The organism is Brucella ciceri (genome assembly GCF_041930145.1).
Taxonomy (GTDB): Bacteria; Pseudomonadota; Alphaproteobacteria; order Rhizobiales; family Rhizobiaceae; genus Brucella; species Brucella intermedia.
On record NZ_JBHEEV010000007.1, the window covers coordinates 1 to 57098 of the forward strand.

Below are 57098 nucleotides of genomic sequence, written 5' to 3' on the forward strand. Positions count from 1 at the left end.
ACATAAGCCTATCCTCAAGCCTGTGCTTGAGCCTTCCTGCTTATGCTGAGTGTCCGGTCGAAAGTGGGGGCAGTTCAGTTCAAGACCATCCACGATCAGGCTATCATGTTGGAGACATGATCGAATTTCCGATATTCCAAACTGTTTTTTCAGTAACCACTCCGCAGCAACACCCGACAATCCATCGAAAAAAACACCATCGTCGGACTCGACCCCTGCCAGGCAGGCCTGCATCGCCAGGGATGTCAGAATATCTATTTCCAGATGATCTCCATTCGCCGCTCCAACAAAGAACGGGCCGCCGCCCGAATCCAGGCTTATCAACGCCCCTTGTTTGATACGGGAGGCAGGATCGACAGCCACACGGAACTTGCGTTCGCGCCCATTCAGGAACACCTCGTTGGAAACGGGATTAACCCTGATCATCAGTCCGCGTGCCGGCGCCGGTTTGTTCGCGGTGACAGCGATAATATTCACACGATTGAAAAAATGGGCTTGCAGCCTGTCTCCCCCCAGAACCACAAAATATCCGCTCGCCAGCTTCATGACGGACTCAATTTTCCGCTTGTCGCCAGAGGCGAAGTTGACAGTATCTCCAATGGTGGGCCTGAAACGCGGCTTCCCTCTCCTGCCAAAACCGCTCACGTAAATACCACGTCCATCGGTGCCGGATATGATACCTCCGTGCAGATTGGTGGCGATGTTCGTAGCTGAGACGATAGTTATCTCTTCACCGGAGCGTTTAGCCCCTTCGAGACTCGTTACCTGTGTCGGAAAGAAGTTGATCGGAAGATTGCCAATCACAACAATTTCCGAGTTGGTGCCTGATGCAATCACAGCTTCAATGCTGCGGCCGCTTCCATCAATCAGTTCAACCCACTGTCCGATCAACGAGGCCGGAAAATCTTCCAATGGCAAAATGCTGATCCTGGTGGAACGCTGAATGCCGAAAATATAATCGTCGTTGGTGACCGGCTTCACCGGTATCAGCTGGCGATTAGGTCCTGACCGGGCCAGCCAGTCAGCTCCAGGTTTTTCGATGGCCCAGTGGAAACCGTTATCCGCTTCGCCAAACGTTCGCGACAGCTCCCCTAAATAGGATGCATAGGCGCTGCTATTGCTTTTGGTGCCAACGATTTCTCGAATGTCATTGAACTTCGACATATGGACGCCGGAGGCCCTGTTGAGACTATAGGAATCCGCTTCCTTATGATTATACGCCGTGCGCATTTGCCCCCACCACGTCAAAGCCGTCACGAGAGAAAGGACAGTGAGCAGAACGCTGCATGCGAGGGATGTAGCCGGACCCGGCAATGTTGGAAGTTTTTTGATCACTGGGAGGGCTCCGAGGTCGCGACTTTTTCAGTGTGCGGCGAGCGGGTCACCTTGCCGGCGATCGCTGTCGCCGACAAGACAAGGGCCATGATGCACGTCCGCAAAAATAAAGGCGCCTGATGTTGGCCGATATAGCCAAAGTTAGCGACCCAGGACAGCAGGCCCCCTGCAAACAGGACGAGAACAACCAGGAAGGCTGGAAGCGTCAGCACCTTTCTGAGCAAAAGACCGAAGCACAAAAGCAGCGCAACAATGCCTCCAATTGTTCCTGCCTGGCTTGGAACAGCGGCTGTCACTCTCAAGGTAAAAAACTCGGTCCAACTGGCGAAGAAACTGTTCGGAAATACGCCATAAACCCAAACCTGATTATCCGAGATATCTTTGAGAGCGGCAATCGTTTCGAGCGACCCGAACAGGATGAGCAAGGCAGCAACAAAACATACGCTGAAGCTGACCAAAACAGTTGCAGTAAAACCTATGCGCTGCAGAATCCTCCACCTGCGCCCTCCCAGAAAGAAAACCGCCCCGGCAGCTGCGGCAACAGCATAAAAACCTTGCTCCGCCCCTAAAAGAGGCATCGCCGCGCCCACCGCGCCGACTATTATCAATCGCTGCAACGTAGCGGGAAAGGATATCTCCCCGGTTGAAGTGCGTAACGCGACCTTTGCCACCGCGATGGCCATGAATATATGCGGCGACATTCGCACGCCCATGGCGGCGCCAATGAAAAGCGGGGAAAGAAGAGCACCCAGCACTGGAAAATAGACCACGCTCAATGCGAATAGCATTAATGCAATTAGCGAACCCTGCCGCTCCATGAAGAGACGACAAAGGTAATACATTGGTATAAACAGGAATATAAAATTGATTAAATATGTCGAAGCCATGGATGATGCTACATCCCCACCCAGAAATATGGAGGCTATTTTCTAAAAAGGAAATATAATATAAGGTATTCCATTTCCGTGAAAGTAATAAAAATCACGACCCGGAAATTCACCTTGATCCAATTTCCGCAAGGGAAATAAGGTTTGGAAAATGCCATCGCCCGGCGGATAGTTGAAATACATAATTGTACGGGCTTGGATCAGCACAATTGCGATAACTGAAGCTAAACCGAAGACAATGCAAAATAACAGCGATATTTTTTTAGCTTATTATCAAGTTCGTACAAGTCGAATTTAGGTATTCTCATCGCCCCGCCCCTTGGAAAAAATAGATTTGTTGGACGCAATCAACACTTACCTGATCGTCAATCCCCCAAATGCATTCATGGATATAAGTATCTACAAATGCAGGGCGTCTATCACTCTGCGATTTGAACGCTTATCATCGAATCTTTGTTTCGCGATTTTTCGACTATTCTTTCCCATTTCTTTGATCAGATCTGGTCGTTCGGCCAGCTTGCGCATAGCCGCGGCGAGTGCCGCCGGGTCCCGAGGGGGCACCAGAAGTCCGTTTTCTCCCTCCTCTACAGTATCCCGGCATCCCGGAACGGTGGAGGTAATGATGGGCATTTCCATTGCCATCGCTTCCTGGATACTGCGCGGAACCCCTTCTCGATAGAATGAGGGGAGGACAAAGATACTGCTCTCTTCAAGCCATGGCTTGGGTTCCACATGGCCGGGCCATTCGAGAACGCCGTCCTCCACCCAGCCCTGAAGCTCAGACCTCCGCACCGCCCCCGGATGCAGGTCCAGATCGCCCAGCAGGATGAAACGGGCATCCATGTTTTCCCGCCGAAGCTGCTGTGCAGCAGCTACAAAATCATAAACTCCCTTGTCGCGGATCATTCGCGCCATCATGACGAATGCTGGTGTTGCGGGCTTTGGCCTTTGCCGGGTCCAGTAATCAAGGTCGACACCGATGCCCCCGAGCAATATGGCCTGTCCGGGCCGAAGCAGGTCGAGACCTTCAAAATCCTTCACATCGGCTTCGTTGAGGAAAAACACATTGTCTGCAGCAGCGAGCGCCTGTCTGTAGAGCGCCACGGATACGCCGCGCGCTACCTTGCGTCTCAGTTCCTCCATAATCGTGCCGCCTGCTCCAAAGGCCCACCCCAACCCCTCGATCATGGCAAAACGTTTGGGAACCCCGGCCTTCTTTGCGGCCAGGGTGCCAAGGATGGCGGGCTTGGGTGTGTAACCCAGAGTGATGTCGGGCCGGATTTCAGCAATCCGGGCTGATATTTCGCGGTATGCGAAGAGGTCCCGGAATGGGTCCATGCCCGTTCTGGAAAGCGTGAGATCGATCGGTGTAGCGCCCAGTTCCCTCACCGCTGTCCGCGTTGCATCCGTGTAACCCGGCGCCAGCGCAAAACACGCGACACCGCGCTCCGACAAATCCTTCAACAGGCTTCCCCGAAAGTTGACGACGGAGAAAGCCTGATTTCCGATCAGGACAAGACGCTTAGCCATGGAAAGCACCTGCGGCTGTGCGTTTTCCATAGTGCTTTTCCAGAATCTGGACAGAGTCCCTGATTGCCTGTTTCCAGTTATCGGTCTGGCGCATTTCCACGCTTACCCAACCGCTATAAGCACTGTCGAGCAATGTGGCGCCGAGTTGCGCGTGATCCACGCCAGAACTGCCAACCGGTACGAGATTTGGTTCGCTGACATGAAAATGCCGCGCCGCTGACAGCACGGCTCCATCCACCATGTGAGATTCATCATTGGCGAAATAAGTGCCTGAATCGAATTGCAGGTCGAAGCCGCGCATGCCGACCGCTCCAACAAGCGCCAGCGCATCGAGGGTGTGTGTAATGAAACGACAATTATAGATTTCCGGATTGGCTTCGAAGCATAAAGCAGAATTGCGCGCGGCAAAAAGGGGCGCAACGGCGCGAAAGAAGCGTTGCGCGTCGTTCATGGCATCGGCGGGCCTCATGTCGCCGGGATCGCGCAGTGCAGGAGCGCCAAAAACACAGGCTCCAGCGCCAAGCCACCCGGCAATATCTGCAACACGGTTCAAACGCTCATAAAGCGCTTCTTCCTCACTTTGCGTGCCGAAAAGCCGCGCCTCGGACGCTGGGAACAAGATGGCCTGCATCGCCGGTATTGCCAGCCCGCGTTGTTGAAGCTGTTTGCGATAGAGACGCACTGTTTCTTCGCTGACATCGGAAAGAGCGCCAAAAATTTTGAATGGAGCGATCTCGACACCCTCGAGCCCGAGTTCGGCGACAAGGGCAATCGCTTCTTCCTCGGCAGTTTCCGGCCAGGCTATATTGGAAATTGAATAGCGAAGCCGCGCTTTAGTTGCCCCCATTTTGCCTCTCCCGCGCGACGAATTTTGCAATATCCTCCATTACGCTGCTGGCCGGGGCGATATAGCGGCCCGTCTCACCAAAAACCCCGGCATGTCGCGTACAAAGCCGGTAGGACAAAGGCGCGTCAGAAGGCTTACCGACGAAAGCATCGGGAAACAGCTTATCGAGAATTGCGCGTGTGGGGACCGGCTCGGGGAAAAGGTTGACCAGCTTGAGACCGGCGTGGCCGGCAATCTCGATGTCATTCCAAAGACGATCAAGGCTGTACCATTGGAAACTGCTTGCCGGATCGATTTTGTCGGTCTGGTTGTCGTGAAGCAGATCGAAGATCACATTCTTCTTCAGTCCGTGCCCGAAGAGAGCAGGAAGACGAACTATCATAGTATCGGAAAAATGCGCGGTGGCCCATTTTTCAACTTCAAGCCTGTGCTTTCCGTAAGGTTGTGCTTCCGGATCGAAAGGGTCTTTGCTTTCGTCATGTGGCCTGGACGGGTTCGAATAAACGTCAATCGTCGAAATCAGAATAAAGCGATCGGCAGTCACCTTCGACAGCGGGTCGATCAGTGCAGCGATTTGCTCCCGATCCCGGTCGGGTTCTTTATTGGCTTTCCACTTAACCGCCGGAACGCCAGCGCAAACCAGCAGGTCGTAATGCTTGCCGACAATGTTTCCAATATTGGAAGAATTGTAGAGGTCGTCGAAACTGCGGGCGCGAAGCAAGTTTGAACCGACAAACCCAGTATATCCGATCAATGCCGATGCCATGTTTTTTCCAGAGTCTTCAAGCACTCGCCCTGCCGGAGCGATGCATGATTTGCCGAACAAGCAGATAATTTACGAGAAAGGATGCCGTGACTGCGGTGCCAAGCTGGAACAAGATCAACTTGTCGCCGAGTAAAAAGGATAAACTGGTCAAGACCAGCGCGCGCGTGACCAGAGCAGTCAGCGCCGATATCAGCGTTTGTACCAGCCGCCTGATCGAAAAGCGGCCACCGCCGCCGAAGGTCCAATGCTCATGAACGAAATACACGAGAGCCGCAGCCGTAAATAACGAAACAGCGCTGGCGGCCAGAACGGCCATCCCCCAAAAGTGAACAAGCACGTAGGACAGCGCTATATCGAAGATCACGCCGCTCAGGCTTGCGGCGAAGAAGCGCTGGAATTCCAGAATGCGCTTGCGATCAAACCTCATCATTCCACCAACTCGAGCAAATCATAGATGTTGTCGATCTTGCTGCCGAGAACAGACCACAGGCCGGGCATGTCGTCGTGATGCTGCAAGAGTATCGGGCGGCCGTCATCGTGTTCGTTTTTGATGGGAACGGTCTTCACGTCGTAAAGCGATTGGATCCATCGAACATCGCCAATTGCCGGCATATAGCGCCGCGCATCGTTCACCATATGTTTCCAACGCGTCCCCGTTTCCATTTGCCTTGCCATGTCGTAGGCGCTGAAGGGTGCGGTATCGTCGGTCCAGTTATGGTGCGGCGTATAGCGAACATGCGTGAGCGAATAGGCTTTTCGGGCCGGATAGGGCATGGACGAAAAATAATCCCCGTCCATCACGGTCACGCCAAATGGCCTCAGCGCCGGAGGCGGTTCGACCAGGGCAATCTCGACCAGTTCGTGTTTGAGCGGTAGCGGCTTCAGGCCGCTGGCCATCAGAAGCGCATTCAACTGGGCGTAACCGACGTTGAATACGCGTGCCGCCTGCGCCCTTTTCCCGCTCGCGAATTCAACCGTCAGCTGGTCCCCTTGCGCGCGGACCGTATTCGCGGGGCAGTGGAAAGCGATTGTAACGCCGGTTTTTTCGAGACGCCGGAAAACGCTGCTTCGCAGGATCGTATAGTCAAACGCATCCTCGCCACAGACGAATACATCTTCGATCAGGCTGGCATCGAACATCGCACGCTGCGATGGGGTTGCTTCCTGAATTGGCGCGTGCATCGCCTTATACATGCCATAGAAACGTTGCGCATTAACCTTGGTGCCATGCCTTGCGATGGCGTAGAGCATCTGGAAATCCGAGACCAGCGCCTCGCTGTAATCCTCGATAAAGCGTGGCCTGTTATGGAGCGACCGCAATGCGGTTACGAGGCTGCGTGGATAATGAAAACCGGTGTGCACGCGCGCCTGGTTTACCGCCGAGGCGCGGGACATGGCTTCACCTGCCCGCTCGCTCAGGAGAACTCGATAACCGAGTTCCGACAGATGGGCCGCAAGGACACAGCCATAGAATCCCGCCCCCACAATAATCACATCATAATTGCCATCCATGGCATCGGCACAAACTATATTCATGGATTGTAGCGGCCCGCCAAAGTGCAGAAGATAATCTTCATCAGATCGATGTTGCCGGCCATATTGATCTTGGTCGGGATCGGGCCATGATCTGGATAGGCGCGGGTCGTCGGAATTTCTTCAGTCTTCAGGCCAAGTTGCGAGGCGCGAACCGTGAGATATGCCAGAAGCTCATAGGTCATGAAGACGTCACGCAGCGGCTGGACGCGCGGGTGCAGCAGATAGCGACGGCTATAAGCACGAAAACCCTGCGTGGTGTCCGTATAACGACGACGAGCCGCAAGGCTGAGTATCGGGGCGTGCAGGAACTTGATCGCCAGTTCGCGCGAACGCGGCGTATTGATAGCCTTGCCACCCGAAATGAACCGCGAAGCTTGCGCGTAATCGACACCGCGGTCCAAAGCATCGATGAACAGTGGGATGGACTCAACGGAGTCCTTGCCATTGCCGTCGATGGTAATGATGCCCTCATACCCACGATCAAGCGCGTAAGCATAAGCCATTCGAAGCTGTGCCGACAGCTTGCCAGCCCCCGTCTTGGTCAAAAGCACCGACACGCCATTGGCGCGCAGCATGGCATGCTTCAGGGAACCATCTTTGGAGCCGCCGTCTGCAATGATGATGTCAGCGGCTTGCGCCTGGCCCAGGCGATGCATATCGACAAGCTGCCTGCCAATGCGTTCACCCTCGTTTATCACGGGAATCACGATGCAATAGCGGGCCGTCTTCGGCGCAAACTCCATGACCTCATAGGCTGGGACGTCTGTGTCCGGAACGGATGAAGCTGATCCGACGGCTGCTTTGGTCAAGGCCGCAACTCCTTCGGCATATTTTGATGAACGGCATCGACGGAAAGTGTTGCTTCTTCGACATTGAGAAGATTGGAGCGCCGGAACAGATCGCCGATCAAACGATCCCCGACCAAGCGCGGCGTGTTCCGGGCCTGCTGGAGTTCGAGCGCCCGCGAAATGCCGAGGCACATCACTGCGGCGGCAGCGAACTGTATGCACGCCCAGGCACTGATCATGGCAATGGTCGAGCTCCAGCCCTCCATGACGTTCCAACCGATTGCCCAAAGCAAGACCGGATACGTCATGGTGAAAAGCGCGCCCAGGGACAGCAGCGCACAGCAGGCAGTGGCAAGACGCAGGAGACGAACCGACGACACTGCGATAAGATGCAAGACCAATTCCAGCCGCGAGACCAGATGCCTTACCGAACCGCGGACCCGCGGCAATTCAACCGTAACGGTCTTCTGATTGCGGATATGGCCTGCGACCGTAAAACGGATCAAATGCGACTGAAACGGTATCTTTAGGAGATCGCTCACGATCTGGCGTCCCAGCGCGAGTGTACGATAATAACGTATGTCTACTTCGAAACCGGTGAGGACGCGCATGGCTGAAGCGACGGCCCTCGCAAAAAATGAGCTGCCTTTGCGCTTAAGGCGCACGAACTGAGCACCCGCCCGAATGGGTGCGAGCAATACTTCAAGATCGATAAATGGCAGTTCGTCGGACGAGGATATGATAATCGTATCCCCAATCGCTTCCTGATAACCATGGATAGCCAGATCATCGAAGTCATTGTCGCCATCGATCTGCAAAAGCCGCAACTGTGCTACTTCTCGCCCCAATACTTGTAGGGCCTCATCTGCATAGCGATCAGAATCATTAGCGATTATTAAGACTTCGTAGAAGGCATATCGCTCCGAAATAAAGCGGGCAGCATTCAAAATTGGCTTTTCCGCCCCAAGGAGATTTGGCGAAGCCACAATAATCAAACTAACTAAAACACCAGTATCTAATACGCTGGACCCGTCATAACCACTTGAACGATTCCCCATCATATCTTCCTAAAAGATAAAATTCCGCCGAATACGCTCTACCAATGCTATAAATACTACCTATTTATTTATAACTAACCTGAACCGGCTTCATCAGCAAGGAATAAACGAGGTGGGACAGCCTTGCGATGAGGAAAGGCCACTTAAAGGGAGTGCAGCGCATTCCCGGCCAAATCGAAAGACCGGTGACAGGCACTGCGCCTGCCCGGGCTTTGATGAAGCTCTTCAATACAGTGACAGGACGGACAGGCCGCGTTCCCCCGATTCATGTCCGCGCGAAAAGGGGTGCGCTCAATATCGCGTTCGGGATTAGCGTGCGCGGGATAACGTGCAAAATCACCGACCAGCATGCCCTCCAAAGGAGAGTTGCTGTGGAATAGCGATTGATTGAATTTGCTGGTACGCCCAAGGGGAATCGAACCCCTGTTTGCGCCGTGAGAGGGCGCCGTCCTGACCGCTAGACGATGGGCGCCTGAGCCATATTGCTGATATAAGCGCCAAAAGGAAAAAGCGCAATCCTCGCAGGCAGAAAGAAACAGGGCGGCAATCATGCCACCCCGATCAGTTTGCCCCAGAGCATTTCCAGCAAAAGCGCGGTGCGGATTTGCGTAGGATAATGTTTTAAAACAAATAGTTAGAGCGGTTCCGCGATTCCGTATGAAACGGAACTGCTCTATTCGACATTGCCGAGCTTGATGCGGCCGATGATGCGCGACTCGCGATAATCATAGATGATGAGTTCCGTGCCGCCGTCCGGCAGCAGCGTTTCCAGCGAAAGTTCGTTGCCCGAAAGGCTTTGCGAAAGAAGACGGGTGCCGGGCGTCAGGTTGATCTGCGATTCGATCAGCTTCAGCGGCTCCGGCTTTGCGGGCGCAGGCGCGGCCTGTCCGGGAATATCGGAACGGGCTTCGTCAACCGGGGTTTCCGGCGCGCGATTGATCTTGTAGACAACGGCGACAAGCACCGCCATAAGACCGATCAGCATGACACCGATGGAGACGGCCAGAAGCCGGATCATTTTGCGGCGCACACGTTCCATGGCTGGATCAAGCGCGGGCTCGCCCTGTTCATCCGGGTAATAGCCCTGCTGATAGTCCTGATAACCCGAATCCTGATGATTCTGGTATCTTGGATAGTGTGGATCCTGCATTCAACGACTCCGGTTCGAACTGCGCCGTGTTACGGCGTGTGGCGCGTGATAGAGCATTTTGCAGCCAAATGGAAACATTTGACGTCGCATAAATGCGGTAAAATCAAGAGACAGAGCAGTTCTGACGATTTCGTTAAGACAGAGCCGCTCTCAACAAGGAAGACACGAGTGAAAGAGCTTACGACCGACTCCGATGCCACAGGCAAGCGTCTCGACCAGTGGCTGGCCGCAGCATTGGGGCCGGACCTCTCGCGCAGCCGCGTGCAGTCCCTCATTGCCGAAGGCCATGTGACCATCGACGGCGTGCCCGCCCGTGAAACCAAGCAGAAGCTGCGCGAAGGCATGACAATCGCCGTCGTGCTGCCTGAACCGGAGCCAGCCGAACCGATTGCCGAGAACATCCCGCTCGATATTCTCTACGAGGACGATGATCTCATCGTGATCAACAAACCCGCCGGGCTTGTCGTTCACCCCGGCAACGGCAACTGGACGGGAACACTGGTCAATGCCCTCATATATCATTGTGGCGATAGCTTGTCGGGCATCGGCGGAATCCGCCGCCCCGGCATCGTCCATCGCCTCGACAAGGATACGAGCGGCGTCATGGTCGTGGCCAAGAACGATCTTTCGCACCGGCATCTGAGCGAACAATTTGCCGACCATGGCCGCACCGGCGATCTGGAGCGCGCTTATCTCGCTCTTGTCTGGGGCATGACCGAACGCCCACATGGCTACATCGACGCGCATCTCGGTCGCTCGCACCGCGACCGCACCAAGCAGGCCGTGGTCAATGAAGAGCGCGATGATGCCCGCCACGCCATCACCCATTATGCCACGGTCGAAAAATTCGGCCCCCGCGAAGACGCGACCGCGCTCGCCTCGCTCGTCGAATGCCGCCTTGAGACCGGCCGCACCCATCAGATCCGCGTGCACATGGCCCATATCGGCCATCCGCTTGTCGGCGACATGGATTATGGCAGCGCCTACAAGACCAAGGCCAACAAGCTGCCGGATCCGCTGAAGGAGGCCGTGCGCGGTTTCCACCGCCAGGCCTTGCATGCCTTTCTTCTGGCTTTCACCCATCCATCCACCGGGGAGCTTATGCGTTTTGAAGCGCCGGTGCCGGAAGATATGGAGCATCTTCTGGAAAATTTCCGGAAGCATTCTATATAATACTGGCAACCGTCACGGTTGGCCGGAAGGATGGACAACTGATAGGTCTGAGGGCTGACCATCACCAGGATCGGGGGCGCGGGTGTGGTGAAACCGCTCTCTCTCTCTCAACACCAAAGCATTTCCAGCAACAGCGCGAAGCGGTTTCGTGCCGGATAATGCTTGAGAACAAAGAGATGGAGCATTTCCGGTGACAGGGAAAATGCTCTGCCGCCTTACATTTCATACGATTTGCGAAACCTTTGCCCCTGACCAACGTTCACATTGTAGTGACAGTTTGTTTCATGAGTTAAAGGATCGTGTTTTTGCCAAAATCATGCCTATATATGGAGGCTCGCGAGAGGGAAGTGCAGGAGGCAGCCCCCGCGACAGGTTCGCCAGACGGGAACCTGAAATCATAAAGGAGGGTGCTCTATGGCCCAGATGAATCTCCCAAGCATCACGTCAGGTGACGGCGGTCTTACCCGTTATCTGGAAGAAATCCGACGTTTTCCCATGCTTGAGCCGCAGGAAGAATATATGCTGGCCAAGCGTTATCACGAACATACCGATCCCAAGGCCGCCCACAAGCTGGTGACGAGCCATCTGCGTCTCGTGGCCAAGATCGCCATGGGCTATCGCGGCTATGGCCTGCCGATCGGTGAAGTCATCTCGGAAGGCAATGTCGGTCTCATGCAGGCCGTCAAGCGTTTCGAGCCTGAACGCGGCTTCCGTCTTGCCACCTATGCCATGTGGTGGATCAAGGCTTCGATCCAGGAATATATCCTGCGCTCGTGGAGCCTTGTGAAGATGGGCACGACCGCCAATCAGAAGCGCCTGTTCTTCAATCTGCGCAAGATGAAGAGCAAGATTCAGGCGCTCGACGACGGCGACCTCAACCCCGATCAGGTCAAGCAGATCGCGACCAAGCTCAATGTGAGCGAAGACGAAGTGGTGTCCATGAACCGCCGCCTGTCCGGTGATGCCTCGCTGAATGCGCCGCTGCGCGCTTCGGAAGGTGAATCGGGCGAATGGCAGGACTGGCTGGTCGATGACAGCAGCAGCCAGGAGCAGATCCTGATCGAACAGGATGAGCTGGACAACCGCCGCTCCATGCTGGAACAGGCGATGGATACGCTGAACGACCGCGAACGCCGCATTTTCGAGGCCCGCCGCCTCTCCGACGACCCGATGACGCTGGAAGACCTGTCCAGCGAGTTCAGCATCAGCCGCGAGCGCGTGCGCCAGATCGAAGTGCGTGCCTTTGAAAAGGTTCAGGCCGCGGTCAAGGCCGCAGCTTTCAAGCAGCAGAAAGCGCTGAACCATGTCGAGGAAGCGCACGCCTAAAGCGCGTTTCAGATGCTCTGCTGATCTTTTTACTGCCGCAGAATGGGAAACCATTTTGCGGCAGAACTATTTACCGGCCCCCCTCGCCTTTCGTGAGTTCAAACCCCTCATCCATCCAGCCTGTCAGTCCGCCCGCCATGATCTTGACGGGACGGTCGAGGTTGGCGAGCCGCAAGGCGCCCCGTGCTGCGCCATTGCAATGCGGCCCGGCGCAGTAGGTTACGAAAACCGTATCCTGCGGCCACTCCGCCATCTTTGACGCGATGATCTTCCCGTGCGGCAGATTGATCGCGCCCGGTATGTGACCTTCCGCAAAAAGCGCTGGGCTACGCACGTCGAGGAGCACGAAATCGGCGCCTTTCGACAAGGCGTCGTGCACGTCCGAACAATCGGTTTCGAAGGTGAATTCTGCCGCGAAATGTTCGCGGGCCACCCCACTCGGTGCCGGTGAAATGGCCGTCACGGCTGATCTTTTCCCGATCTTGGCTGCACTGTCCATCGACGATCTCCTGTTTTCTTCAGGAAGATTTCGCCTATTTGCCAATGCGCTTGCAATTGGCGAGATTGACAATATACGTAAATATAATGACAAACCGCACACCAGACCTGCAAGGCCCGCTCGTCGTGGCGCTGCTCTATGACCGGCTTTGCACTTTTGAATTCGGCATCGTCGCCGAAATTTTTGGCCTGCCCCGGCCGGAAATGGGACCGGGCTGGTATCGCTTTGCCAGTTGCCCGATCGAAGAGGGCCCGTTGCGCGCGCATGGCGGTTTGCTCATCACGCCCGATGGCAGCTCCGACCTGATCGATGAAGCCGACATCATCATCGTTCCGGGCTGGAAAGGTGCGGACATTCCGGTGCCGGAAGCGGTCAGCGAGAGGCTGCGCCGCGCGCACCGGCGCGGGGCACGCCTTGCCTCCATCTGTTCGGGCGCGTTCGTGCTGGCCGCGACGGGGCTGCTCGACGGCGGCACCGCCACCACGCACTGGCGCCATGCCGATGCACTGCGCAAAAGGCACCCCGAAATCGATGTCGATGATGCATCGCTCTACCGCGAACATGATCGCATATTTACCTCGGCTGGAAGCGCGGCGGGAATGGACCTCCTGATCGAAATCGTGCGGCAGGATTTTGGGACGCTCGCCGCGAATTCCGTTGCCCGACGGCTGATCATGCCCGCCCATCGCACCGGCGGGCAGGCACAGTTCCTGGAACGGCCAGTGACGAGGCGCGAGGGCACGGCAATCAGCCCGGTTTTGGACAGGATGCGCGCCAGTCTGGCGGCGGAATGGACAATCGGGCGCATGGCGGCGGAATGCCGGATGAGCCCGCGCACTTTCCTGCGGCGCTTTGCCGAAGCGACCGGCGCCACCCCCAGCGACTGGCTCACCATGGAGCGCGTCGCAGCGGCAAAGGAACTCCTCTCGCAAGGAGAGGCAAGCATCGATGATATCGCCGCTTCGGTCGGTTTTGGAAGCGCCCACACGCTCCGCCATCATTTCCGCCAGAAGATCGGCATCAGCCCGGCAAAGTATCGCAGGCGCTTCCTCGTCGAAACCGTCATCCAACCGATATAAAACCGTCAAACAACTGTAATGGATTGGCATTAGGGACGAGGGCGTGTTTCACCCCAGCTTCAAGGTCATCCCATGAAAAAGCTCCTGCTCGCCGCAGCTATCGCGCTTACCGCTGCCACCGCCGCATCTGCTTCCGAATATGTCTCCTTCCTCGACTATCCACAGAAGGAACAGGACGGGAAGGAGTTCTTCACGGCCATCGAAATCCCGCAGGGCAGCTTCACCAAATACGAAATCGACGACAAGACCGGCCATATCGTCGTCGACCGCTATCAGTCCATGCCTGTGGTCTATCCGGCCAATTACGGCTCGATCACCAGCACGCTTGCCGGTGACGGTGACCCGCTCGACGCGCTGATCTACACGCGTGAGCCGATTGTTCCGGGCGCGATCATCAAGGTTCGTCCGATCGGCGTTTTGAAGATGATCGACGGCGGCGACCAGGACGACAAGATCGTTGCCGTGCCGACCACGGACATCGATCCGACCTATGACAACATCAAGGAAATCACCGATCTGCCCAAGATCGAACAGCAGCGTCTCGAAGCCTTCTTCCGCGTCTACAAGCAGCTGCCGGAAGGCCGCAAGGTCGTGGAACTCGCAGGCTTCGACAGCGCGGAAGCCGCGCAGAACGAAGTCGCCAAGGCAATCAAGGCCTTTGCCGAAAAGAAGTAATCCTGTTCGTCAGCAAACAAAAAGGCCGCTCGAAGCGGCTTTTTTCGTTTTGCGGGAAGATTAATTCGCACCCAGCACGTCGTTGAACGCCTTCTCGCCCGGCACGCCTTTTTCAAGGCTGATGAGGGCGCGGCGGCCATTGCGGTAGGAGATCGGAATATCTATCCATTGCAGGCGGCGCATCAGCGATAGATTGGTATCCTGCGCGGTGCGGGCGTCGTTCAGCCATACGATGAAGAAATTATCGCCGATTTTCGACGGCACGGCGATCAGCGGATTGCCCGCCGCCTGTTCCGTGTCCTTGAAGGTGACGCGCTGTACATTATCCACCACGCCGCCGGAGAAGCCCTCGGGGACCGTGAAGACCATTTCGATCAGATGGCTTGCTGGAATCGACTGGTCCGTATTCTTGCGAATGGTCATCTTCAGCTCGACCTTGCTGGTCGGCATCGTGACGGTTGCGCGCACGGCGGGCTGCGCAGGCTGGCCGTCTTCCGGACTTTCCTCGATCACCGACCAGACCACATTGCCGCGCTCGACCGAATCCGACCCGGCACCGCCGCGCTCTTCATAGAGAAGCGCCTGCTGGCCGACGGCGACGGTCTGGTTCTGTCCGGGCTGCGCGCCCGCTGGCGAGTTCGTCTCGGCAGGTGCAGGGGTGGAAGCGGCGGTGGAGGTGCCCTCCCCGATTCCGTTCGCGCCACCGGCAGGCCCGCTATCGGTTTCGCTGCCGTCCGGCATCAGCCGCTGCGTCAACTTCTGCTCGCCCGCAGGCTGTTGCGGCTGTTCCGGCGTCTGTTCGCCGCCCGTCGTCGCCGCATTGCTGTCGGCTGGCGGCGTCGTGTCTTGAGGCTGTGTCTGGCTGTCGGAACCGGTCGCAGGCGCGTCGCTGCGGCCAAGGCTCGACGCGAGTTCCTGAATCTTGTCCTTGTTGTTCCAGACAACGTAGCCGGCGGTTCCGAGAGCCAGAACCGCGATCAACGCGACAACCAGCCCCTTATAGGAGCGCTTCTCCTTCTTGGACGTGCGCTCGATATATTCGCTGCGGCGGGCCTGCGCCTTTTCCTTGGCGCGGTCCAGCTTCCAGTCGTCGTGGCGCTCGGCCACGAAAGCCGGTGCGTCGTCATCCTCGCCGGAAACGCGGTCGCGGCGCTCATCCTGCGGGGCGGCGGAAAATGCAGGCTCGTCGTCTTCATGGGACGGCGCGCGATCCACAGCAGCGCGATTCGCCTCCTGCAGAAAATCATCCAGCGCATCCTCGACCGGCGGCTCCGGCGGGTTGGCGGGCGGCGCATAAAAAGCTTCGACCTCGGCAATGGCGTCTTCGAGAATATTACGCTGGCGGACAGCCACGGCCTGCGAGGCGTTTGCCGTGACAAGCTTCTGCTCGATCGTCGCACGCGCTTTCGCATAAACGCGCTGGCGCAATTCAGGAGACTTGTCCGCCTGCGCATCGATCGTCTTTTTCAGTACCGCTACAAAATCCGCCATTCCGTCTTACCCGGTTTCCGCCCGTCCAGATGAACAATAAGCACAGGATGCAATAAATGTCCCAATAATCACAATAATCAAGGGAAAGCAAAGTCTCCGGCTACGATTTAGCGAAGACTTTCAAAACGATGCGGTGAAATAGTGGCAAAATTCACCCTGTTGCGAAGCTTTATGCAGCCGATTGCGTTCTTTGTACAACGGCCGAAACGAAATCGGAGCAGCTTCCGAAAAAGCCGCTCCGAACATATCGCTCATTGACTGCAAACAATCAGTCGTGGAACGGATCGGTGACGAGGATGGTATCCTCGCGTTCCGGGCTGGTGGAAAGCATGGCCACCGGCGCGCCGATCAGTTCTTCGATGTGACGGACATATTTGACCGCCTGCGCCGGAAGATCGTTCCATGAACGTGCACCTGCGGTCGTTTCCGACCAGCCCGGCAGTGTTTCATAGATCGGCTTGACGCGAGCCTGCGCGCCCATGGAGGACGGCAGATAGTCGATGCGCTTGCCATCGAGTTCATAGGCCACGCAAATCTTGATTTCGTCCAGGCCGTCGAGAACATCGAGCTTGGTCAGCGCGATGCCGGTAATGCCGGAGGTGCGGACCGTCTGACGCACGATCACGGCGTCAAACCAGCCACAGCGGCGCTTGCGGCCTGTCACCACGCCGAATTCATGGCCCTTGGTGCCAAGGAATTCGCCGATCTCGTCATTGAGTTCGGTCGGGAACGGGCCTTCGCCAACGCGGGTCGTATAGGCCTTGGTGATGCCGAGCACATAGCCGATGGCCGTCGGGCCGAGGCCCGAACCGGCGGCAGCCTGACCGGCAACCGTGTTGGAGGACGTCACGAAAGGATAGGTGCCGTGGTCGTTGTCGAGCAATGCGCCCTGCGCGCCTTCGAACAGGATGCGGTCGCCCGCCTTGCGGCGTTCGTCGAGAACGCGCCAGACCTGATCGATATAGGGCAGGATCTGGTCGGCAACCGAGGTCAGCTCGGTCAGAATGGTTTCGACCGCGATTTCCTCAAGGCCCATGCCGCGACGCAGCAGATTGTGGTGGGCGAGCAGGCGCTCGACCTTCGGCTCAAGCGTTTCCGGCTCGGCCAGATCGATGACGCGGATGGCGCGGCGGCCAACCTTGTCTTCATAGGCCGGGCCAATGCCGCGCTTGGTCGTGCCGATCTTGAGGCCCGAATTGGAGCCTTCGCGCATGGCATCGAGATCGCGGTGGATGGAGAGGATGAGCGGGGCATTTTCGGCAATGCGCAGTACGTCCGGATTGATGTCGATGCCCTGCGCGCGCAATTTCTCGACTTCGGAAACGAAATGATGCGGATCGACAACGACGCCGTTGCCGATGACGCTCAGCTTGCCACGCACAAGGCCGGAAGGCAGCAGCGAAAGCTTGTAGCTGACGCCGTCGATGACCAGCGTATGACCTGCATTATGACCACCCTGGTAGCGCACGATGACATCGGCGCGTTCGGACAGCCAGTCAACGATCTTACCCTTGCCCTCGTCGCCCCATTGCGACCCGACGACAACCACATTTGCCATTGAAGAAACTCCTTGGCTTCTATTTGAAAATCCAAGGATCGAAGCGGCCCGGTCATCGCCAGCTGAGGCTACAGGGTGCTGATCCCTCGTCTCTATACAGATTGAAACGGGATTGCGCGACTCTTTCGTGCAAGAAATTCCCGATTTTTGAACGCTAACTGGAACGAAGGGCGCTTAGATCGTTTGAGATTCACGCTATGGAGAGGCGAAAATGGTATTCTTTGAGAACCGGAGCGGAATGTACATTTTAGTACATGAGCACCGGAAGCTCAAAAGAATGCCATTTGCAGACCTCCAAAGCGTGAATATCTACGATCTATCCGGCGCGGACCATATAAAGGGCATCCTCCGAATAGCTTTTCAGCTTTTCCTCGAGCGCCGGGAGATCGCGGACGACAAAGCCCTTCTTTTCCCAGAAGCCCTGCGAGCCGTTGACGGCGACGAGCGACATGGTGACGAAACCATCACGCTCGGCCTGCAAGGCCATCAGCTCGACGACGCGGGTGGCGCCACCGCCGGAGCGGGCTTCGGGCAGAAGTGCAATATCGTGGATGTAATAGGTATTGGTGTCTTCCGGCAGCGCGCCCAGAACGGCGTTGAGGGCCGGAACCGTATCGAGCTTCCACGGGTGGCTGACGCCGTAACCCAGAATCTCGTTCTCTCGGGCCAGCACGAAGCAGCCTGCCGGATAGAGTTTGAAGCGGTCCCGGAAGACCGCCTCATCTTCGAAGAAATCGAGATGGACAACATTGGCGACGGCGGTCACGCTCGCAATATCATGCTCGTGCATGCGCCGCCATTCCGGCTGTACCATCTCTTCAACCATTTTCTCAAACTTCTCCGACGTTGAACTCAAGCGGTGTTGCCGCCTTGATTGCCTCTTGAGCCGTCAGTTCGTCAAGTGCCGCCTGTGGAATCTGTTCATCCACATAGAGCATGGCAATCGCGTCGCCACCCGGATGGTCGCGTCCAAGCGAGAAGTTTGCGATGTTGACATTGTGCTTGCCGCAGATCGTGCCAAGCAGGCCGATCATGCCCGGAACGTCCTTGTTGGTGACGTAAAGCATGTGCGGACCGACCTCAGCGTCGAGATTGATTCCCTTGATCTGGATGAAACGCGGCTTGCCGTCCGAAAAGCAGGTGCCCGCGATCGAACGCTCGCGCAGGGTGGTCTTCACCGTCAGCTTGATATAGCCGTCGAAGATGCCCGACTTGTCGCGCTTGACCTCCGAAACGATGATGCCGCGTTCCTTCACCATGATCGGCGCGGAAACCATGTTGACGTCGGCAACCTGCGGACGGATGAGACCTGCGAGGGCCGCGCTCAGAAGCGCGCGCGTGTTCATCGTGGCGGTGGAACCGTCGAACAGCACTTCCACTTCCTGGATCGGCTCGTCGGTCACCTGACCGACGAAGGCGCCAAGCACATCGGCAAGCTTCACGAACGGCTTGAGGCGCGGTGCTTCTTCCGCGGTGATCGACGGCATGTTGATGGCGTTGGAAACGGCGCCCTTCACGAGATAGTCCGACATCTGTTCGGCCACCTGAAGCGCGACATTTTCCTGCGCTTCCGCCGTCGACGCGCCAAGATGTGGCGTGCAGACCACGTTCGGCAGCGAGAACAACTCGTTCTCCGTCGCCGGTTCCGTTTCGTAGACGTCGATACCGGCGCCTGCGACATGGCCGGATTTCAGTGCTGCCACCAAGTCCTTTTCCACGATCAGCCCGCCGCGCGCGCAATTGACGATGCGCACGCCCGGCTTGGTCTTGGCGAGGTTTTCCGCGTTGATGATATTGCGGGTCTTGTCGGTCAGCGGCGTGTGCAGCGTGATGAAATCGGCGCGGGCGAGCAGTTCGTCCAGCTCGACCTTTTCAACGCCCAGTTCCTGCGCACGGGCTTCGGACAGGAACGGATCGAAAGCCACCACATGCATTTTCAGGCCGATGGCGCGGGTCGCAACGATCGAACCGATATTGCCGCAGCCGACGACGCCGAGCGTCTTGCCGGTGATTTCGACCCCCATGAAGCGGTTCTTTTCCCACTTGCCGGCGCGGGTGGATGTGTCGGCCTCCGGCAATTGCCGGGCGACAGCGAACATCAGCGCGATGGCGTGTTCGGCAGTGGTGATCGAATTGCCGAAAGGCGTGTTCATGACGATGATACCGCGGCGCGAAGCCGCCGGAATATCGACATTGTCGACGCCGATACCGGCGCGACCGACGACCTTGAGCTTTTTGGCGGCGGCAATCAGCTTTTCCGTGACCTTGGTGGCCGAGCGGATCGCCAGACCGTCATAATCGCCGATGACTTCGAGAAGCTTTTCCTTGTCCTTGCCGAGATCAGGCAGATAGTCGACTTCCACGCCGCGATCCTTGAAAATCTGGACGGCAGTGGGCGAAAGCTTATCGGATACGAGAACGCGAGGTGCCATTAAGGCCTCCTTCAAACATTTTCAAATCATGCATTTCCTGTGATAACGCAGACTGTTCTGCTTCAGGAAATGCGCTGTAATGTGGGAATGCGGACCGTGGCCGCCCCAACGCGGACCACGGTGTCATGCACGAATCTGCTTAAGCCGCAGCTTTAAGTGCAGCCTTCTGCGTTGCAAAAGCCCAATCCAGCCAATGCGTCAGCGCTTCCAGATCGGAAGCTTCCACCGTCGCACCGGCCCAGATGCGCAGGCCGGAAGGTGCGTCGCGATAAGCGCCGATGTCATAGGCAACGCCTTCCTTGTCGAGCGCCGTGACGATGCCCTTGGCGAAAGCAGCTTGCTCGTCGGCAGACAAGGCGGTTACTTCGGGATCGACAATCGTCAGGCAGACGGAGGTGTTGGAGCGGGTTTCCGGCTTCACGGCCAGATTGGCGATCCACGGCGTTCTCTCAACGAAATCGTTCAGGACGGCGAAATTGGCGTCGGCCCGCGCAACCAGCGCATCGAGACCGCCGAGCGACTTCGCCCATTTCAGCGCATCGAGATAGTCTTCCACGCAAAGCATGGACGGCGTGTTGATGGTTTCGCCGACGAAAATGCCTTCGATCAGCTTGCCGCCCTTGGTCATGCGGAAAATCTTCGGCATCGGCCATGCAGGTTTGTAGCTTTCCAGACGCTCGACAGCACGTGGGCTGAGGATCAGGATGCCGTGTGCACCCTCGCCGCCCAGCACCTTCTGCCAAGAGAAGGTAACGACATCGAGCTTGGGGAAATCGAGACGCTGCGCGAAAGCGGCAGAGGTCGCGTCGCAGAAGGTCAGGCCCTTGCGATCAGCCGGAATGAAATCGGCGTTCGGGACGCGCGCGCCCGACGTGGTGCCGTTCCAGGTGAAAACGACATCGCGGTCGAAATCCACTTTGGAAAAGTCGACAATCTCACCGTAGGGCGCTTCGAAGGTGCGAACGTCTTCGAGCTTGAGCTGCTTCACCACATCCGTGACCCAGCCTGCGCCAAAGCTTTCCCAGGCGACCATATCGACGCCGCGCGCACCCAGCATGGACCACAGCGCCATTTCGACAGCGCCGGTGTCGGAAGCCGGCACGATGCCGATGCGGTAATCGGCAGGCACCTGCAGCACTTCGCGGGTAAGGTCGATGGCCTCTTTGAGCTTGGTCTTGCCGATTTTCGCGCGGTGCGAACGGCCAAGCGCCGCATCGACCAGCGCATTCAGCGACCAGCCGGGACGTTTTGCACAGGGACCGGATGAAAAATTAGGATTAGCCGGGCGAACTGCCGGCTTCGCAATCGTCGTCATGTTGTTTCTATCCTCTCAGATAGCACGCGTCTCGTTGGGGAGACGTGGCCCACTTACCGGGATAGCCGAAAGCGCGTTTTTCCTCAATACGGCTTTCGGGGAATATTTGCATCAAACCCGCCCGAATTGCTCCGGGCGGGTAGAATTTCCTTATCGCGTAACCGTCTGCGTCTCTGTCGGCTCGTCTTCCATGCGCGCATAGTAGCTTGCAATCAGCGCGCCGGAGATATTGTGCCAGACACTGAAGACAGCGCTCGGCACAGCCGCCAGCGGCGAGAAATGCGCATTGGCGAGCGCGGCGCCAAGCCCGCTGTTCTGCATGCCGACCTCGATGCTGATCGCCTTGCGCTTGGCAAGCGACAGCCCCGGGAAACGCGCCGCGAAATAACCAAGCAGCAGACCGAAGCCGTTGTGCAGGAACACGACCGCGAAGATCAGCAGGCCTGAATGCGCGATGGCGGCCTTGTTGACCGCGACCACGGCGGCCACGATAAGCACGATGCCGATGACCGACACCAGCGGCAGCATGGGGATGGCCGCCTTGACCAGGCCGGGAACCAGTTTCTGCAACACGAAGCCGAGCGCCAGCGGCACGAGGATGACCTTCACGATGCTGATGAACATGCTCATCGCATCGACCGGCAGATACTGGCTGGCGAAGAACCAGACCAGAAATGGCGTCACGAGCGGCGCAAGCAGCGTGGTGACGCTGGTGCAAGCAACGCTCAGCGCCACGTCGCCCTTTGACAGATAGGTCATGACGTTACTGGCCGTGCCGCCGGGACAGCAGCCGACCAGAATGACGCCCGCAGCCACTTCCGGCGACATGGGGATGATGCGCGTCAAAAGCACGGCGAGAAGCGGCATGATGATGAACTGCGCCAGCACACCGATGGCGACGTCAAAAGGCCGCCTGGCGACCTCGGCAAAATCCTTGCCGGAAATCGTCAGGCCCATGCCGAACATGATGATGCCCAACAGAACCACGATCCACGGCGCAAATACGCTGAATGTCGACGGCAGGACGAAGCCGAGAACAGCGAAAATAATGACCCAGACGGCGAAAGTCCGGCCTACGAAATCTGAAAATGCTGCGATTGCTTTCATAACCCTCCCCTTTTCAGGAAATGCGTTCGACGCATTCGTTCACCTGTAAGGATTTGAGCCGTATATGAAAACCAAAAATTCGCCAAACCTGAAACAATGAACTGCAAGGCGGGCCCAAAGGCCCGCTGCAATTATAGCAGGGCGTTAAATTGCTAACGCAAAATGCTCAATGGCCGCACGGGCCTGACCAGGTCTCGATGAGACCTGGTATTACCAGGTCGTGAAGCGCACACCGGCGCGGAGCTGGTGGGACTGAATGTCCTTGTCGCTCAGCGTGATGCCTGCCGCGCTTGCAATATCTGCTCCCTCGATAACCCCATATCGATAGCCGACATCGAGCTTGATATTGGAGGCCACATCGATGCCCACGCCAGCCATCAGCGCCCAGGCGAGCCGATAATCATCATCCGCCTTGTATGCGCCATAGACCGTATCGATGGAATACCGCACATTGGCAAAGCCTAGACCAGCGCCCAGATAAGGCGTGAAACCGTAGTAATTGCCGAGATCGACATAGGCATTGGCCATCATGTCCCAGCTGCGAACATCGACGTCCAGATCATCGAAGCTCTGCTTGGAATAACCGAACGTCACGTCGCCGCGCAGATTATCCGTGAACTGATAGCCGACGCCAACGGACGGCACGACATTCTTGTCCAGATCGTAGCCTTGCGACGCGCTCCAGAAAGCCGTCTCCGTCTGGACCTTGACCTTGGAGGAGATGTTGTAGCCGATATCGCCGCGTAGATACCAGCCGGACCCAACCTCGACCGGCTGCTGCGCCGGAGCGCCCGGCTCATAGCTGATCATATCAAGATCGGCGGCAAAGGACTGCGATACGATGCATAATCCGGCCAGCAGCGCAGCCGGCGAACAGAAGGCACGCCATTGCATGGACATGATGAAATCCCCGCTTATGAATGTATCATCATGTATGAACGGACATGGTTAAGATCGCATGAATATAGGGATCTGTTTACCGTGTTTCTAAAGCATCTGCCGCAAGGCGCGAAGCGTCTGTCCAATATCTGTTGAAACGCGCACTAAACGAAAAGGGCCCGGATAACCGGGCCCTGATTGCTTTGCTGTATCTTCGGCTTACTTGTAAACCGGGCCGTCCACGATGGTCGAGACCTGCTGCGGCGCATAGGCCGGAGCCGCACCGCCGAACATGTAGCGCAGGCCGACGCGCACGTCGTGAATGTCCATCCCCTTGTCATATCCGTCGCCGACGCCGTACTTACCATCGAACATCTTGCCGCCATTGACATGACGATAGCGATAACCGGCATCGAGCTTGAGGTTATTCGTCAGATCAACCGACGCACCCGCCATGAGCGCATAGGTAAAACGCCAGTTGGCATCACCGGGCAATGCTCCGCCATTTGTAGTATCGACAAGATCGGCCCACTTAATACGCGTGCCGCCGATACCTGCACCGACATAAGGCGTAACGCCACTGAAATTGCCGAGATCGACATAAGCATTTGCCAGGAGCGACAGTGCCGACAGGTGGCTTTCATCACGCTCGCTCGTAAATTTCGCGCGCGTCATGTAATCGAGCGTGAAATCTGTGCGGAAATAATCTGTTACCTGATAGCCGATACCGCCACCAATCAGGAATGACCCCTTAAGGTCTCCGCCTTTGATGTCCTTTTTGTCGATAAAAGTAGTTTCGTTGCCGCATGGGTCACAACCACTTCCGACAACCGTATAGTCCGCACCCTTGAATTTATTCCAGGAATAACCGATGTCGCCGCGCAGATACCAGCCGCCAACGGCAGGCGGAGCGACAACGACTTCAGGGACTTCCGGCACAGGTTCGATGATATCGGCCGCCAGCGCGACAGATACCATGGCCGTGAGGGCAACCGATGCCGCCACACCGGCAAAAAGAGTTTTCGTAAGACTTTTCATATGTCTGCCCCATCGGAGAATCACGCCGCCGGAAGCGACGGTACGGATGTTTGTGGGGAAGACTATTCGGCAAAAGTTAAATCCGACTTAACCTTGTTTTTTTACCAAGCTCATTAAGAATCACTAATATACCGGACGTGCTCCGGCTTCAGTTCTCACTCTTCGGGACACGCGTCCAAACAAAAAGCGCGGGACAGAACCCGCGCTTTGCTGAAATTGCTCATGGGGTGATCAGGCGGCAGCACTGCCCTCGGATGAGATCACGTCGATAATGTCGTTGACGACCTTTTCCACCAGACCGCGGTCGTCGCCTTCCGCCATGACGCGGATGAGCGGTTCGGTGCCGGACGGGCGGATAACCAGACGGCCCTGACCGCCAAGGCGCTCGGTGGCTTCAATGATTGCGCTTTTCACGCGCTTGTTCTCCAGCGGCTTGCCGCCAGCGGTGCGAACATTCTTGAGAAGCTGCGGCACCGGATCGAACTTGCGGCAGACTTCACTGATGGGCCTGCCCTGCTCCTGCGCGACGGCAAGAATCTGCAAGGCCGAGATCAAGCCGTCACCCGTCGTCGCGAAATCGGACAGGACGATATGGCCGGACTGCTCGCCGCCGACATTGAAACCGTGCTCGCGCATATGCTCGACCACATAGCGGTCGCCCACCTTGGTGCGGGCCAGCGTCAGATGACGGTCGGCAAGGAAGCGCTCGAGGCCAAGATTGGACATGACGGTCGCCACGATGCCGCCGCCTTCAAGCCGGTCGCTCGCCGCCCAGCTTTCGGCGATGACGGCCATCAACTGGTCGCCGTCAATGACCGTGCCGTTTTCATCGACCAGCAGCACACGGTCCGCATCGCCATCGAGCGCAATGCCGACATCGGCGCGCACTTCATGAACCTTTTTCATCAGGCCGATCGGATGCGTCGAACCGCAATCCTCGTTGATGTTGATGCCGTTCGGCTCGTTGTTGATGGTGATGACTTCCGCGCCCAGTTCCCACAGCGCAGCCGGGGCAACTTTGTAACCCGCGCCATTGGCGCAATCGACCACGACGCGCAGACCGTTCAGGTCGATATTGCGCGGCAGCGTGCGCTTGGCAAATTCGATATAGCGATAGATGTCACCATCGACGCGCTTGGCGCGACCGACATCGCCATGGCTGGCGAGATATGGAGAGAGATCGCCGTCGATCATCGCCTCGATCTTCAATTCGATCTCGTCGGAAAGCTTGTATCCGTCTGGGCCGAAAAGCTTGATGCCATTGTCGTAGAACGGGTTGTGCGATGCCGAGATCATCACGCCGATATCGGCGCGCAGCGAGCGGCAGAGCATCGCAACGGCAGGCGTCGGGATCGGGCCAAGCAGGAAAACATCCATGCCTGCGGCGGTGAAACCGGCCACCAGCGCGTTTTCCAGCATATAGCCGGAACGGCGCGTATCCTTGCCGATCACCACGCGCGAAGCCTGACCCTTGCGGCGGAAGATGTGACCAACCGCCATGCCGACTTTCATGGCGACTTCCGGGGTCATCGGAAAGCTGTTGGCCTGTCCGCGAATGCCATCGGTTCCAAAATATTTGCGTGCCATCTGTTTCGCCTTGCGCTGAGCCATGAATTGCTCTCTGTCTTCAAATATATGCCGCCCAAAATGATCGGCGAGCAATGGCTGCCGGTTGGCCGGGCAGCAGATTTTCGCTGTTCTTAACGCGAAAACCTTCACAAATGCAATTTCGTCTTTGGCTGCAAGTTCGTCCTTCCCCCGACCAAAGTCGTAAGCTGGTGCAGTATGATGCGCCGAAATCCTTAACGAGCCTTTGCGACAAGCCCCATAAAACCGGATAACAGAAAGCCGGGACTAGCCCGGCTTTCTGTATTTCTTTTCGAGCAGCTTATTGCGGCTGCGGCTCCATACCCGGTTCGCTGCCAGGCTCACTGCCCTTGCGCTTGCGCGGGCTGCCAGCCTTCGGAACGCCTGAACCGCGCGACGGCGTATCGCTGCCCTGATCGCGCGACGGCTTGTTGCCCGCGATCAGTTCCTTGATCTCGTCGCCGGAAAGCGTTTCATATTCGAGCAGTCCTTCGGCAAGCGCGATCCAGTCCTTCTTCTTCTTGGTCAGGATGCGGGTCGCTTCGGCATAGGCCTCATCGATCAGGCGACGCACTTCGGCATCGATGATCTGCGCGGTTTCTTCCGAAATGTTCTGCGTGCGGGAAACCGAATGGCCGAGGAAGACTTCTTCCTGATTGTCGCCATAAGCCACGCGGCCGAGCTTGTCCGAATAGCCCCATTGCGTAACCATGGAACGGGCGAGCTTGGTGGCCTGCTGGATATCGGAGGAAGCACCGGAGGTGATGTTTTCCTTGCCGAATTTCAGCTCTTCGGCCACACGACCGCCCATCATGATGGCAAGGCGCGACACCATCCAGGTATAGGTGGCCGAGTAACGGTCGCCTTCCGGAAGCTGCATCACCATGCCGAGCGCACGGCCGCGCGGAATGATGGTTGCCTTGTGAACCGGGTCCGCCTTCGGCACGTTGAGCGCAACGATGGCATGGCCTGCCTCGTGATAGGCCGTATTGGCCTTTTCTTCCTGCGTCATGGCGGAGCGGCGTTCCGCACCCATCATGATCTTGTCCTTGGCGTCCTCGAATTCCTGCATGGTCACGAGGCGCTTGTTGCGGCGCGCGGCCATGAGGGCGGCTTCGTTGACGAGGTTGGCGAGATCGGCACCGGAGAAGCCCGGTGTGCCGCGTGCGACAACCTTGAGATCGACATTGGGTGCAAGCGGCACGTTGCGCACATGCACTTTGAGAATCTGTTCACGGCCGACGATATCTGGGTTCGGCACCACGACCTGACGGTCGAAACGACCCGGACGCAGCAGCGCGGGATCGAGAACGTCGGGACGGTTGGTCGCCGCGATCAGGATGATCGATTCGTTGGCTTCAAAACCGTCCATCTCGACCAGAAGCTGGTTGAGCGTCTGTTCGCGTTCGTCATTGCCGCCGCCGAGACCGGCGCCGCGGTGACGGCCGACTGCGTCGATTTCGTCAATGAAGATGATGCAGGGCGCATTCTTCTTGGCCTGCTCGAACATGTCGCGGACGCGGCTCGCACCGACGCCGACGAACATTTCAACAAAGTCCGAACCGGAAATCGTGAAGAACGGCACATTGGCTTCGCCCGCAACCGAGCGCGCCAGAAGCGTCTTACCGGTGCCGGGAGGGCCAACGAGCAGAACGCCACGCGGAATCTTGCCGCCCAGACGCTGGAATTTTTGCGGATCGCGCAGGAATTCGACGATTTCCTCAAGATCCTGCTTGGCTTCGTCCACGCCAGCGACGTCCTGGAAGGTGACGCGGCCATGCGCTTCGGTGAGAAGCTTGGCCTTGGACTTGCCGAAGCCCATCGCGCCCCGCGAGCCGCCCTGCATCTGGCGCATGAAGAAAATCCACACGCCTAGAATCAGGATCATCGGCAGCCACGACAGGAGAATGCCGATCAGCGAGCTGGAGCCATCGGTTTCCGGGCGTGCGGTGATCGCGACACCCTTGTCTTCAAGGCGCGAAACGAGACCCGTATCGCCCGGCGAATAGGTCTGGAAGGTCGAACCATTGTCAGCAAAAGTACCGGTGATCCGCTGGCCGGTGATCGTCACCGATTTCACGCGACCGTTGGATACGTCGTCAATAAACTGCGAATAGGAAACTTCACGGGAATTGGAGCGCTGACCTGGGCTTTGGAACAGGTTGAACAGCGCGATCAAAAGAAGAGCAATGATCGCCCAGAGGGCGAAGTTGCGATAGTTCGGATTCATATCGGGTCCAATCGATACCACGGCCATTCCGCGGGCACGGAACGATGTTTCGGTCTAACATAGGATCGAAGGATGGCCTTGCCAAGGCGCGTTTGACCCCGCATCCTCGATTCTTCGCACTCTGGTTTATAAAAAGAGCATTTCCAACCAAAGTGCGAAGCGTCTACGCGGGGAAATCAGTTCACTGGACTGATTTTTCATCCCGCTTCGATTCGGCGCAGACGCGCCCGATGCGAGCTTCAACAGCCATTGCAAGATCGAAATCATGCCCCGGCAACACGTGATCGAAGATCGCAAAATGCCGTTCGACACGAATGTCTTTCGGAAAATCCCCTTCCCGCCGGAAAGGCAGGGCATAAAGCCTGCCATCCTTGTAAAGGGCTGGCGAAACCAGCAGGGCCTCACGTCTGCGGGATTCTATCTCGATGTTCTGCGCCTTCAGGAAATCGGCGAGTTCCTGCCGTCCCGGTGCAGCGAGTTCGAAATCAATTGAGCCTTCATTCGAGAAACGGAAGCGTCCGTCCCAGACGTTTGGCTTGCCCGGCTCCAGATGGAGCTTGGGGAGATTGCGCTTTTCGCGAAGAAACCGATGCGGCGAGCCGTCCGCGCCACGCTCGATCAGCGCGCCGAACACAGTCAGGCGATGATTGTCATCCTCTCCCGAAAGAACCCGTTCGATGCGTGAGCGCTCGCTGTCGCCCGGCAGGAAACGGCGTCCGCCCGCAATCGCCGCCAGCAATCCGGCGAACAATCGCCTGGCATTGTCGGGAAGCGCGGCGTAAAGCTGCGGATCGACCAGCAACGCCCCGTCCGCATCGATGCGCAGGCTCGCCGGGTCGGCGAGTGCGGCAATCAGGACGGCATTGTCCCGCTCCCGCGCGGCTCCGGCCTCGGCAATCTGGTCGAGCACCGCCTGTCTGTCCGCCTTCGCCGCGACGCCCAGACGAACCCGTGGCCGTTCATAGTCCGTATTGGCATTGCTGGGATCATCGATCCAGCCAATGCCCCTGCCCCGCAACTCCTCACGCAAGACCTGCCGGGAAATGGAAAGCAGCGGGCGGTCGAGTTCTACCGATCCCACCCGCCCGAGGCCGCCCAGTAACGAGCGCGATGACATGGCGGCAAGCCCCCGCGCTTCTGCATGGGCGCTGCGCTCCCTGCGCATCAGAAAGGTTTCGATCTGGTCGTCCTGCGTATGGCCGGTGACGATGAAGGCAGCGCCTGCCTCCTGCGCCGCCTGCGACAACAGGCGATAACGTGCCGTGCGCGCAGCTGCAGCAAGTCCGCTCGTCGGTTTCGCCTCATCCCAGGTGAGAATACGGTGCTCGATCCCGTAGTGCCGGCAAAGCCGACCGACATTTTCGGCCTCGGCCCTGGATTCTGCGCGCAATTGATGGTCCACCGTCACGGCGATCAGCCGGGGCGGGTCCTTGAGCATGGCCATGTAATCCCGGAGGAGAAAAAGCAGGCCGAGAGAATCGCTGCCGCCTGACACGGCGGCAATCACGGCCCTGGCCTGCTCAAATCCGAATGGCTCGAATAATTTGAAAATATTGCTTGGGCTAAGCCCCACGAATTAACTCCGCCATTAGAGCATTTCCAGCAAAAGCGTGAAACGGTTTTGCGTTAAATAATGCGATAAAACAAAAAGTCAGATCGGTTCGACGGCTGTGTTCTAACGGGAACCGCTCTAGCACTTTGCGCGCGTGCGCTCATCGGCAACGCGCTTCAATATGGCAGGCGCCGCCTTGGGGTAACGTTCCGGTATCTGCGCGAAGGTCGCGCAGGCAACATCGCGATTATCCATTTTTTCCAGCGTCATGCCGAGCTTGAACATGTTTTCCGGCGCGCGCTTCGAATCGGGATAATCGCGCTGCGTATCGATGAACACCGTGGCGGCTTCCGGATAACGGCCCTGACCGTAAAGCGATTCTCCAAGCCAGAAGCGCGCTTCAGCCGTGCTGGGATCAGCCGGATAGCGCTTCACATGCTCGCGGAAGCCGGTTTCAGCTGCCTTGTAGTCGCCCGACATCAGATATTGATAGGATGCCTGATAGAGCGAACCGGGATTATCGTCGGTCGGAAGCGATGCAACCGCATCGCCTGCTGCCGTTCCGCCTGCGGCGGTTCCCGGTGCCGCGCCCGGCTGTACCGTGCGCGGCGTGGCGTCGAGTGTTTCGCCGATTACATTGCCACTGGCGTCGAAGCGGATGGAGCCCAGCGTTTGCGGCGGCTCGCCACGTGCCGGTCCGCCCTGTGCGGGCGCATTCGAACCAATAGCCATGGAATCGGCGCCAGACGACTGGCTGGCCGCAGCCTGCGTGGAAGCGTCATATCCGCCATTCTGCGGGGCGCTTCCGGAAACCCCGCCATCGAGGTTTCCGTTGCTGCCCTGATCCGAACCGGCAGCGGCCAGCGACGTGTCGCCGCCAGCCTGCTGAATTTCCGTATCGGCGCGTTTTCCGGTTTCCAGAAACTGGAAGCGGGTTTCGTTTGCTTCCTGCATCTTCTGCATCTGATCCTGCATTTCGAGGATCTGGAAGTTCATGGCTTCCGCCCGCGCGCTCAACGCATCGGCAATCGCGGCCGCGTTGCCGACGCCCTGCGCGCAGAGATCGGCGCCCGGCGATGCTGCAGCGGGCGCAGGCTGAGCCGCGCTGCTCGAAGCAGGCGAGGTTACGCCATTCTTCTTTTCCAGTTCTTCAAACCGGAATTCATTGTCTTCCTGCGTCTTTTGCAGCTGATTGTCGGTGAACGAAATCTGGGCGTCCACATCCTCGACCTTGCCGGTCAGGTTGCGCACCAGTTCCTGCTGCAAGCCGGGGCTCTGATAGCCGCCGCCCTGCCCGCTGCCGCCACCATTGTCCCGCATCGCTTCGTCGAGAATGGCCGTTGACCCGATGCTGACGCGATGCTGTGAACCCCCGCGCCCCTTTTCCAATGCCTGGAAACGCGCTTCATTGTCGCGCTGGATTTTCAGCATCTTGTCGCGAAGCTGCAAGATGCGCGCATAGGACTGGGCATTTTGATGTGCCAGATTGCAGACCTGCTGCGAAAACTGATCCCCGCCGGGAGCACCTGCCTGCGCGAGCTGAATTTCCCCTTGCGAAGAAACAGATGCCGCCAGAGCCGGAGCACTCGCCAAAAGCGGCAGCATGGCAATTGCCAGCGTCACTTTCCTCATTGGTTTCCTCATTCCCTTTGCCCCTGCAAATTCACCCATCCAATTCACGCGAACCGGATGATCGAGTGCCGCGCCTGAACAGACGCTGAATGCGTTTGCCGCACGATCAGCTCCGCTTTTAGAGCATTTCCAGCAAAAGTGCGAAGCGGTTTTGCGCCGCAAAATGCGAAAAGCGAAGGCTTCCTGGCGCTCACTATGACAGGGGTGACTTCGGCCAAAGTTTGTCGAAACGCCCAAACAATCGGCCCGAAACGAAAAAAGCGGCCCGAAAGCCGCTTTTCCGTAATACTATCTGATATTGGCAGATCAGCTGCCCGCACCGTTGAGAACGGTAACGGCGCGGCGGTTCTGCGACCAGCACGAGTCGGCGTCGCAGACTGCGACCGGACGTTCGTTGCCGTAGGAGATGGTGCGCATACGGTTGGTCGGCACGCCGCGCGAAGCGAGGAAGTCGCGGGTGGCGGCTGCACGACGCTGGCCGAGAGCGAGGTTGTACTCACGCGTACCGCGTTCGTCGGCATGGCCTTCGATCGTGATCGAGTACTGCGGGTAACGCTGCAGCCACTGGGCCTGCTTGGAAAGCGTCTGCTGTGCATCGGCGCGGATCAGCGAAGAATCGAGATCGAAGAAGATGCGATCGCCGACATTGACCGTGAAGTCCTGTGCGGAACCTGGCGTTGCGGCGCCTGCACCGAGACCCAGATCACCGGCATTGTTCGGAAGGTTCTTCTTGGACGCACAGCCGGCAACGGCGAGCGACATGAAAAGGGCGATAGCGATCGGGCTACGTGCAATCGACTGGATACGGCGCATGGGCCGGAGCTCCTTAAGATTTGATGTTCCTGCGTAACCATCCAATAATCATATTGAGGTTAAGACAGGCTCAAGAAGTATGGTTAATATTTTCTTGCTGCCTCAGCCCTTGGGGGCAAAATACGGCAGAAACACGGCTTTCCGGCAAGGATTGTGGCGCATTGCCATGAAAAAGGCGCGAAACACCGGTTTCGCGCCTTCACTTTCCATAACCGGAGCATTTCCAGTTCAACTGAATCGTCGAAACGCTCTATTCGAGCAGCGGCGACCATGCCGGATCGGACGCGAAGTTCGGCGTCTGGATCTGGCGCTCGTTACGGCCGGTCAGGTCGATGGTGAACAGCTTCGGACCACCTGCCCCTGCCGCCTTGCGGAAGAACATCAGCACGCGACCGTTCGGAGCCCAGGTCGGACCTTCATTGTGGAAGCCGGAGGTCAGGAGGCGTTCGCCGGAACCATCGGTCTTCATCACGCCGATGGAGAACTGGCCCTGCGACTGCTTGGTGAAGGCGATGAGATCGCCGCGCGGAGACCAGACCGGCGTGGAATAGCTGCCGTCGCCCATCGAGATGCGGCGCGGGTTGGAGCCGTCTGCACCCATCACATAGAGCTGCGGGCGACCGCCGCGGTCCGAGGTGAACACAATCTGCGAGCCGTCCGGCGAATAGGACGCGCCGGTGTCGATGGCCTGGCTGTTGGTCAGGCGCGTGGTCGAACGGTTGCGCAGGTCCATGGTGTAGATGTTGGCGCTGCCATCGTCCTGGAGCAGGCTCATCACGACCTTCTGGCCATCGGGCGAGAAACGCGGAGCAATGGTCATGCCGGGAAAGTTGCCGACGAGCTCGCGCTGGCCGGTTTCCAGCTGCAGCAGATACACCTTCGGCGTACCGCCTTCATAAGACATATAGGTGACTTCCTGACGGTTCGGCGAGAAACGCGGCGTCAGGGAAATGGCGCGGCCGTCCGAAATATAACGCACATTGGCGCCGTCCTGATCCATGATGGCCAGACGCTTCACGCGCTTCTGTGCCGGACCGGATTCGTCGACGAAAACGACGCGCGTATCGAAATAGCCCTTTTCACCGGTCAGGCGCTCATAGATCGCATCGGCGATGATGTGGGCGACGCGGCGCCAGTTGTCCGGCGTGGTGAAGAACTGCTGGCCGATCATCTGCTGGCCGCCGAACGTATCCCACAGGCGGAACTCGGCCTTGAGACGGCCATCCGGCTGCTTGGTGATACGGCCCGTGACGAGCGCCTGCGCGTTGATGACCTTCCAGTCCTCGAAACGCGGAGCCGCGTCCGGGTTGGAAATCTTCTCGATGAAGGCGCCCTTGTCGATAGGTGCGAACAGGCCCGACCGTTCCAGGTCAGCCGCTATGACCGAGGTGATATTCGGTCCGAGCTGGTCGGCCGAAAGGAAATCGGTGATGGCGATCGGCAGCGGCTCGATCACACCCTTGTTGATGTTGATTTCCACGACGGCGCGCGCCGGCATGGTGCAGACAAGGCTTGCGGCAATCATACACGCGAAAGCCGAAAAGACCGTCCGGATCTTTGTATTGATGATGCCGATTTTCATGTCTTCTGGGACCTCTTTGTCCTTGCAGTGGTTGGCGACCGGAAACCCGGTCAGAACATTTCGCTCGGGTCGAAATTGACGATCACTTCCGACCATGAATCATATTTGTCGACTGGCAGATTGTACGGTGCGCAGCGTGCGACAGCGCGCTTGGCGCTCTCGGCTGCTGCTCGCCCCACACCATCGCCGCCGCCGCCCGATGTCACCTCCGGAACGCCCTGAATGGAGCCGTCCTGGTTCAGCTTCATCTTGACGGTTACGATCAGCCCCGGCGCGTCCGCCACACCGGCGGGAACGTTCCAGCACTTTGAAATCGCACCGCGCAGCGCGTCCATTTCGCTCTGGCTGAGCTTGGAGCCGCCGGTATTCTTCTTGCCGCCCAGCGATGCCTGATCGGTGGACCGCTTGGCGCCGCCGCCTGCCGCCTTCTGCTTGTTGAGAAGGGCCGCAACCTCGTCTGCAATCGCATCGTTCTTGGACTGCGACGACTGGGACGCGCTCTGCGTCGGCTTCTTTTCCTCGGTCGGCTTGCGATCCGGCGTCTTGGCGGTCTGCGCCTGCGGCGGCTTCGGCTTGGCTTCCGGTGCGGGGACCTTGTCCGGCAGCTTCGGCGTCTGGGCGTCGGGCGATTCAGCCTGCTTGTCGATGGCTTCCGCCACCGGATCGGGCTTCACTTCCTGTTTTTCCACCGGCTTGGTCTGCACTTCCGTCGCGGGAACCGGCGTCGGCTTGGGCTCGGGCTTCGGTTCCGGTTTAGGCTCCGGCTTCGGTTCGGGCTTTTTCACCGGCTCCGGCTGCGCCTTCGGCTCTTCCGCTGCCTCGATCGGCTTGGCCTTCGGGTCAGGCTTCGGTGGTGTCTTGGTGTCGATATCCTGATCGCCGAAATTCTCGGCGTTAGGAACTGTCTGCGGTTTGGTTGTCGGCACGGGAGCCGACTTTTCCTTCATAGGCGCAGTCTTTTCGCCCTGCTGGATCTGCGTCAGCGATTCAATCGGTACGATATCGACCGGGAACGATTCCGAATCCTGCACGTCGAAAGCCTTCGGCGAGGAAAACGAAACCACTGCCAGCGCGACCGCAACGGCATGCAAGGCAACAGAAGATGTCAGGCCAGCCTTCATGATGGCGTCAGCTATCCTGCTCCTGGAGGGTCACAAGGCCGATATTCTTGAAACCGGCGGCGGAAATGCGGGCCATGACTTTCATGACGGTGCCGTAATCGGCAGCCTTGTCACCGCGCACGAAAATGCGCTCCTCATAGCCCGTCTTGGCGATGGCCTGGAGTTTCGGCACCACTTCTTCGATCGGGATTTCGGTTTCCTGCAGGTAGATCTTGCCCTCGCTGTTGACCGAAACGGTGATCGGCTGCGTGTCGGCGTTCATGGCCTTGGCCTGCGTATCGGGCAGGTCGATCGGCACGCCGACCGTCAGAAGAGGCGCGGAAACCATGAAGATGATGAGGAGAACGAGCATCACGTCGACGAACGGCGTCACGTTGATTTCGCTCATCAATGCCTTCTTGCGGCCGCGCCTGCGGCGTCCGCCCGACTGCATTCCCTGATTTCCGACCGACATGCCCATTGCAAGATTCCCGAAGGCTGAAACTACACTCGATGCTTGATGCCGCTTAATTACGCGGCGTCAGCTTCTCATCAATTTGGCGCGACAGTATGGCGGAAAACTCGTCCGCAAAACCTTCCAGCCGCCCGCCGATCTTGCCGGCATCCGCAGACAGCTTGTTGTATGCGATAACGGCAGGAATAGCGGCGAGAAGGCCGATGGCCGTTGCAAGAAGCGCTTCGGCGATACCCGGCGCAACAACGGCAAGGCTGGTGTTCTTGGAGGCTGCAATTGCCTGGAACGAGGTCATGATACCAACAACCGTGCCGAACAGGCCGATGAAGGGAGCTGCAGAGCCGATGGTTGCCAGAAAGCCCAGTCGCGATTCCAGCTTTTCGCCTTCACGCGCCAGCGCCACGTCCATGGCCTTGTCGATACGCATCTGGAGACCGATGGGGGAACGCGCGCCCTTTTCGAATGATTTCTTCCACTCGCGCATTGCGGCCATGAAGATGGATGCCATGCCGGTGGTGCGGCGTTCGCCGAGATTGCGGTAAAGTTCTTCCAGCGACTGGCCGGACCAGAACGTCTGCTCGAAGCGATCAATCGCGCGCCGCGCCCGTCCGTAAGCAATCGTCTTGTCCACGATGATAGCCCAGGTCCAGATTGAAGCGAACAGCAGGCCAAGCATAACCAGCTTGACGACCCAGTTCGCCTGCATGAACAGGCCCCAGAGGGTAACATCGGCGGCGGGGGCCGCTAACGCAACATTTTCCATCGATCTACCGTCCTCGAATCCAAACGCCCGGCCACATGACCGGGCGGTATCGCAAATCCGTTACCCAGCGTCTGAAAACAGACACTCTAACCTTGCGCAGCTTTTCAACGTGAAGCCGTACCTGCCCGACGAGCGGCCGACACTTCGCACCGCAACCGCCATCCCGGATTTCAACTTTAAATCCATCAGGCGCTTGTTACGGTTAATTTTGGTGAAAGGAAGGCGCTGCGCTGTCAGCCAGCCTCTCTACCGATTCCGTCAGGGTGATTAATGGAATATTATGGTTAAAGATGCGTTAGCATTTGCCTAAATAGAACGCACCCCAAAAAAGTGGAAACGATTTCGGGCGGAATAATCCGCAGCTCAGCCCTTGCGGCTGTTGGTGAAGGCCTCTCGCCATTCATCGGGAATGCGGCGCGGATGGCCCTCCTTGGTAATCATTACGGCTTCCACCTTCGCTTCCGAAAGCAGCCGCTCTCCACAGGTGATCTTCTGCGCCATGATGACCCGTGCCCCGCGAATTTCGCTGACGCGGGTTTCGATCAGGATGAGGTCGTCCATCTTCGCCGGCGATTTGTAGTCGATCTCCATGCGGCGAACGACCCACACCATTTCTTCGCCAAGCGCGCCTTCCGCCAGCTCGATATGGTGAACGTCCTGCAAGCGCAGAAAGTCCGTGCGCCCGCGTTCGTAGAATTCCAGATAGCGGCCGTGATAGACGAAGCCGGAAAAATCCGTATCGGCATAATAAATGCGTGCATAGAGCAGATGCGCGCCGTCCTTCAGTTCGCCCGATACGGCAGCCTGCGCCAATTGTTCCTGTCGTTCCGTCATTCGTCTTCCATGAAGAGGCCGTATTGCGACTGCTGGATGATTTCAGCGGGCGCAGGCAATCCGAGATGCTGCCATGCAACGGCGGTCAGGACCCGGCCGCGCGGCGTGCGTTGCAGGAAACCCTGCTGAATCAGATAGGGTTCGATAATGTCTTCAATCGCGTCACGCGGCTCGGACAGACCGGCAGCGATGGTTTCGATCCCCACCGGCCCGCCACCGAAATTGCGCGCGATGATATTGAGATAGCGCCGGTCGAGCTGGTCCAGTCCGCGATTGTCCACCTCAAGACGCGACAATGCCTCATCGGCTATCTTGCGATCGATGACGTCGGCGCCCGCCACCAGCGCAAAATCGCGAACGCGGCGCAACAGCCGCCCGGCGATGCGCGGGGTGCCGCGCGAACGTCGCGCCACTTCCAGCGCACCATCCGGCGAAATACCCATCTGCATGATGCGCGCGCCACGGCGCACAATATATTCCAGTTCCTCGACCGTATAGAAGTTGAGCCTCACCGGAATGCCGAAGCGATCGCGCAATGGCGTGGTCAAAAGGCCGAGACGGGTCGTTGCCGCAACGAGCGTAAACTTGGCAAGATCGATCTTCACCGAACGGGCGGCAGGGCCTTCACCAATGATGAGATCGAGCTGAAAATCCTCCATGGCGGGATAGAGGATTTCTTCCACTGCCGGGCTCAGGCGATGAATTTCATCGATGAAAAGAACGTCGCGCTCTTCGAGATTGGTCAAAAGGGCTGCAAGGTCGCCCGCCTTGGCAATGACCGGGCCAGACGTGGAACGGAAATTGACGCCCAGTTCCTTGGCCATGATCTGCGCCAATGTCGTCTTGCCGAGACCCGGAGGGCCAACGAACAGCACGTGGTCAAGCGCCTCACCCCGCACCTTGGCCGCTTCGATGAAAACTTTCAGATTGGCGCGCGCCGCCGCCTGGCCGACGAAATCGTCGAGCATCTGCGGGCGCAGCGTATTGTCTTCATCTGCGCGGCTGTCGGGATTGATGAGAGGGTTGCGGTCGCTCATGCCTTCCTCCTCGCACGAACATCATGTTCAGGCAAGCTGCGCAGAGCCTGAATCAAAAAGCGGCAGGCCGTGGCGAAAATGGCGATTTTCGAGTACCGGAGCGGAGTGTACTTCATGTACATGAGCACCGGAACGCAGGAAAGCGCCGTTTGCAGACCGGCGTGGCGACTTTTGGAACAGGCTCTCACCGCGACAATTCCTTCAAACCCAGCCTGATGAGCTTTGCCGAATCGGCATTCTCTCCCGCCTCTTTCAGTGCGGCTGCAACGGCATTGGCTGCCTGATCCCGGGAATAACCGAGATTGGAAAGCGCCGACACCGCATCGGCCACCGGTGCAGGCGCGGCACCCGCGCCAAGTTCCTGCTTGAGCCCGATCGTGCCGCTCGCATCGCCGGCAAAGGCAGGCGCCTTGTTCTTCAGTTCAGTCACGATGCGCTCTGCAACCTTCTTGCCGACGCCCGGCGCGCGCGACACCATCGCGATATCGCGCAATGCGATCGCATTGGCGAGTTCGGACGGCGACAGCGTGCCAAGCACCGCAAGCGCCACCTTGGCGCCGACGCCCTGCACATTCTGCAACAGGCGGAACCATTCGCGCTCAAGCTGATTGGCAAATCCGTAAAGGCGGATCATGTCCTCGCGGACATAGGTTTCGATGAACAGCACCGCCGCCTCGCCCGCGCCACCGAGATTGCCCAGTGTCCGCGCCGAGCAGAACGCGACATAGCCGACCCCATGCACATCGATGACCGCATGATCCTCGGCGATTTCATCGATCACGCCTTTAAGCTTGCCGATCATTCTGGTCTCACCCCGCTAACAGCGCCTGCATCCGGCGGGCGCTTACAATGCTCTGCCGATGGTGCGCATGGCAAATGGCAATGGCAAGCGCATCGGCGGCATCGCTCGTATCGAACGATGCACGCGGCATCAGCACTTTCACCATCATGTGAATCTGCTGCTTTTCACCGTGTCCGACGCCGATAACCGCCTTCTTCACGGCATTCGGCGCATATTCGGCAACAGGCAGGCCAGCTTGCGCCGGAGCCAGCAAGGCAATGCCCCGCGCCTGACCAAGCTTCAATGTCGCCGTTGCGTCCTTGTTGACGAAAGTGTGTTCGACCGCCGCCTCGTGCGGCATGAATTCATGCAGGACTTTGGAAAGCCCTTCATGGAGCTGGCAGAGGCGCGATGCGAGATCCATCTCGGCATTCGAGGTCACAGTCCCCGAGCCGATGAAATGCAGTGAATTGCCAAGCGATTCGACAATGCCCCAGCCGGTGCGGCGCAGGCCTGGATCGATACCAATGATGCGAATCGTTTCTTTCATAAGCGAACCCTATCCTCAGACGGATTCACTTGACAGCAGAAAAGTGAACAAAAGAGAAACATGCGCCCCGAAGGGCGCGGATGCTCAATGGTTATTCAATGTCAGGAAGCACCGAAAGCAGTTTTCAGCAACACGATCTGTTCGGAAACCGGATTGCCGCGCGGGATGCCCTGCAGCGAAACCACCTCACCGTAGACCTCGCGGTCCATCCGGCGCACGCGGGCCTGAAGGCGCATCGAGCGTTCAACCAGTTCCACGAAGGCGGCGGGCAGTTCGGACCAGCCCTGGGCGGCTTCACCCGCGGACGGAGTGTCGAGGCGCACCTTGGCCTTTTCGGCGGAAACCTGCTGGCGGGACATTTCTCCGCTGCGCGCGGCGCGCTGGAGCAGCAGCCAGGACGCAATCTGCATCAGGCGCGTGGTCAGCCGCATCGATTCGGCGGCATAGAGCGTCGCGGCCACGCGCGACAGATTGCGCGCATCCTCACGGCCTTCGCCATCAAGGTAGCTTGCGGCTTCCTCGACCATATCCATGCCTTGCGTATAGATCGGCTTGAACGAATCCGAGAAGACCATGCGCTCCGCGAGGCTGATCATATTGCTCGGCATCTGACCCTGTTCGCTAATCACTGCTCTGCCACCTTGCATGACCGCCGGCATCGGCGGCCCATTCCGTTGCCGTAGCCCTCCGGTGGGATTTGCCGGACGGATACGAATGAAACCATTGAACCGCTGTTCGACCATGGGGGAGGCTGAGACGGAACAGCTGTGCTAAACAAGTCCACGACAAACTGCACTTTCATGCACCGTCGCGCAAGTTTATGTTTAACGTTCGGTTAACATTTTCAGGGGCTTTTAAAGAAAGTCCGCAAATAGAACGGATCGGCAGTTGATTTCGTTCCACGTGGCGGCGCGTGGAAAGCCGACATTTCCGGGATGTGCAGCAAAAAGCGCATAAAAAAAGAGCCGCAAGGGCGGCTCTCAGGAGTTTAACAGGGAGGCGTCAAACAGAGTGGCTAAACCACTCGGTAAGAATCCAGCCGAACTGGATGTAAACCATTTAACATTCTTAAGATTAATGAATGGTTAATTTCCGCTCCGCTCTGTGGATAATCTCAAACGATTCCGCGCTTCGGCCGAAAGAAAAGCCGCCCGAAGCGCCCGGCTTATCCGTGGTCAATATCGCTGCATCGCAGGCTTTCCGCTTGAGGCGAGCTGCATCTTGACGGGTTCGGCAGCGGGAACGCCGGGCTTGGCCGAAGCGGCTGCGCCCTTCTTGCTCCAGCCGATGGTCGGCAGCCATTCCAGATAATAGGCCAATGCGAATTGCATCACGATGCCGGTTGCGATCAGCAGCGTGTCATATGGCAGGCCGCCGGGGTTCACCAGCTTCATCACCTGTGCCACCATCGCCAGCAGCGTACCGGCAATGAAGACCGGCAGCGAATGCTTGCCGAGAATGGCGAGCGGATTGTCGGGCGCAGTGCGGGCGATGTTGTTCAGCGTGGGGACCACGGCAATAAGATAGGCAATGGCCAGCACGTGCAGCAGGCGGGGACCCGACAGGAACGTCTTGTCGAAGCCGGTGATGACCATCGGCATTCCCATCGATGCATCGATACCCCAGAGCGGGATGCGCACCCACGCCAGCGCCAGCACCAGATAGCCGACCGCAAGGCCGATCAGCAACGGATGCTTCGGCAGTTCGCCTCCGCGACGCACATGCATCACGCCTGCGATACCGATTGCGAACAGGAACTGCCAGGACAGCGGATTGAGGAACCAGACGCCCTCGGTCGGATAATTGACCGGTGCCACGTGATAGAGGCCCGAGAGGAACCAGACCGTGCCGGAAACGCCAAGCATCAGCGGCAGGCTGATGCGCGCCAGCAGAAGCAGGACCGGGGTCAGGACGAGCATCACGGCGTACATGGACAGAATGTTGTTATAGCCGAGCTGGTGGCCCATCGTGACGATGCCGAACAACGCTTCGACCGGATGCTTGACCAGCGGAGCGATGTTGATCTGCGTCAGGAGTTCCGAACGCTTAAGGAAAAGGGCAGCGGCCGCGAAGATGGCGATGGTCGCCATGGTCGTCATGATATGCGCGGTATAGAGCACACCGGCGCGGCGCCACATCTTGAGCGACAGAAGCAGGCGATTGCCGGGAGCGAACTTCGATCCATAGGCAAGCGCGACGGCCATGCCGGAAATCAGCACGAAGGCTTCGGCCGAATCGGAAAATCCGAGATTCCTGTGTGTGAGATTCTCGTAGATCGTGCCGGGTACATGGTTGATGAAGATCGTTAGCAGCGCGAGCGCACGGAACACGTCAATGCGCGTATCGCGCATTTTCGCATTGGGTGCGTGCATCGCTTCTCCAGCGGTCGCAATATTCATTTACCAGCCTGCCTATCCTTGAAGGAAAGCACCTGCACTTGGGATTGCGAGGACTTTCCAATCTTCTTCGTGTCATTCCGGATGGGGGGCCGGAACGGTTTCACACGTTCTGCCGGGGCGTTCAGTGCCCGGTCTTGGTGTGGGTTATATATCCGTAAATTCGTGCAGAACCGGGTTGGTTCCGATCAACTTTCGTTCCAGTGGATAACATTATGCCAGTCCGGACTGGCCTGACCGGGAACGTGTTTCGCCAATGAATACTTGCCGAAGCGCGGTTGCGTCGCATAAATGCGATAAAACAAATAGATAGAGAGCCGCTTCCGTTTCCGGTAAACAGAACGCCTCTATTGCCCGAATTCCATCACGTTTTTCCCGTTAGGCTTCGTTCATGAACACGCCCGCTCACCAGACTGAAACCGACCGCTGCCGCATCGTGCTGGTTACGCCCCCGCTTGCCGACGGCGCGGCGCTCGCAAAACTGTTGACGGCTGCGCTTTCGGGCGGTGACGTTGCAAGCGTCATTCTCGACACCGGCGATCTCGACGAGGCCACTTTTCAGGCCGCCGCCGAAAAGGCGATCCCGGTCATTCAGGAAAAGGGCGCTGCCGCGCTCATCCTCAATGATACGCGCATTGCAGGTCGCGTCGGGGCCGACGGCATCCATATCGAAGGCAAGGCTGCAGATCTGGCCGAAGCGATAGAAAAGCACACGCCGAAGATGATTGTCGGCACCGGCAATCTGCGCGACCGCCACGGTGCGATGGAAATCGGCGAATTGCAGCCCGACTATGTGTTCTTCGGAAAAATCGGTGCGGACAACAAGCCGGACGCTCATCCGCGCAACCTGTCGCTCGCCGAATGGTGGGCGCAGATGGTGGAGATACCCTGCATTGCGCAGGCCGGAAGCGCGCTGGAAAGCATTATCCCGGCCGCCGAAACCGGCGCGGATTTCGTGGCGCTCGGACGGGCAGTCTTCGACGCCGAAGACCCGGCGCAGGCTGTTGCGGAAGCCAACCGGCTGCTCGACGAAAAAGCGCCGCGCTTTGAAAACTGATACCTCATCAAGGTCTTGCCGATGCCCATGAAGAACAAATTTCTTCTCGCTGCCGTTATGTCTTTCGCGCTGCCGGTCCTGCCTGTTCTGGCAGCCGGCGAGCCGGTGCACGGCCAGAAGAGCGGCAAGCAGGGCAATCATCAGGGCACGAAGGCCGACAAGCCTGCCAAGCCTGCCAAGCCGGTCATGCTGCCGCAACCGGCAACCACGGAACCGATGCCGCATATCGATCCGAGCCGTTTCGGCGACAAGCCGGCGGACGAGGCTTTCGGAGCATTCCAGCGCGGCCTTTATCTGACCGCCTTCAATCTGGCCAAACCACAGGCCGAAAAGGGCGACCCGGCCTCGCAGACGCTCATCGCGGAGATTTATGCGCGCGGTCTCGGCATTCCCGCCAACCAGAAACTGGCAGCAGAATGGTACGAGAAGGCGGCCAATAATGGTGTTGTGGAAGCGCAGTTCCGCTACGCGGCTCTTCTGCTTCAGGGCACCTATACCGCGAAAGACCCCGTCAAGGCGGAAGAGCTGATGAAGAAGGCTGCCGAGGGCGGCAACGCCATGGCGCAGTTCAACTACGGCCAGATGTTGATGGTGAAGACACCGGGCAAGCCCGGCCTCGACCTCGCCTTCCCGTGGTTCGAGAAGGCAGCCGAGGCGAAGCTTGCCGATGCGCAATATGCGGTCAGCCAGGTTTACGCCAATGGCACCCCGACCATTCCTCGCGACGACAAGAAAGCGCGCGTCTATCTCCTGCTCGCAGCGGCGCAAGGCTATGACACCGCACAATTCGACCTTGGCCGCTGGCTGATCGAGGGGCGCGGCGGCGACCGCAATTACGAACAGGGTTTCGGCTGGATGCAGCTTGGCGCGCAGCGCGGCATGGTTATGGCGCAGGCATGGCTTGCCCGCCTCTACCGCGATGGCATCGGCACCGAAGGCGATCTGGTGAAGGCGGCCGCCTGGTATATCGTCGCCCAGCGCGCCGGTTTCCGCGCGCCGGACCTCAACGACATGATGGACGGACTGGCTGACGATCAGATCAAGCAAGCCATAGAAACCGCCAATAACCTGCGCGTCCGCTGATTTTTGAGCGGTTTTTTCAAACCGGACCGGCCCTCTTTTCGTGGTCAGGCTTGCACAAAGCGTCGTTTTATGGTCTTGGAAACGCGATTATCGCGGCTCGAATATGAGATGCTCAGGCAATCCCCGAAATAAAGCCGGGCCGCACATAGTTTCACATTTTCATTCCGGACCAAGCTCATGAAGATCAATGGTAACGAAATCCGCCCCGGCAATGTCATCGAACATGCTGGCGGCCTGTGGGTTGCAGTCAAGACCAATGCCGTCAAGCCCGGCAAGGGCGGCGCCTACAATCAGGTCGAACTGAAGAACCTCATCAACGGCACCAAGCTCAACGAACGTTTCCGCGCCGCCGAAACCGTCGAGCGCGTTCGTCTGGAACAGAAGGATTTCTCGTTCCTCTACGAACAGGGTGAAGCGCTGATCTTCATGGACACGGAATCCTACGAGCAGCTCGAGCTGGCCAAGGATTTCGTCGGCGACCGCTCCGCCTTCCTGCAGGACGGCATGATGGTCACTGTCGAACTTTACGAAGAAAAGCCGATCGGGATCCGCCTGCCGGATCAGGTCACGCTCGCCATCACCGAAGCCGATCCGGTCGTCAAGGGCCAGACCGCCGCTTCGTCCTACAAGCCGGCGGTACTTGAAAACGGTATCCGCATCCTCGTTCCGCCATTCATCGAATCGGGCGAACGCGTGATCGTCGATACCAACGAACTGACCTACGTCAGCCGCGCCTGATCCGTTTCTGACTATGGCGGCGTCCCGCCGGGGCGCCGCATGTCGCATCCTTGCGACCGTTCTTTCTCAGATCGCTCAATTCCCTGACCGTCCGCCGTATATGTTCGCGGCTGGATGTTCGCCCTCTCTTTTTAACGAAATGCATGATCCTCTTTAAACTCCACGCTTAGGGATCGTGCTTACAAGGACAATGAAATGGCCCGCTCAGCCCTTCTCAACGTTATGGTACAGGCCGCTATGAAGGCCGGCCGCAGCCTCGCTCGCGATTTTGGCGAAGTCCAGAATCTTCAGGTTTCTCTCAAGGGCCCCGGCGACTATGTCAGCCAGGCAGACCGCCGCGCCGAAAAGATCGTCTACACGGAATTGAGCCGCGCCCGCCCGGATTACGGCTTCCTGATGGAAGAATCCGGCGAGATTGAATCCAAGGACGGACAGCACCGCTGGCTGGTCGATCCGCTCGACGGCACCACGAACTTCCTGCACGGCATTCCGGTTTTTGCTGTTTCCATCGCACTTGAGCGTCAGGGACAGATCGTCGCCGGCGTCATCTACAATCCGGCCATGGACGAGCTTTACACCGCAGAACGCGGTGGCGGCGCATTCCTCAACGACCGCCGCCTGCGCGTCGCATCGCGCAACAAGCTGGTCGATTCCGTCATCGGCACCGGCATCCCGCATCTGGGCCGCGGCCATCACGGCCATTATCTGGTCGAGCTGCGCAATGTCATGGCCGAAACCGCAGGCATCCGCCGCATGGGTGCTGTCGCGCTCGATCTCGCCTATGTCGCTGGCGGCCGCCTGGACGGCTTCTGGGAAGATGGCATGCATCCGTGGGATCTCGGCGCCGGCATCCTGATGGTGCGCGAAGCTGGCGGTTTCGTCTCGGACAAGAATGGCGGACAGGATATGTTCACTAATCATTCGATCGTCGCCGGCAACGAAACCATTCACGGCGCGCTTCTCAAGACGATCAAAAAGCCGATCTGATATTCCCAGCATTATTCGCTTTTTGGATCAGCGCGTCGCATGAAAGCGGCGCGCTGAAGCATTTCTGCCTTCATTTTTTCGTAACCAGACGATTCCGCTTCACGAATTAATGAAGTAGGCTCCCGTGCAAACACGCGACCATGGAGCGCAACGCATGAGCGATTTGAGACTTTCCCGGGAACGTCTGGATGAGGGACGCGATTACGACCCCTACCGCCTTTCGAGCCCGCGCATTGTCATTCTCACCATGGCGATCTTCCTTATTATTGTAGCCTTTCTGGCTGCAATCCTCATGCGGCAGATTCACACGTTCTTCGTCACCAATCCCGGGCTCAACGGGCTTATTCTCGGCGTTCTGCTGGTGGGCATCCTGCTCGCTTTCGGACAGGTGCTCCGGCTTCTGCCGGAAATCCGTTGGGTCAATTCATTCCGCGACGGCGACCGCGAGGGCACCGCGCGCCCGCCCGTACTGCTGGCGCCGATGCGCGCACTCATCGGGCGTCGCCAGTCGATGGCGCTTTCCACCGCCTCCATGCGCTCGATTCTCGATTCCATCGCGACCCGCCTTGACGAAAGCCGCGATATATCGCGCTATCTGATCGGGCTTCTGGTCTTTCTTGGCCTTCTCGGCACCTTCTGGGGCCTTCTGGAAACCGTCGGCTCCATTGGTCGGACTATCCAGACCCTCGATCCCAATTCGGGCAGTACCGGTGACGTTCTCGATGCCCTGAAAGCCGGTCTTCAGGCGCCGCTCTCGGGCATGGGCACGGCTTTTTCGTCGTCGCTGTTCGGCCTTTCCGGTTCGTTGATCCTAGGCTTCCTCGACCTGCAAGCGGGTCGTGCACAGAACCGCTTCTATACGGAACTGGAAAACTGGCTTTCCTCCGTCACCGATCTCGGCTCGGACGCGGACCAGCACGGCGGCACGGAAGAAATCCGTAATCTGGCCGATCGCCTGCAGAACATGCATGGCGGCGATGCATCCACGCAGCGCACAACGGCAGCACTTGCCAATCTTGCCGAAGGCATACAGGGCCTCGTCAAGAACATGCGCAGCGAACAGCAGATCATGCGCGACTGGGTGGAAAAGCAGGCCGACGAGCAGAAGGCGATCCGCCAGACGCTCGACCGCCTCACCCGGGCCATCGGAGAGCGCCCGCATGACCGCAAGTCCGACCGCACGGACAAGGCGGAGTAAGGCCCATGGCTTTTGCTCGCAACCGCCGTACCCAAAGGCATGTCGATTACTGGCCGGGCTTCGTCGATGCCCTGACGACGCTGCTCTTGGCAATCATGTTCCTGCTGACCGTTTTCGTGCTGGCGCAGTTCCTGCTCAGCCGTGAGGTCAACAACAAGGACAGCGTGCTTGCCCGCCTCAACAGCCAGATTCAGGAACTGACCCAGCTCCTGTCGCTGGAGCGCAGCAATTCGCAGGACATGCAGGACACCATCGCCAATCTGCAAGCCTCGCTGTCCACGGCGGAAACCGAGCGTTCACGTCTGCAAAGCCTGTTGAACGAAGGAAGTGGCGCAGGCGCCGCCGCTGAAAAGCGCGCCGGGGAACTGTCGGCGAGCCTTGATGCCGAAAAGCAGGTCAGCGCCCGCGCGCTCAGTCAGGTAGAACTGCTGAACCAGCAGATTTCGGCTCTGCGCCGCCAGATCGCCGCACTTGAAGATGCGCTCAACGCTTCTGAAAGCCGAGACCGCGAATCGAACGCTAAGATCGCCGATCTAGGGCGCCGCCTGAACGTTGCGCTGGCCCAGCGGGTGCAGGAACTGAACCGCTACCGGTCGGATTTCTTCGGGCGTCTGCGTGAAATCCTTTCCGACAAGGAAAATATCCGCATTGTCGGCGACCGTTTCGTCTTCCAGTCGGAAGTGCTGTTCCCGACAGGCTCGTCTGATATCAATCCCGCCGGTCAGGACGAAATGAAAAAGCTCGCCGATGCGGTAAACCAGCTCAATCAGGAAATCCCGGACGACATCAACTGGGTGCTGCGTGTCGACGGCCATACCGATAATGTGCCGCTGGCAGGCACCGGGCGCTTCCGCGACAATTGGGAGCTTTCATCGGCCCGCGCCACCGCTGTGGTCAAATTCCTGATCGCCAATGGCGTCCCGGCCAACCGGCTCGTTGCGGCAGGCTTCGGGGAATATCAGCCGCTCGATGCCTCGGACACCGCCGATGCCCGCGCCAAGAACCGCCGCATCGAACTGAAACTGACGGAGAGATAGAAGCATAAACGGGGAGAAGCCGTCCCCGTCTATTTGGTGACGAAGACCTCTTGTCACTTTATGTATCTAATGGATTTTTCGAATTTGACGTTTGAAACAGCATCTCATTCAGTCGGGATTCAAACGTCAAATTCAATCCACTAGCCCCGCATCGAATTGCAGCTTGGCGAGGCGGGCATAGATACCGCCCTTCTCGACGAGGGTTTGATGCGTCCCCTCTTCGACGATGCGGCCATGGTCGAGGACGAGGATGCGGTCGGCCTTGAGCACGGTCGCAAGCCGATGAGCGACGACAAGTGTCGTGCGATCAGCCATCAGGCCGTCCAGAGCCTTTTGCACCAGCATTTCGCTTTCAGCATCGAGCGCCGATGTCGCCTCGTCAAGCAACAGGATGGGCGCGGCACGCAGGATTGCCCGCGCGATGGCGATGCGCTGGCGCTGGCCGCCCGACAGCGTCACCCCGCGTTCGCCCACTTCCGTGTCATAGCCCTTGTCGAGCGCCATGATGAAATCATGCGCGAGGGCGGCTTTTGCCGCTGCCATAATTTCCTCATCGGTTGCGCCTGGCCTACCAAACGCGATGTTTTCGCGCACGCTGGTGGCGAAAATCGCCACATCCTGCGGCACGGTGGAGATGCGCGCGCGAACGGCCTGCGGGTCGGCATCAGGCAAGGCAACGCCATCGATGAGTATCCTGCCCGACTGGGGATCATAATAGCGCATGACGAGCGCGAAGATCGTGCTCTTGCCCGCGCCCGAGGGGCCGACAATCGCAACCGTCTCGCCGGGCTTCACCGTAAAGCTGACGCCGTTGAGCGACGGCGCATCCGGTCGCGTCGGATAGGAGAAGTGCACGGAATCGAACACGATCTCGCCCCGTGGCGGCACCGGCATGGCAACGGGCTTCGCAGGTGGGGCAATACCCGGCTGCTCATCAAGAATTTCGACAAGCCGCTCCGTCGCGCCTGCGGCCTGCGCCAGCTCGCCGCCCACTTCCGACAAGGCCCCGAAGGAACTGCCTGCAAATACGGCATAGAGCACGAACTGGCCGAGCGTACCGGCTGACATCGTACCGGCCAACACGTCACGCGAACCGAACCACAGCACGGCCACGATGCTGGAGAAGATCAGGAAAATGGCAAAAGCAGTCAGAACCGCGCGGGCCTGAATGGAAGAGCGCGCTGCCTGGAAAGACTTTTCCACGGCGCTGCCAAATCGCCCTACCACCATTTCCTCGTTGGTGAAGGCCTGCAATGTGCGCATCGCGCCGATCTGTTCGCTGGCATAGGCGTTGGCCTTCGCCAGCATGTCCTGTGTCATGCGCGAGCGGCGGCGCACGGAGCGCCCGAAGGCGATAAGCGGAATGACGATGACCGGAATGGCCGCGATGACCAGCGCCGAAAGTTTCGGGCTCGTGACAACCATCATCGCCAGCGCGCCGACACCCAGAATCATGTTGCGCAGCGCAACAGAGGCCGTCGCGCCGACCACAGACTTGATCTGCACCGTGTCGGATGACAGGCGCGAAACGATTTCTCCCGACTGCGACCGGTCGAAAAATTCCGGCGAAAGCGCCGTCACATGCGAAAAGACCGCATTGCGCAGATCGGCCACCACCCGCTCACCAAGCGAGATCACGAAGAAGTAGCGCAGGCCCGATGCAAGCGCGAGAATGAGCGCCAGCGCCACGAGCATGCCGAAGTAGTTATTGACGAAGATCGCATTCGAACCGGTGAAGCCGTGATCGATCATGCGGCGCAACGCGACCGGCACGGCAAGGGTCGTCACGGCGGCAAGCACCAGCGAGAAGAGCGCACCTGCAACCAGCCCCTTATAGGGCGCGAGGAACGGCGCCACTCTCTTGAGTGGCTTCAACGAACGGCGTTGGCGGCTTTCTTTTGCGGTCAATTCATGATTCATATCAATTTCAGTATCCCGGTCGGCCATTCTTGTGTTTGCGCCCTTGTTATTGCCGTGCGCCTGATGTATAGGCTCGCCAACCCTTTTGGAAGCCGTTGCCTGCAGGTAATGGGTCTTCATATCTGCCATTGGGCGAAAGTGCCGCAGTTTCGATAGTCAAGGCTGCGCTTTTCACCCCAGACTTTCAGGATTGAGAAGATGAAAGCCAATATCCATCCCGACTACCACACCATCAAGGTCGTGATGACCGATGGCACCGAATACACGACCCGCTCGACCTGGGGCAAGGAAGGCGATACGATGAACCTCGATATCGACCCGACCACCCATCCGGCTTGGACGGGCGGTTCGCAGACCCTGCTCGATCGCGGCGGTCGCGTTACGAAGTTCAAGAACCGTTTCGGCAATCTCGGCATCTGATCCGATATTGCATCTGGTTGAAAAGCCCCGCCTCGGCGGGGTTTTTTATTGCCCTGGTTCTTCGTTTCGCAAGGCACAAAAAATCCCGGACAAGGCCGGGATTTTTCAAAAACAATCTTGAGAACCGGATCAGGCGCTCAGCTTTTCCATCACTTCGTCGCTGACTTCGAAGTTCGTGTAGACGTTCTGCACGTCGTCATCGTCTTCAAGCACGTTGAGAAGCTTGAGAACAGAACGCGCCTTTTCCTCGTCCAGCTCGGTATTGGTCTGGGGCTTCCAGATCGTCTTGATCGATTCGGCTTCACCGAGTGCAGCTTCCAGAGCCTTCGACACTTCGCCGATGTCTTCAAACGCGCAGATGATGACGTGTTCTTCTTCGCCGGACTGCACATCGTCGGCGCCAGCTTCGATGGCTGCTTCCATCACCTTGTCGGCATCACCAACAGACGACTTGTAGATGATTTCGCCAACGCGATCGAACATGAAGGAAACCGAACCGGTTTCGCCCAGCGCACCGCCCGACTTCGTAAAGGCTGCACGGACATTGGATGCCGTGCGGTTGCGGTTGTCCGTCAGCGCTTCCACGATGACCGATACGCCGCCGGGACCACGGCCTTCGTAGCGCACTTCATCATAGTTCTCGCCGTCATTACCGGCAGCCTTCTTGATGGCGCGCTCGATATTGTCCTTTGGCATGGACTGCGCCTTGGCGTTCTGGATCGCCAGACGCAGACGCGGGTTCATCGCGGGATCAGGCAGACCCTGCTTGGCAGCAACGGTGATTTCGCGCCCGAGCTTGGAAAACATTTTCGACCGCACCGCATCCTGACGGCCCTTGCGGTGCATGATATTCTTAAACTGTGAATGGCCGGCCATGGCACCCCTGTTCTGTTTAAAATGCTGCGCACGGAAGCGTCACGCATGAAACAGAGATCAAGCAGAGAAGGGCCGCGGTCGGGCCACAGTGCTTTCCGTGCAGAATGGCGGCGTTATAAGGAATTCAGGCCCATTCGTCCAGCAAAAGCGCTACAAACATCGATTCCCTGTCAATAAAGGCAATATCGCTCGACCCGGCGAGCAAAGCCGATTATCTATAAATTCATGATTCAGCCTCCCCACAACACTCCCGGTGAAACCATCGCAGCCCGCATCAGCCGCATCCTTGCCGACCGCATCATTGCGGGCGAGATCGAGCCGGGCACCAAACTGCGACAGGATCACATCGCGGAAGAATTCGAGACCAGCCATGTGCCGGTCCGCGAAGCGTTCCGGCGATTGGAGGCTCAGGGCCTCGCAGTATCGGAACCGCGACGCGGCGTCCGGGTTGCGTCGTTCGATATTGGTGAGATCAGGGAAGTTGCGGAAATGCGGGCGGCTCTGGAAGTTCTGGCGCTCCGCCACGCGGCACCGCACATCACGCAGGCAACGCTCGACGCCGCCGAACAGGCAACGCTGGAAGGCGACAAGTCGCGCGACGTCAGAAGCTGGGAAGACGCCAACCGCCGCTTTCATCGGCTCATACTCGAACCATGCAGAATGCCGCGCCTGCTCGCCGCAATCGATGATCTTCATGCCGCCAGCGCGCGGTTCCTTTTCGCCACGTGGCGTTCGGAATGGGAAGCCCGCACCGACCATGACCACCGGGCGATATTACAAGCGCTGCGCCAGAACGATGTCGACAGCGCCGCCACGATCCTCGCCCGGCACGTGCAATGGATCGGACACCGCCCCGTCAAGACGGCATCAGGCAAGACGCGCGATTCGTTCGCGATCGTCGGCTGACGCCATCGCACGCGCTTCCTTCCGACTTTAACCTATCTCTATACCCCCACGCGGATTTCAGGCGGCGGAACGGGCTTTTTTGCGCGCAACTTCCACAGCAAGGGATGGTGCCGTTTGTTCGGCTCTTGCGTTTATCGTCAGGAGCTTTAAAAAGATATAGATCGAATCTCAATTTTATCTATAATTCGAGGTAACCATGTCGACCATCACTCAAACGCGCCCATCCTTCAGCCCGCTTAATCTCGAAGCCCGCTCCCCTGCAATGCGCCTTGCGGCCGTAGCATTTGGCACGCTGGTTCTCGCCGTCTCGTCACAGATCGAAGTTCCGATGATTCCGGTTCCGATCACGCTGCAGACCCTGATCGTTCCGCTGATCGGCGCGCTCTATGGCTGGCGTCTTGGCATGGCCACGGTTCTGGCCTGGCTCGGAGAAGCAATGATGGGCCTTCCGGTTCTCGCAGGCGGCGCCGGTGGTCTTGCACATTTCGCAGGCCCGACCGCAGGCTATCTCGTTTCCTTCCCGATCATTGCTGCACTGACCGGTTATCTCGCCGAACGCGGCTGGAACGGCAACCGCGTCGGCCTCGCATTCGTCTCGTTCCTTGCTGCCAACATGATCTGCCTCGCTCTCGGTGCAGCCTGGCTGTCCACCCTCATCGGCGCTGAAAAGGCCATCGCCTTCGGCGTGACGCCGTTCCTGCTCGGCGCTCTCATCAAGTCGGCTCTCGGCGCAGCGATCCTCAAGGCTGCAGCGCCGAACCGTTGACCATACGTCTGCGTGGCCATCATCTTCTTTGCATGCTGACTTATGTCGGCAAGGGCTACAGCCCGGCTTTCGTGGAAAATTACGATGCGATTGCCGGGCGGTTGAGCCGGGGAGAGGATATTCTTCTGATCGATGGTCCCGATGACATCTGCGCGCCCCTGCTCTGCGGGGGCGACTGTCATTGTTATGAAGCAAGCGTCAGGAGACGCGACGCACTGGCGCTCAAGGCTGTGGGCGAACTTCTGGGAACGGTTCTTGCTACGCCTTCCCCGTTCACGCTCGATGCGGAGCGGCTCGCAGCAATGCGCTCGAGCTTCGCCGACGGCGCGCTGCGCACGGCCTGCGAACATTGCGAATGGTCTGATCTGTGCACCCGGATTGCGGGACCGGAAAATTTCGAGGGCGTGAAGGTCACCGCACCTGTTTCTGCAACCGAAAGCCGTTGCTGAAACGGTTAACTCCAGAACGCCGGTATCGTCTCTTCCAGATGCGCGCCGATGCGCAGGGGAGCGGCCTTTTCTGCAAGCCCTGTGCGGTCCGAAATCTCGATGCCGACGCCGCAGATGGTGGCAGGGCCGTTCGCCGCCTCGAACCGTCCTTTCGGCACTTTGGACAGGAAGCGGTTGAGCGGCTCTTCCTTATCCATGCCAAGCGACGAGTCGTAATCGCCGCACATGCCTGCATCCGACATATAGGCCGTGCCATTGCGCAATATCTGGCAATCGGCCGTCGGCACATGCGTGTGCGTGCCGACAACCGCGCTTGCACGACCATCGACAAAGTGGCCGAAACACTGTTTTTCACTGGTCGCCTCGGCATGGAAGTCGAAGAAGACGGCATCGGCCTGTTCACCAAGCGGGCAGGCCTCCAGAATTTTCTCGGCAGCGATGAAAGGATCGTCGAGATCCGGATGCATGAACACCCGGCCCATGATATTCGAAACCAGAACACGGGCACCGTTCTTGGCGATATAAAGCCCTTCGCCCTTGCCCGCCGTCCCTTTCGGGAAATTGGCCGGGCGCAGGAAGCGATCTTCGCGCCTGGAGAAATCCAGCGCCTCGCGCTGATCCCACACATGGTTGCCGGTCGTCACCACGTCGGCACCCGCACGAATGGTGTCGTGAAAAATCTCTTCGGTAATGCCGAAACCGCCAGCGGCGTTCTCGCCGTTGACGATAACGAAGTCCAGCTTCAGATCGGAAATCAGCCCCGGCAGCTTTTCATAAACCGCGGTACGGCCCGACCGGCCCACCATATCACCAAGAAAAAGCAATCTCATGAGATTGCCTTATAAACCTGCGCCAAGCGAACGCAAGCCGGTCAGGGCATTTTGCAGTCAGGCGGCATCGTCTGACATCGCATAAATGCAGGAGCAAAAACTAGAGCGCCGACCCGGTTCCAAGCGAACGCAGGCCGCTTTCAGTCAGTATCTGGTTGAGCGCGATATCGTGCGGCTCATCGGGCACATGTTCGACTTCCTGACAGTCGAAAGCCATGCCGATCAGCAGCGGCTGCAAACCGCGCTCGGTAAAGCGTGCCAGCGCGCGGTCGTAATGCCCGGCACCGTAGCCGAGCCTGTGACCGCGCCGGTCGAAGCCGGCAAGCGGCATCAGCATGATCGCCGGATCCACAACCGGCGCGTCCTCCCCCGGTCCCATCGTGCCGAAACCAGTCTGCACCAGCTCGGTGTCCGGCAGATATTCACGAAAGGCAATCGTTTCCTTGTCCAGAACGACGGGCAGGCAGAGCCGTGCGCCTTTGGCGCGGAAGGCGGACAAAAGGGGACGCGGATCGATTTCGGACCGGATCGGCCAGTAGCCTGCAATCAGGGTGCCTTTGGGAACGTCGATTGCGGCCTCACCCTTTTTGGCAGCCGCCAGAGAAGCCTCGTAATGAAAGCGCGGATCAAGCGCATCGCGGATCGCAAGAATCCTGCGTCTCAGCTCCTGCTTTTCCAGACCGGGGCTACGCTCCGTTGCCGTCATGCCAAGCCACTCCCTGCTGCCGTGTTTCGCCATGCAGTGGAACCGCAATATGACAATCCGTCAAGTGACTCCGCCCGCCCCTTGGGCGATCTTCTCGGAACGGTCGCGGATGACCTTCAAAACGACGCGATGGAAGTCATTCAGGAACAATTTTCCCCACAGGTCGCAATAGAAATCGATCGGCGTTGCGATCTGGTAATGGGTCGTCAGCGTAAGGCGCGTATGGCCGTTCGTCAGTGGTTCGAGACTGTAGTCGCCCTGGGCAAGCTTAAGATAGGTGCTGTCGACCTTGATATGCGCCTCAACCTCGGGCGGTATGGACCCCGGGCCGAAGCGGAAATCCCACGCCAGAAGCCGGTTTTCTTCCCATTGCGTGACAATTTCCTGAAAATTGACGCCATGTGTCCACCGGAGCTGGCGCACCGCCCCGATGCCCTCTCCTTCAAGCCGCGCATCCACCGGCTGCGGCACACCCAATATGCCATGACTGAATGTCCACGACAGTTCGTGGGGGCGCACATCGCGGATTTCGACCGTCTGCCGCCAGACAACTTCCGGCGGGGCTGCGATTTCGACTACCGTCGTGACGAAACTGTCGTGCGGAGCATAGGTCATCTGAAGCTCGGCAGGCAGCACCAGCAGCGGCAGCGCAATGACCAGAGTGGTCGAGTGCCGCGAGCGGAACTGCCGGATGATCCATAGTGTCACCGCCGAACCGAGCGCCGAAAACACCATGAAAAATGGAGCGGCCATGGCCACGCAAATGCCAGCCTCATGGAAAAGCACCATGCTGGTCACGACAAGCCCGCCAATGATGGCCCAGCCCATGCGCACATGACGCCAAAGCCCCTTTTGCGCGCGCGGGTCCGACAGGCAGGAGGCGAGGCTCGCAACAGCCATCGGCAACAGGGCGAGCCCGGCAATGACCGGCATCGCGTCCATGTAATGGCGCGACCAGATCATGACATAAAGCAGAAGCCCGTAAACGAATGCGACGGGTATCGCGACTGCCAGTCTTTCCGATGAATCGGGCGATGCTGTTTCGGGAGATTTCATCAAGATGCGCAAATGGTTGGAGTTTGCGCCTGTTTACGAACAAATTGTCCGCAAGATCAAGCTTATAGCGAACACGCTACAAGCCCGGAAAAGAAAGCGGCGACCACGACGACCGATGGTAGTGATTGATCCCGGGAACCTACAAAGTAGGTGGGCGCCATATGCGAAAGCCCGCAAGCCTTCACAGGGACAGCTCCCTTAGAGATCAATAAGGCCCCGGGGATGCTGTTACACCTGTCGGGAAGCGCAGTTCGCCAGCGACCAATATAGTATCTGCCGGACAGGAATGCCAGTGGCTTGCGCCAGCCCAACAGGAAATCTTTTCAGAAAAACCTGAACTGCGACGTTGGCAGGACCACGGGTCCTGACCCTAGAGCGGTTCCTGTTCTAACAGAATCGCCGGAACCGCTCTAACTATTTGTTTTATCGATTATCCAACGCATCGAAGCGGGATAAGAAATCAGTCCAGTGAACTGATTTCCCCGCGTAGACGTTTCACACTTTTGCTGGAAATGCTCTAGCTGCTTCGCGGCGCGATGCGCGAGGCCACCTGCTCGATGCGTGATGCCACATCCGTCAGCAGGCCGGTCAGGGCGGCATCGTTGCTGTCGGCGCGTCCGAGCGCTTCATCGCGCGCACGGCGCAACGTGTCGACTTCGCTCTCCAGACCGTTGATGCGCTTCTGCATCTCGGCCATCTCGTCCATCACCATGATCCCGGCCATGACGGTCAGGCGCAGATCGCCAATCTCCCCGAAGGACGACTTCAGATGGGTCACATACTGGTCGAAACGGTCGGCGAGCCCGGAGAGGTGTTCTTCCTGCCCCTCGTCGCAGGCCATCCGGTAGGCCTTGCCATCAATGGTAACGGTTACGGTCGCTATGGTAGCCTCCTATCGGTCCAGAACGGCGCGGATTGTCTCCATCGCAGTCACGAGGCGGCGTGAAACCTCGCGGTTGGCGGCTTCAAGCCGCTCCGCGCGCGCTTCGGACTGGTCGAGTTCCTGGGCGAGACGGCTGCGATCCGCATTCATGCGCTGCACCTCTTCCTCGGCTTCGGCGAAATCGCCTTCCTTGTCCAGCCGCAGATCGACCGCTTGTTCAAGCGCGTTGAGTGCCTTTTCGAGCCGTTCCAAGACTTGCCTGAGGGTCGTATCGGGTGCCATCCATGTCCTTTCCAATGCCAATCGCAAGCCCAATTCAGGGACATCGAATCGCGCCTGCGGGACGGGCATCTTTGAAAAGATTGTAATAATCGACTGCCCGATA

General features: G+C 58.3%; 54 protein-coding genes, 1 tRNA gene, 1 other RNA gene and 2 pseudogenes. 14 read left to right on the forward strand and 44 right to left on the reverse strand.

Annotated elements, in window-relative coordinates; translation table 11 throughout:
- From JNC63_RS15025 to JNC63_RS15075, 11 genes and pseudogenes are all read right to left on the reverse strand, one after another.
- Positions 1-1164 (reverse strand): annotated as a pseudogene (locus JNC63_RS15025) (hypothetical protein); the annotation flags it as partial.
- Between the two features lie 167 nt (positions 1165-1331).
- On the reverse strand, positions 1332-2222 hold the full coding sequence (locus JNC63_RS15030) for a hypothetical protein (RefSeq protein WP_374846453.1): 891 nt from the start codon (positions 2220-2222) through the stop codon (positions 1332-1334).
- A 399-nt stretch (positions 2223-2621) separates the two neighbouring features.
- Entirely contained in the window at positions 2622-3782 is a 1161-nt protein-coding gene (locus JNC63_RS15035) for a glycosyltransferase family 4 protein (RefSeq protein ID WP_063620107.1), read from the reverse strand.
- Positions 3745-4599 (reverse strand): sugar phosphate isomerase/epimerase family protein, encoded by an 855-nt coding sequence (locus tag JNC63_RS15040; protein WP_063620108.1) that lies wholly within the window; start codon positions 4597-4599, stop codon positions 3745-3747. Before JNC63_RS15040 ends, JNC63_RS15035 begins: the two co-directional genes overlap by 38 nt.
- On the reverse strand, positions 4586-5365 hold the full coding sequence (locus JNC63_RS15045) for an NAD-dependent epimerase/dehydratase family protein (RefSeq protein WP_063620109.1): 780 nt from the start codon (positions 5363-5365) through the stop codon (positions 4586-4588). Before JNC63_RS15045 ends, JNC63_RS15040 begins: the two co-directional genes overlap by 14 nt.
- A gap of 16 nt (positions 5366-5381) precedes the next feature.
- Complete coding sequence (locus JNC63_RS15050) at positions 5382-5795, reverse strand: GtrA family protein (protein WP_063620110.1); 414 nt, start codon at positions 5793-5795, stop codon at positions 5382-5384.
- Positions 5792-6901, reverse strand: coding sequence for an NAD(P)/FAD-dependent oxidoreductase (locus JNC63_RS15055; RefSeq protein ID WP_063620111.1), 1110 nt, complete (start codon positions 6899-6901; stop codon positions 5792-5794). Before JNC63_RS15055 ends, JNC63_RS15050 begins: the two co-directional genes overlap by 4 nt.
- Positions 6898-7710, reverse strand: coding sequence for a glycosyltransferase family 2 protein (locus JNC63_RS15060; protein WP_063620112.1), 813 nt, complete (start codon positions 7708-7710; stop codon positions 6898-6900). The genes JNC63_RS15055 and JNC63_RS15060 overlap by 4 nt, the downstream gene beginning before the upstream one ends.
- Positions 7707-8747 carry a glucosyl transferase gene (locus JNC63_RS15065; RefSeq protein ID WP_245670762.1) on the reverse strand — a complete coding sequence of 347 codons (1041 nt, stop codon included), beginning with the start codon at positions 8745-8747 and terminating at the stop codon, positions 7707-7709. The genes JNC63_RS15060 and JNC63_RS15065 overlap by 4 nt, the downstream gene beginning before the upstream one ends.
- A gap of 397 nt (positions 8748-9144) precedes the next feature.
- A tRNA-Glu gene (locus JNC63_RS15070) sits at positions 9145-9219 on the reverse strand.
- A gap of 201 nt (positions 9220-9420) precedes the next feature.
- Positions 9421-9897 carry a hypothetical protein gene (locus tag JNC63_RS15075; protein WP_063620115.1) on the reverse strand — a complete coding sequence of 159 codons (477 nt, stop codon included), beginning with the start codon at positions 9895-9897 and terminating at the stop codon, positions 9421-9423.
- A gap of 168 nt (positions 9898-10065) precedes the next feature.
- Between JNC63_RS15075 and JNC63_RS15080 the strand changes: the two genes are divergently transcribed.
- Together JNC63_RS15080 and rpoH are read left to right on the forward strand one after the other, a co-directional pair.
- Positions 10066-11070: an RluA family pseudouridine synthase gene (locus JNC63_RS15080; RefSeq protein WP_063882975.1), complete on the forward strand. Its 1005-nt coding sequence runs from the start codon at positions 10066-10068 to the stop codon at positions 11068-11070.
- Between the two features lie 414 nt (positions 11071-11484).
- Entirely contained in the window at positions 11485-12396 is a 912-nt protein-coding gene (gene rpoH / locus JNC63_RS15085; RefSeq protein ID WP_006467693.1) for an RNA polymerase sigma factor RpoH, read from the forward strand.
- A gap of 70 nt (positions 12397-12466) precedes the next feature.
- Here the strand turns inward: rpoH and JNC63_RS15090 are convergent, their stop codons facing one another.
- Entirely contained in the window at positions 12467-12895 is a 429-nt protein-coding gene (locus JNC63_RS15090; RefSeq protein WP_063620117.1) for a rhodanese-like domain-containing protein, read from the reverse strand.
- Positions 12896-12981: 86 nt separating this feature from the next.
- Here JNC63_RS15090 and ftrA point away from each other — a divergent pair, with 86 nt between their 5' ends.
- A complete protein-coding gene (ftrA, locus tag JNC63_RS15095; protein ID WP_063620118.1) occupies positions 12982-13974 on the forward strand; it encodes a transcriptional regulator FtrA in 993 nt (330 codons plus the stop codon).
- Between the two features lie 72 nt (positions 13975-14046).
- A complete protein-coding gene (locus JNC63_RS15100; protein ID WP_006467695.1) occupies positions 14047-14649 on the forward strand; it encodes an inorganic diphosphatase in 603 nt (200 codons plus the stop codon).
- 60 nt (positions 14650-14709) lie between these two features.
- Here the strand turns inward: JNC63_RS15100 and JNC63_RS15105 are convergent, their stop codons facing one another.
- The 24 genes and pseudogenes from JNC63_RS15105 to JNC63_RS15220 form a co-directional block, all read right to left on the reverse strand.
- Positions 14710-16140 (reverse strand): hypothetical protein, encoded by a 1431-nt coding sequence (locus JNC63_RS15105; protein WP_063620120.1) that lies wholly within the window; start codon positions 16138-16140, stop codon positions 14710-14712.
- 268 nt (positions 16141-16408) lie between these two features.
- The gene (locus JNC63_RS15110) at positions 16409-17698 is read right to left on the reverse strand and encodes an adenylosuccinate synthase (RefSeq protein WP_006467698.1); all 1290 of its coding nucleotides are present in this window, start codon (positions 17696-17698) and stop codon (positions 16409-16411) included.
- 316 nt (positions 17699-18014) lie between these two features.
- A complete protein-coding gene (locus JNC63_RS15115; protein ID WP_006473333.1) occupies positions 18015-18524 on the reverse strand; it encodes a GNAT family N-acetyltransferase in 510 nt (169 codons plus the stop codon).
- A 4-nt stretch (positions 18525-18528) separates the two neighbouring features.
- Positions 18529-20130: a phosphoglycerate dehydrogenase gene (gene serA, locus JNC63_RS15120; protein ID WP_021587986.1), complete on the reverse strand. Its 1602-nt coding sequence runs from the start codon at positions 20128-20130 to the stop codon at positions 18529-18531.
- A gap of 139 nt (positions 20131-20269) precedes the next feature.
- On the reverse strand, positions 20270-21445 hold the full coding sequence (locus JNC63_RS15125; protein WP_006467701.1) for a phosphoserine transaminase: 1176 nt from the start codon (positions 21443-21445) through the stop codon (positions 20270-20272).
- A gap of 150 nt (positions 21446-21595) precedes the next feature.
- Positions 21596-22552, reverse strand: a complete 957-nt coding sequence (locus tag JNC63_RS15130; RefSeq protein WP_063620121.1) for a bile acid:sodium symporter family protein — start codon at positions 22550-22552, stop codon at positions 21596-21598.
- A 210-nt stretch (positions 22553-22762) separates the two neighbouring features.
- Positions 22763-23452: an outer membrane protein gene (locus JNC63_RS15135; RefSeq protein WP_006467704.1), complete on the reverse strand. Its 690-nt coding sequence runs from the start codon at positions 23450-23452 to the stop codon at positions 22763-22765.
- A gap of 198 nt (positions 23453-23650) precedes the next feature.
- Positions 23651-24469 (reverse strand): outer membrane protein, encoded by an 819-nt coding sequence (locus JNC63_RS15140; RefSeq protein ID WP_063620122.1) that lies wholly within the window; start codon positions 24467-24469, stop codon positions 23651-23653.
- 231 nt (positions 24470-24700) lie between these two features.
- Positions 24701-26056: a phosphoglucosamine mutase gene (gene glmM, locus JNC63_RS15145; protein WP_006473329.1), complete on the reverse strand. Its 1356-nt coding sequence runs from the start codon at positions 26054-26056 to the stop codon at positions 24701-24703.
- 301 nt (positions 26057-26357) lie between these two features.
- Positions 26358-28286, reverse strand: coding sequence for an ATP-dependent zinc metalloprotease FtsH (gene ftsH / locus JNC63_RS15150; RefSeq protein WP_006473328.1), 1929 nt, complete (start codon positions 28284-28286; stop codon positions 26358-26360).
- A gap of 181 nt (positions 28287-28467) precedes the next feature.
- Positions 28468-29859 (reverse strand): tRNA lysidine(34) synthetase TilS, encoded by a 1392-nt coding sequence (tilS, locus tag JNC63_RS15155; RefSeq protein WP_063620124.1) that lies wholly within the window; start codon positions 29857-29859, stop codon positions 28468-28470.
- A gap of 117 nt (positions 29860-29976) precedes the next feature.
- Positions 29977-31482, reverse strand: a complete 1506-nt coding sequence (ybgF, locus tag JNC63_RS15160) for a tol-pal system protein YbgF (RefSeq protein ID WP_063620125.1) — start codon at positions 31480-31482, stop codon at positions 29977-29979.
- Between the two features lie 294 nt (positions 31483-31776).
- Positions 31777-32283: a peptidoglycan-associated lipoprotein Pal gene (gene pal / locus JNC63_RS15165; RefSeq protein WP_006473326.1), complete on the reverse strand. Its 507-nt coding sequence runs from the start codon at positions 32281-32283 to the stop codon at positions 31777-31779.
- 250 nt (positions 32284-32533) lie between these two features.
- The gene (tolB, locus tag JNC63_RS15170; protein WP_006473325.1) at positions 32534-33865 is read right to left on the reverse strand and encodes a Tol-Pal system beta propeller repeat protein TolB; all 1332 of its coding nucleotides are present in this window, start codon (positions 33863-33865) and stop codon (positions 32534-32536) included.
- A gap of 50 nt (positions 33866-33915) precedes the next feature.
- A complete protein-coding gene (gene tolA / locus JNC63_RS15175; protein ID WP_006467712.1) occupies positions 33916-34986 on the reverse strand; it encodes a cell envelope integrity protein TolA in 1071 nt (356 codons plus the stop codon).
- A gap of 7 nt (positions 34987-34993) precedes the next feature.
- Positions 34994-35446, reverse strand: a complete 453-nt coding sequence (gene tolR, locus JNC63_RS15180) for a protein TolR (RefSeq protein WP_006467713.1) — start codon at positions 35444-35446, stop codon at positions 34994-34996.
- Positions 35447-35492: 46 nt separating this feature from the next.
- Complete coding sequence (gene tolQ, locus JNC63_RS15185; RefSeq protein ID WP_006467714.1) at positions 35493-36203, reverse strand: protein TolQ; 711 nt, start codon at positions 36201-36203, stop codon at positions 35493-35495.
- 363 nt (positions 36204-36566) lie between these two features.
- Positions 36567-37037, reverse strand: coding sequence for a YbgC/FadM family acyl-CoA thioesterase (locus JNC63_RS15190; protein ID WP_063620126.1), 471 nt, complete (start codon positions 37035-37037; stop codon positions 36567-36569).
- The gene (gene ruvB / locus JNC63_RS15195; RefSeq protein ID WP_006467716.1) at positions 37034-38074 is read right to left on the reverse strand and encodes a Holliday junction branch migration DNA helicase RuvB; all 1041 of its coding nucleotides are present in this window, start codon (positions 38072-38074) and stop codon (positions 37034-37036) included. Before ruvB ends, JNC63_RS15190 begins: the two co-directional genes overlap by 4 nt.
- Positions 38075-38112: 38 nt before the next feature.
- Positions 38113-38262: pseudogene (locus JNC63_RS15200) on the reverse strand (flagellar basal body P-ring protein FlgI); the annotation flags it as partial.
- On the reverse strand, positions 38259-38876 hold the full coding sequence (ruvA, locus tag JNC63_RS15205) for a Holliday junction branch migration protein RuvA (RefSeq protein WP_025090967.1): 618 nt from the start codon (positions 38874-38876) through the stop codon (positions 38259-38261). The pseudogene JNC63_RS15200 and the gene ruvA, both read right to left, overlap by 4 nt.
- Positions 38877-38883: 7 nt before the next feature.
- Positions 38884-39405, reverse strand: coding sequence for a crossover junction endodeoxyribonuclease RuvC (gene ruvC, locus JNC63_RS15210; RefSeq protein WP_002964793.1), 522 nt, complete (start codon positions 39403-39405; stop codon positions 38884-38886).
- Positions 39406-39506: 101 nt separating this feature from the next.
- Positions 39507-40013 (reverse strand): protease adaptor protein RcdA, encoded by a 507-nt coding sequence (gene rcdA, locus JNC63_RS15215; protein WP_006473324.1) that lies wholly within the window; start codon positions 40011-40013, stop codon positions 39507-39509.
- A 567-nt stretch (positions 40014-40580) separates the two neighbouring features.
- Positions 40581-41777 (reverse strand): OpgC family protein, encoded by a 1197-nt coding sequence (locus JNC63_RS15220; RefSeq protein ID WP_063620127.1) that lies wholly within the window; start codon positions 41775-41777, stop codon positions 40581-40583.
- Positions 41778-42192: 415 nt separating this feature from the next.
- Between JNC63_RS15220 and JNC63_RS15225 the strand changes: the two genes are divergently transcribed.
- The 6 genes from JNC63_RS15225 (at position 42193) to JNC63_RS15250 (ending at position 47901) form a co-directional block, all read left to right on the forward strand.
- Positions 42193-42858 (forward strand): thiamine phosphate synthase, encoded by a 666-nt coding sequence (locus tag JNC63_RS15225; RefSeq protein ID WP_063620128.1) that lies wholly within the window; start codon positions 42193-42195, stop codon positions 42856-42858.
- Positions 42859-42885: 27 nt separating this feature from the next.
- Entirely contained in the window at positions 42886-43941 is a 1056-nt protein-coding gene (locus JNC63_RS15230) for a tetratricopeptide repeat protein (protein ID WP_063620129.1), read from the forward strand.
- A gap of 177 nt (positions 43942-44118) precedes the next feature.
- Positions 44119-44679, forward strand: a complete 561-nt coding sequence (efp, locus tag JNC63_RS15235; protein ID WP_006467724.1) for an elongation factor P — start codon at positions 44119-44121, stop codon at positions 44677-44679.
- Between the two features lie 195 nt (positions 44680-44874).
- A complete protein-coding gene (locus tag JNC63_RS15240; RefSeq protein WP_006467726.1) occupies positions 44875-45666 on the forward strand; it encodes an inositol monophosphatase family protein in 792 nt (263 codons plus the stop codon).
- A gap of 154 nt (positions 45667-45820) precedes the next feature.
- The gene (locus tag JNC63_RS15245) at positions 45821-46864 is read left to right on the forward strand and encodes a MotA/TolQ/ExbB proton channel family protein (protein ID WP_006473228.1); all 1044 of its coding nucleotides are present in this window, start codon (positions 45821-45823) and stop codon (positions 46862-46864) included.
- Positions 46865-46869: 5 nt separating this feature from the next.
- Positions 46870-47901, forward strand: a complete 1032-nt coding sequence (locus JNC63_RS15250) for a peptidoglycan -binding protein (RefSeq protein WP_063620130.1) — start codon at positions 46870-46872, stop codon at positions 47899-47901.
- A gap of 132 nt (positions 47902-48033) precedes the next feature.
- Here JNC63_RS15250 and JNC63_RS15255 read toward each other — a convergent pair whose 3' ends face one another.
- Positions 48034-49950, reverse strand: coding sequence for an ABC transporter transmembrane domain-containing protein (locus JNC63_RS15255; RefSeq protein ID WP_063620131.1), 1917 nt, complete (start codon positions 49948-49950; stop codon positions 48034-48036).
- Between the two features lie 69 nt (positions 49951-50019).
- Here JNC63_RS15255 and rpmE point away from each other — a divergent pair, with 69 nt between their 5' ends.
- Positions 50020-50241 (forward strand): 50S ribosomal protein L31, encoded by a 222-nt coding sequence (gene rpmE / locus JNC63_RS15260; RefSeq protein WP_006467736.1) that lies wholly within the window; start codon positions 50020-50022, stop codon positions 50239-50241.
- A 129-nt stretch (positions 50242-50370) separates the two neighbouring features.
- Here rpmE and JNC63_RS15265 read toward each other — a convergent pair whose 3' ends face one another.
- Complete coding sequence (locus JNC63_RS15265) at positions 50371-51117, reverse strand: YebC/PmpR family DNA-binding transcriptional regulator (protein WP_006467737.1); 747 nt, start codon at positions 51115-51117, stop codon at positions 50371-50373.
- A 225-nt stretch (positions 51118-51342) separates the two neighbouring features.
- Here JNC63_RS15265 and JNC63_RS15270 point away from each other — a divergent pair, with 225 nt between their 5' ends.
- From JNC63_RS15270 to JNC63_RS15280, 3 genes are all read left to right on the forward strand, one after another.
- Positions 51343-52023, forward strand: coding sequence for a GntR family transcriptional regulator (locus JNC63_RS15270; protein WP_063620132.1), 681 nt, complete (start codon positions 51343-51345; stop codon positions 52021-52023).
- Between the two features lie 196 nt (positions 52024-52219).
- A complete protein-coding gene (locus JNC63_RS15275; RefSeq protein ID WP_063620133.1) occupies positions 52220-52789 on the forward strand; it encodes a biotin transporter BioY in 570 nt (189 codons plus the stop codon).
- Positions 52786-53238, forward strand: coding sequence for a DUF1284 domain-containing protein (locus JNC63_RS15280; protein WP_063620134.1), 453 nt, complete (start codon positions 52786-52788; stop codon positions 53236-53238). Before JNC63_RS15275 ends, JNC63_RS15280 begins: the two co-directional genes overlap by 4 nt.
- 5 nt (positions 53239-53243) lie before the next feature.
- Here JNC63_RS15280 and JNC63_RS15285 read toward each other — a convergent pair whose 3' ends face one another.
- The 6 genes from JNC63_RS15285 to JNC63_RS15310 form a co-directional block, all read right to left on the reverse strand.
- Positions 53244-54068: a TIGR00282 family metallophosphoesterase gene (locus tag JNC63_RS15285; RefSeq protein WP_006467741.1), complete on the reverse strand. Its 825-nt coding sequence runs from the start codon at positions 54066-54068 to the stop codon at positions 53244-53246.
- A gap of 100 nt (positions 54069-54168) precedes the next feature.
- Entirely contained in the window at positions 54169-54774 is a 606-nt protein-coding gene (locus JNC63_RS15290; protein ID WP_006473229.1) for a 5-formyltetrahydrofolate cyclo-ligase, read from the reverse strand.
- Between the two features lie 60 nt (positions 54775-54834).
- On the reverse strand, positions 54835-55830 hold the full coding sequence (locus JNC63_RS15295; protein ID WP_063620135.1) for an SRPBCC family protein: 996 nt from the start codon (positions 55828-55830) through the stop codon (positions 54835-54837).
- 97 nt (positions 55831-55927) lie between these two features.
- Positions 55928-56086, reverse strand: a non-coding RNA gene (ssrS, locus tag JNC63_RS15300) — 6S RNA.
- A 261-nt stretch (positions 56087-56347) separates the two neighbouring features.
- Positions 56348-56713, reverse strand: coding sequence for a cell division protein ZapA (locus tag JNC63_RS15305; RefSeq protein WP_025090848.1), 366 nt, complete (start codon positions 56711-56713; stop codon positions 56348-56350).
- A gap of 9 nt (positions 56714-56722) precedes the next feature.
- Complete coding sequence (locus JNC63_RS15310) at positions 56723-56995, reverse strand: DUF4164 domain-containing protein (RefSeq protein WP_006473231.1); 273 nt, start codon at positions 56993-56995, stop codon at positions 56723-56725.
- Positions 56996-57098 lie beyond the last annotated feature (103 nt).

Bases quoted from the DNA above. Each gene is read 5' to 3' on its own strand.
- JNC63_RS15030 (WP_374846453.1), bottom strand. From the start codon at position 2,222: ATGGCTTCGACATATTTAATCAATTTTATATTCCTGTTTATACCAATG.
- JNC63_RS15035 (WP_063620107.1), bottom strand. From the start codon at position 3,782: ATGGAAAACGCACAGCCGCAGGTGCTTTCCATGGCTAAGCGTCTTGTC.
- JNC63_RS15040 (WP_063620108.1), bottom strand. From the start codon at position 4,599: ATGGGGGCAACTAAAGCGCGGCTTCGCTATTCAATTTCCAATATAGCC.
- JNC63_RS15045 (WP_063620109.1), bottom strand. From the start codon at position 5,365: ATGGCATCGGCATTGATCGGATATACTGGGTTTGTCGGTTCAAACTTG.
- JNC63_RS15050 (WP_063620110.1), bottom strand. From the start codon at position 5,795: ATGATGAGGTTTGATCGCAAGCGCATTCTGGAATTCCAGCGCTTCTTC.
- JNC63_RS15055 (WP_063620111.1), bottom strand. From the start codon at position 6,901: ATGAATATAGTTTGTGCCGATGCCATGGATGGCAATTATGATGTGATT.
- JNC63_RS15065 (WP_245670762.1), bottom strand. From the start codon at position 8,747: ATGGGGAATCGTTCAAGTGGTTATGACGGGTCCAGCGTATTAGATACT.
- JNC63_RS15075 (WP_063620115.1), bottom strand. From the start codon at position 9,897: ATGCAGGATCCACACTATCCAAGATACCAGAATCATCAGGATTCGGGT.
- rpoH (WP_006467693.1), top strand. From the start codon at position 11,485: ATGGCCCAGATGAATCTCCCAAGCATCACGTCAGGTGACGGCGGTCTT.
- JNC63_RS15090 (WP_063620117.1), bottom strand. From the start codon at position 12,895: ATGGACAGTGCAGCCAAGATCGGGAAAAGATCAGCCGTGACGGCCATT.
- ftrA (WP_063620118.1), top strand. From the start codon at position 12,982: ATGACAAACCGCACACCAGACCTGCAAGGCCCGCTCGTCGTGGCGCTG.
- JNC63_RS15100 (WP_006467695.1), top strand. From the start codon at position 14,047: ATGAAAAAGCTCCTGCTCGCCGCAGCTATCGCGCTTACCGCTGCCACC.
- JNC63_RS15105 (WP_063620120.1), bottom strand. From the start codon at position 16,140: ATGGCGGATTTTGTAGCGGTACTGAAAAAGACGATCGATGCGCAGGCG.
- JNC63_RS15110 (WP_006467698.1), bottom strand. From the start codon at position 17,698: ATGGCAAATGTGGTTGTCGTCGGGTCGCAATGGGGCGACGAGGGCAAG.
- JNC63_RS15115 (WP_006473333.1), bottom strand. From the start codon at position 18,524: ATGGTTGAAGAGATGGTACAGCCGGAATGGCGGCGCATGCACGAGCAT.
- serA (WP_021587986.1), bottom strand. From the start codon at position 20,130: ATGGCACCTCGCGTTCTCGTATCCGATAAGCTTTCGCCCACTGCCGTC.
- JNC63_RS15125 (WP_006467701.1), bottom strand. From the start codon at position 21,445: ATGACGACGATTGCGAAGCCGGCAGTTCGCCCGGCTAATCCTAATTTT.
- JNC63_RS15130 (WP_063620121.1), bottom strand. From the start codon at position 22,552: ATGAAAGCAATCGCAGCATTTTCAGATTTCGTAGGCCGGACTTTCGCC.
- JNC63_RS15135 (WP_006467704.1), bottom strand. From the start codon at position 23,452: ATGTCCATGCAATGGCGTGCCTTCTGTTCGCCGGCTGCGCTGCTGGCC.
- JNC63_RS15140 (WP_063620122.1), bottom strand. From the start codon at position 24,469: ATGAAAAGTCTTACGAAAACTCTTTTTGCCGGTGTGGCGGCATCGGTT.
- glmM (WP_006473329.1), bottom strand. From the start codon at position 26,056: ATGGCACGCAAATATTTTGGAACCGATGGCATTCGCGGACAGGCCAAC.
- ftsH (WP_006473328.1), bottom strand. From the start codon at position 28,286: ATGAATCCGAACTATCGCAACTTCGCCCTCTGGGCGATCATTGCTCTT.
- ybgF (WP_063620125.1), bottom strand. From the start codon at position 31,482: ATGAGGAAACCAATGAGGAAAGTGACGCTGGCAATTGCCATGCTGCCG.
- pal (WP_006473326.1), bottom strand. From the start codon at position 32,283: ATGCGCCGTATCCAGTCGATTGCACGTAGCCCGATCGCTATCGCCCTT.
- tolB (WP_006473325.1), bottom strand. From the start codon at position 33,865: ATGAAAATCGGCATCATCAATACAAAGATCCGGACGGTCTTTTCGGCT.
- tolA (WP_006467712.1), bottom strand. From the start codon at position 34,986: ATGAAGGCTGGCCTGACATCTTCTGTTGCCTTGCATGCCGTTGCGGTC.
- tolR (WP_006467713.1), bottom strand. From the start codon at position 35,446: ATGGGCATGTCGGTCGGAAATCAGGGAATGCAGTCGGGCGGACGCCGC.
- tolQ (WP_006467714.1), bottom strand. From the start codon at position 36,203: ATGGAAAATGTTGCGTTAGCGGCCCCCGCCGCCGATGTTACCCTCTGG.
- JNC63_RS15190 (WP_063620126.1), bottom strand. From the start codon at position 37,037: ATGACGGAACGACAGGAACAATTGGCGCAGGCTGCCGTATCGGGCGAA.
- ruvB (WP_006467716.1), bottom strand. From the start codon at position 38,074: ATGAGCGACCGCAACCCTCTCATCAATCCCGACAGCCGCGCAGATGAA.
- ruvA (WP_025090967.1), bottom strand. From the start codon at position 38,876: ATGATCGGCAAGCTTAAAGGCGTGATCGATGAAATCGCCGAGGATCAT.
- ruvC (WP_002964793.1), bottom strand. From the start codon at position 39,405: ATGAAAGAAACGATTCGCATCATTGGTATCGATCCAGGCCTGCGCCGC.
- rcdA (WP_006473324.1), bottom strand. From the start codon at position 40,013: ATGCCGAGCAATATGATCAGCCTCGCGGAGCGCATGGTCTTCTCGGAT.
- JNC63_RS15220 (WP_063620127.1), bottom strand. From the start codon at position 41,777: ATGCACGCACCCAATGCGAAAATGCGCGATACGCGCATTGACGTGTTC.
- JNC63_RS15225 (WP_063620128.1), top strand. From the start codon at position 42,193: ATGAACACGCCCGCTCACCAGACTGAAACCGACCGCTGCCGCATCGTG.
- JNC63_RS15230 (WP_063620129.1), top strand. From the start codon at position 42,886: ATGAAGAACAAATTTCTTCTCGCTGCCGTTATGTCTTTCGCGCTGCCG.
- efp (WP_006467724.1), top strand. From the start codon at position 44,119: ATGAAGATCAATGGTAACGAAATCCGCCCCGGCAATGTCATCGAACAT.
- JNC63_RS15240 (WP_006467726.1), top strand. From the start codon at position 44,875: ATGGCCCGCTCAGCCCTTCTCAACGTTATGGTACAGGCCGCTATGAAG.
- JNC63_RS15245 (WP_006473228.1), top strand. From the start codon at position 45,821: ATGAGCGATTTGAGACTTTCCCGGGAACGTCTGGATGAGGGACGCGAT.
- JNC63_RS15250 (WP_063620130.1), top strand. From the start codon at position 46,870: ATGGCTTTTGCTCGCAACCGCCGTACCCAAAGGCATGTCGATTACTGG.
- JNC63_RS15255 (WP_063620131.1), bottom strand. From the start codon at position 49,950: ATGGCAGATATGAAGACCCATTACCTGCAGGCAACGGCTTCCAAAAGG.
- rpmE (WP_006467736.1), top strand. From the start codon at position 50,020: ATGAAAGCCAATATCCATCCCGACTACCACACCATCAAGGTCGTGATG.
- JNC63_RS15265 (WP_006467737.1), bottom strand. From the start codon at position 51,117: ATGGCCGGCCATTCACAGTTTAAGAATATCATGCACCGCAAGGGCCGT.
- JNC63_RS15270 (WP_063620132.1), top strand. From the start codon at position 51,343: ATGATTCAGCCTCCCCACAACACTCCCGGTGAAACCATCGCAGCCCGC.
- JNC63_RS15275 (WP_063620133.1), top strand. From the start codon at position 52,220: ATGTCGACCATCACTCAAACGCGCCCATCCTTCAGCCCGCTTAATCTC.
- JNC63_RS15285 (WP_006467741.1), bottom strand. From the start codon at position 54,068: ATGAGATTGCTTTTTCTTGGTGATATGGTGGGCCGGTCGGGCCGTACC.
- JNC63_RS15290 (WP_006473229.1), bottom strand. From the start codon at position 54,774: ATGACGGCAACGGAGCGTAGCCCCGGTCTGGAAAAGCAGGAGCTGAGA.
- JNC63_RS15295 (WP_063620135.1), bottom strand. From the start codon at position 55,830: ATGAAATCTCCCGAAACAGCATCGCCCGATTCATCGGAAAGACTGGCA.
- JNC63_RS15310 (WP_006473231.1), bottom strand. From the start codon at position 56,995: ATGGCACCCGATACGACCCTCAGGCAAGTCTTGGAACGGCTCGAAAAG.